At 61.8% G+C, this 55,843-nt stretch carries 57 protein-coding genes and 1 pseudogene (2 of these 58 running past the window's edge); 22 read left to right on the plus strand and 36 right to left on the minus strand.

Translation table 11 applies throughout. From position 1 onward, the window contains the following. Positions 1-321, minus strand: partial view of a hypothetical protein gene (locus tag GJB56_RS27775; protein ID WP_019747143.1) — the 5' portion only. The gene continues 168 nt to the left of window position 1, outside the view; the window shows 321 of its 489 coding nt (coding positions 1-321); its start codon is at positions 319-321; its stop codon lies off the left edge, out of view. Continuing rightward, positions 318-563, minus strand: a complete 246-nt coding sequence (locus GJB56_RS27780) for a helix-turn-helix transcriptional regulator (protein ID WP_019747144.1) — start codon at positions 561-563, stop codon at positions 318-320. The genes GJB56_RS27775 and GJB56_RS27780 overlap by 4 nt, the downstream gene beginning before the upstream one ends. A gap of 65 nt (positions 564-628) precedes the next feature. Between GJB56_RS27780 and GJB56_RS27785 the strand changes: the two genes are divergently transcribed. Continuing rightward, on the plus strand, positions 629-1,207 hold the full coding sequence (locus GJB56_RS27785) for a nucleotidyltransferase family protein (protein ID WP_020968602.1): 579 nt from the start codon (positions 629-631) through the stop codon (positions 1,205-1,207). Here GJB56_RS27785 and GJB56_RS27790 read toward each other — a convergent pair. Further along, positions 1,204-3,216 (minus strand): YhgE/Pip domain-containing protein, encoded by a 2,013-nt coding sequence (locus GJB56_RS27790; RefSeq protein WP_019747146.1) that lies wholly within the window; start codon positions 3,214-3,216, stop codon positions 1,204-1,206. The genes GJB56_RS27785 and GJB56_RS27790 overlap by 4 nt on opposite strands. 5 nt (positions 3,217-3,221) lie before the next feature. Then, complete coding sequence (locus GJB56_RS27795) at positions 3,222-3,944, minus strand: ATP-binding cassette domain-containing protein (RefSeq protein WP_019747147.1); 723 nt, start codon at positions 3,942-3,944, stop codon at positions 3,222-3,224. Positions 3,945-4,122: 178 nt separating this feature from the next. Here GJB56_RS27795 and GJB56_RS27800 point away from each other — a divergent pair, with 178 nt between their 5' ends. Further along, the gene (locus tag GJB56_RS27800; protein WP_230091090.1) at positions 4,123-4,755 is read left to right on the plus strand and encodes a hypothetical protein; all 633 of its coding nucleotides are present in this window, start codon (positions 4,123-4,125) and stop codon (positions 4,753-4,755) included. 85 nt (positions 4,756-4,840) lie between these two features. Here the strand turns inward: GJB56_RS27800 and GJB56_RS27805 are convergent, their stop codons facing one another. The 4 genes from GJB56_RS27805 to GJB56_RS27820 all read right to left on the minus strand — a co-directional run bounded on the left by GJB56_RS27805 (position 4,841) and on the right by GJB56_RS27820 (position 10,685). Beyond that, positions 4,841-6,676 (minus strand): acyl-CoA dehydrogenase, encoded by a 1,836-nt coding sequence (locus GJB56_RS27805; protein ID WP_020906438.1) that lies wholly within the window; start codon positions 6,674-6,676, stop codon positions 4,841-4,843. Positions 6,677-6,765: 89 nt separating this feature from the next. Then, the gene (locus GJB56_RS27810; protein WP_019747150.1) at positions 6,766-7,398 is read right to left on the minus strand and encodes a class I SAM-dependent methyltransferase; all 633 of its coding nucleotides are present in this window, start codon (positions 7,396-7,398) and stop codon (positions 6,766-6,768) included. A 21-nt stretch (positions 7,399-7,419) separates the two neighbouring features. Beyond that, positions 7,420-9,903, minus strand: coding sequence for an FtsX-like permease family protein (locus tag GJB56_RS27815; RefSeq protein ID WP_113682203.1), 2,484 nt, complete (start codon positions 9,901-9,903; stop codon positions 7,420-7,422). Then, on the minus strand, positions 9,903-10,685 hold the full coding sequence (locus GJB56_RS27820) for an ABC transporter ATP-binding protein (RefSeq protein ID WP_019747152.1): 783 nt from the start codon (positions 10,683-10,685) through the stop codon (positions 9,903-9,905). Before GJB56_RS27820 ends, GJB56_RS27815 begins: the two co-directional genes overlap by 1 nt. Positions 10,686-10,794: 109 nt before the next feature. Here GJB56_RS27820 and GJB56_RS27825 point away from each other — a divergent pair, with 109 nt between their 5' ends. The 4 genes from GJB56_RS27825 to murJ all read left to right on the plus strand — a co-directional run bounded on the left by GJB56_RS27825 (position 10,795) and on the right by murJ (position 15,565). Then, on the plus strand, positions 10,795-12,033 hold the full coding sequence (locus GJB56_RS27825; protein ID WP_230091091.1) for a sensor histidine kinase: 1,239 nt from the start codon (positions 10,795-10,797) through the stop codon (positions 12,031-12,033). Continuing rightward, positions 12,021-12,662, plus strand: a complete 642-nt coding sequence (locus GJB56_RS27830; protein ID WP_003945784.1) for a response regulator transcription factor — start codon at positions 12,021-12,023, stop codon at positions 12,660-12,662. The genes GJB56_RS27825 and GJB56_RS27830 overlap by 13 nt, the downstream gene beginning before the upstream one ends. A 161-nt stretch (positions 12,663-12,823) precedes the next feature. Next, complete coding sequence (locus GJB56_RS27835) at positions 12,824-13,852, plus strand: beta-ketoacyl-ACP synthase III (RefSeq protein WP_084326930.1); 1,029 nt, start codon at positions 12,824-12,826, stop codon at positions 13,850-13,852. Between the two features lie 96 nt (positions 13,853-13,948). Then, positions 13,949-15,565 carry a murein biosynthesis integral membrane protein MurJ gene (murJ, locus tag GJB56_RS27840; protein ID WP_230091092.1) on the plus strand — a complete coding sequence of 539 codons (1,617 nt, stop codon included), beginning with the start codon at positions 13,949-13,951 and terminating at the stop codon, positions 15,563-15,565. Here the strand turns inward: murJ and GJB56_RS27845 are convergent. The 3 genes from GJB56_RS27845 to GJB56_RS27855 form a co-directional block, all read right to left on the minus strand. Beyond that, a complete protein-coding gene (locus tag GJB56_RS27845) occupies positions 15,551-16,705 on the minus strand; it encodes an alkaline phosphatase family protein (protein ID WP_113682205.1) in 1,155 nt (384 codons plus the stop codon). The two genes, murJ and GJB56_RS27845, sit on opposite strands and share 15 nt — an antisense overlap. 135 nt (positions 16,706-16,840) lie before the next feature. Continuing rightward, a complete protein-coding gene (locus tag GJB56_RS27850) occupies positions 16,841-17,614 on the minus strand; it encodes a VOC family protein (protein WP_113682206.1) in 774 nt (257 codons plus the stop codon). Between the two features lie 261 nt (positions 17,615-17,875). Next, positions 17,876-18,820 carry an alpha/beta fold hydrolase gene (locus GJB56_RS27855; protein WP_113682207.1) on the minus strand — a complete coding sequence of 315 codons (945 nt, stop codon included), beginning with the start codon at positions 18,818-18,820 and terminating at the stop codon, positions 17,876-17,878. Positions 18,821-19,039: 219 nt separating this feature from the next. On the opposite strand from GJB56_RS27855, the gene GJB56_RS31755 reads away from it, so the two are divergent. After that, positions 19,040-19,177 carry a hypothetical protein gene (locus GJB56_RS31755; protein ID WP_003945592.1) on the plus strand — a complete coding sequence of 46 codons (138 nt, stop codon included), beginning with the start codon at positions 19,040-19,042 and terminating at the stop codon, positions 19,175-19,177. On the opposite strand, the gene GJB56_RS27865 is transcribed toward GJB56_RS31755, so the two are convergent. Next, positions 19,159-19,920: an SDR family NAD(P)-dependent oxidoreductase gene (locus GJB56_RS27865; RefSeq protein WP_020723638.1), complete on the minus strand. Its 762-nt coding sequence runs from the start codon at positions 19,918-19,920 to the stop codon at positions 19,159-19,161. The genes GJB56_RS31755 and GJB56_RS27865 overlap by 19 nt on opposite strands. A gap of 207 nt (positions 19,921-20,127) precedes the next feature. Between GJB56_RS27865 and GJB56_RS31940 the strand changes: the two genes are divergently transcribed. Next, positions 20,128-20,256, plus strand: coding sequence for a hypothetical protein (locus tag GJB56_RS31940; RefSeq protein ID WP_007734598.1), 129 nt, complete (start codon positions 20,128-20,130; stop codon positions 20,254-20,256). A gap of 105 nt (positions 20,257-20,361) precedes the next feature. Here the strand turns inward: GJB56_RS31940 and GJB56_RS27870 are convergent, their stop codons facing one another. Next, a complete protein-coding gene (locus GJB56_RS27870; RefSeq protein ID WP_030534626.1) occupies positions 20,362-21,207 on the minus strand; it encodes a glycosyltransferase family 92 protein in 846 nt (281 codons plus the stop codon). Between the two features lie 95 nt (positions 21,208-21,302). Between GJB56_RS27870 and GJB56_RS27875 the strand changes: the two genes are divergently transcribed. The 3 genes from GJB56_RS27875 to GJB56_RS27885 all read left to right on the plus strand — a co-directional run bounded on the left by GJB56_RS27875 (position 21,303) and on the right by GJB56_RS27885 (position 25,110). After that, positions 21,303-22,538, plus strand: a complete 1,236-nt coding sequence (locus GJB56_RS27875) for a cytochrome P450 (protein WP_113682208.1) — start codon at positions 21,303-21,305, stop codon at positions 22,536-22,538. Further along, positions 22,535-23,098, plus strand: a complete 564-nt coding sequence (locus tag GJB56_RS27880; protein WP_019747163.1) for a TetR/AcrR family transcriptional regulator — start codon at positions 22,535-22,537, stop codon at positions 23,096-23,098. Before GJB56_RS27875 ends, GJB56_RS27880 begins: the two co-directional genes overlap by 4 nt. 98 nt (positions 23,099-23,196) lie before the next feature. Beyond that, positions 23,197-25,110: an alkyl/aryl-sulfatase gene (locus GJB56_RS27885; protein WP_113682209.1), complete on the plus strand. Its 1,914-nt coding sequence runs from the start codon at positions 23,197-23,199 to the stop codon at positions 25,108-25,110. Positions 25,111-25,146: 36 nt separating this feature from the next. Here GJB56_RS27885 and GJB56_RS27890 read toward each other — a convergent pair whose 3' ends face one another. Genes GJB56_RS27890 through GJB56_RS27900 form a run of 3 tightly spaced genes read right to left on the minus strand, consistent with a single transcriptional unit; the run spans position 25,147 to position 27,754 of the window. Next, entirely contained in the window at positions 25,147-25,767 is a 621-nt protein-coding gene (locus GJB56_RS27890) for an L-threonylcarbamoyladenylate synthase (protein ID WP_019747165.1), read from the minus strand. A gap of 26 nt (positions 25,768-25,793) precedes the next feature. Next, on the minus strand, positions 25,794-26,219 hold the full coding sequence (locus GJB56_RS27895; RefSeq protein ID WP_020906449.1) for a MerR family transcriptional regulator: 426 nt from the start codon (positions 26,217-26,219) through the stop codon (positions 25,794-25,796). A gap of 35 nt (positions 26,220-26,254) precedes the next feature. Next, complete coding sequence (locus tag GJB56_RS27900) at positions 26,255-27,754, minus strand: SulP family inorganic anion transporter (protein WP_172932344.1); 1,500 nt, start codon at positions 27,752-27,754, stop codon at positions 26,255-26,257. A 297-nt stretch (positions 27,755-28,051) separates the two neighbouring features. Here GJB56_RS27900 and GJB56_RS27905 point away from each other — a divergent pair, with 297 nt between their 5' ends. The 4 genes from GJB56_RS27905 to GJB56_RS31475 all read left to right on the plus strand — a co-directional run bounded on the left by GJB56_RS27905 (position 28,052) and on the right by GJB56_RS31475 (position 31,622). Continuing rightward, positions 28,052-29,266 (plus strand): Ig-like domain-containing protein, encoded by a 1,215-nt coding sequence (locus tag GJB56_RS27905; protein ID WP_029254606.1) that lies wholly within the window; start codon positions 28,052-28,054, stop codon positions 29,264-29,266. 55 nt (positions 29,267-29,321) lie between these two features. Further along, positions 29,322-30,440 carry an Ig-like domain-containing protein gene (locus GJB56_RS27910; RefSeq protein ID WP_113682210.1) on the plus strand — a complete coding sequence of 373 codons (1,119 nt, stop codon included), beginning with the start codon at positions 29,322-29,324 and terminating at the stop codon, positions 30,438-30,440. Between the two features lie 288 nt (positions 30,441-30,728). After that, on the plus strand, positions 30,729-31,097 hold the full coding sequence (locus tag GJB56_RS27915; protein WP_230091093.1) for a hypothetical protein: 369 nt from the start codon (positions 30,729-30,731) through the stop codon (positions 31,095-31,097). A gap of 354 nt (positions 31,098-31,451) precedes the next feature. After that, a complete protein-coding gene (locus GJB56_RS31475) occupies positions 31,452-31,622 on the plus strand; it encodes a hypothetical protein (protein WP_020906453.1) in 171 nt (56 codons plus the stop codon). 44 nt (positions 31,623-31,666) lie between these two features. Here the strand turns inward: GJB56_RS31475 and GJB56_RS27920 are convergent. The 3 genes and pseudogenes from GJB56_RS27920 to GJB56_RS31760 form a co-directional block, all read right to left on the minus strand. Then, positions 31,667-32,410, minus strand: a pseudogene (locus GJB56_RS27920) (HNH endonuclease family protein); the annotation flags it as partial. A gap of 78 nt (positions 32,411-32,488) precedes the next feature. Next, positions 32,489-32,830: a pyridoxamine 5'-phosphate oxidase family protein gene (locus tag GJB56_RS27925; RefSeq protein WP_020968628.1), complete on the minus strand. Its 342-nt coding sequence runs from the start codon at positions 32,828-32,830 to the stop codon at positions 32,489-32,491. Between the two features lie 136 nt (positions 32,831-32,966). Then, positions 32,967-33,335 carry a hypothetical protein gene (locus tag GJB56_RS31760; RefSeq protein WP_020906454.1) on the minus strand — a complete coding sequence of 123 codons (369 nt, stop codon included), beginning with the start codon at positions 33,333-33,335 and terminating at the stop codon, positions 32,967-32,969. Between the two features lie 704 nt (positions 33,336-34,039). Here GJB56_RS31760 and GJB56_RS27935 point away from each other — a divergent pair. Next, the gene (locus GJB56_RS27935) at positions 34,040-34,510 is read left to right on the plus strand and encodes a hypothetical protein (RefSeq protein ID WP_019747175.1); all 471 of its coding nucleotides are present in this window, start codon (positions 34,040-34,042) and stop codon (positions 34,508-34,510) included. Between the two features lie 7 nt (positions 34,511-34,517). Here the strand turns inward: GJB56_RS27935 and GJB56_RS27940 are convergent, their stop codons facing one another. The 3 genes from GJB56_RS27940 to GJB56_RS27950 form a co-directional block, all read right to left on the minus strand. Then, positions 34,518-35,441: a DUF2797 domain-containing protein gene (locus GJB56_RS27940; protein ID WP_113682212.1), complete on the minus strand. Its 924-nt coding sequence runs from the start codon at positions 35,439-35,441 to the stop codon at positions 34,518-34,520. Between the two features lie 63 nt (positions 35,442-35,504). Further along, on the minus strand, positions 35,505-36,161 hold the full coding sequence (locus tag GJB56_RS27945) for a DUF305 domain-containing protein (RefSeq protein WP_113682213.1): 657 nt from the start codon (positions 36,159-36,161) through the stop codon (positions 35,505-35,507). Continuing rightward, entirely contained in the window at positions 36,158-37,723 is a 1,566-nt protein-coding gene (locus tag GJB56_RS27950; RefSeq protein WP_020968633.1) for an LVIVD repeat-containing protein, read from the minus strand. Before GJB56_RS27950 ends, GJB56_RS27945 begins: the two co-directional genes overlap by 4 nt. Before the next feature lie 178 nt (positions 37,724-37,901). Here GJB56_RS27950 and GJB56_RS27955 point away from each other — a divergent pair, with 178 nt between their 5' ends. Both GJB56_RS27955 and GJB56_RS27960 read left to right on the plus strand, forming a co-directional pair. Then, complete coding sequence (locus tag GJB56_RS27955; RefSeq protein WP_225320295.1) at positions 37,902-38,489, plus strand: TetR/AcrR family transcriptional regulator; 588 nt, start codon at positions 37,902-37,904, stop codon at positions 38,487-38,489. A gap of 45 nt (positions 38,490-38,534) precedes the next feature. Then, complete coding sequence (locus GJB56_RS27960; RefSeq protein ID WP_113682214.1) at positions 38,535-39,671, plus strand: GIY-YIG nuclease family protein; 1,137 nt, start codon at positions 38,535-38,537, stop codon at positions 39,669-39,671. An 80-nt stretch (positions 39,672-39,751) separates the two neighbouring features. On the opposite strand, the gene GJB56_RS27965 is transcribed toward GJB56_RS27960, so the two are convergent. The 4 genes from GJB56_RS27965 to GJB56_RS27980 form a co-directional block, all read right to left on the minus strand. Further along, a complete protein-coding gene (locus GJB56_RS27965) occupies positions 39,752-40,969 on the minus strand; it encodes a Dyp-type peroxidase (RefSeq protein ID WP_019747181.1) in 1,218 nt (405 codons plus the stop codon). Then, complete coding sequence (locus GJB56_RS27970; protein ID WP_113682215.1) at positions 40,962-41,462, minus strand: copper chaperone PCu(A)C; 501 nt, start codon at positions 41,460-41,462, stop codon at positions 40,962-40,964. Before GJB56_RS27970 ends, GJB56_RS27965 begins: the two co-directional genes overlap by 8 nt. 25 nt (positions 41,463-41,487) lie before the next feature. Then, complete coding sequence (locus GJB56_RS27975; protein WP_113682216.1) at positions 41,488-42,918, minus strand: PepSY-associated TM helix domain-containing protein; 1,431 nt, start codon at positions 42,916-42,918, stop codon at positions 41,488-41,490. 108 nt (positions 42,919-43,026) lie between these two features. Next, on the minus strand, positions 43,027-43,557 hold the full coding sequence (locus tag GJB56_RS27980) for a hypothetical protein (RefSeq protein ID WP_020906463.1): 531 nt from the start codon (positions 43,555-43,557) through the stop codon (positions 43,027-43,029). A 214-nt stretch (positions 43,558-43,771) separates the two neighbouring features. Between GJB56_RS27980 and GJB56_RS27985 the strand changes: the two genes are divergently transcribed. Both GJB56_RS27985 and GJB56_RS27990 read left to right on the plus strand, forming a co-directional pair. Further along, positions 43,772-44,116, plus strand: a complete 345-nt coding sequence (locus tag GJB56_RS27985; RefSeq protein WP_020968637.1) for a hypothetical protein — start codon at positions 43,772-43,774, stop codon at positions 44,114-44,116. A 385-nt stretch (positions 44,117-44,501) separates the two neighbouring features. Further along, positions 44,502-45,668 (plus strand): MinD/ParA family ATP-binding protein, encoded by a 1,167-nt coding sequence (locus GJB56_RS27990; protein WP_020906466.1) that lies wholly within the window; start codon positions 44,502-44,504, stop codon positions 45,666-45,668. 37 nt (positions 45,669-45,705) lie between these two features. Here GJB56_RS27990 and GJB56_RS27995 read toward each other — a convergent pair whose 3' ends face one another. The 3 genes from GJB56_RS27995 to GJB56_RS28005 all read right to left on the minus strand — a co-directional run bounded on the left by GJB56_RS27995 (position 45,706) and on the right by GJB56_RS28005 (position 48,305). Next, the gene (locus GJB56_RS27995) at positions 45,706-46,740 is read right to left on the minus strand and encodes a baeRF2 domain-containing protein (RefSeq protein WP_019747188.1); all 1,035 of its coding nucleotides are present in this window, start codon (positions 46,738-46,740) and stop codon (positions 45,706-45,708) included. 201 nt (positions 46,741-46,941) lie between these two features. Further along, complete coding sequence (locus GJB56_RS28000; protein ID WP_019747189.1) at positions 46,942-48,024, minus strand: M48 family metallopeptidase; 1,083 nt, start codon at positions 48,022-48,024, stop codon at positions 46,942-46,944. Between the two features lie 77 nt (positions 48,025-48,101). Next, complete coding sequence (locus tag GJB56_RS28005; RefSeq protein ID WP_003945456.1) at positions 48,102-48,305, minus strand: hypothetical protein; 204 nt, start codon at positions 48,303-48,305, stop codon at positions 48,102-48,104. A 145-nt stretch (positions 48,306-48,450) separates the two neighbouring features. On the opposite strand from GJB56_RS28005, the gene GJB56_RS31480 reads away from it, so the two are divergent. Next, entirely contained in the window at positions 48,451-48,606 is a 156-nt protein-coding gene (locus GJB56_RS31480; RefSeq protein ID WP_003945912.1) for a DUF6131 family protein, read from the plus strand. Here GJB56_RS31480 and GJB56_RS28010 read toward each other — a convergent pair. Together GJB56_RS28010 and GJB56_RS28015 are read right to left on the minus strand one after the other, a co-directional pair. Further along, positions 48,600-49,769: a carboxylate-amine ligase gene (locus tag GJB56_RS28010; RefSeq protein WP_113682217.1), complete on the minus strand. Its 1,170-nt coding sequence runs from the start codon at positions 49,767-49,769 to the stop codon at positions 48,600-48,602. The genes GJB56_RS31480 and GJB56_RS28010 overlap by 7 nt on opposite strands. A gap of 517 nt (positions 49,770-50,286) precedes the next feature. Then, a complete protein-coding gene (locus tag GJB56_RS28015; protein WP_133053396.1) occupies positions 50,287-50,673 on the minus strand; it encodes a hypothetical protein in 387 nt (128 codons plus the stop codon). A 364-nt stretch (positions 50,674-51,037) separates the two neighbouring features. Here GJB56_RS28015 and GJB56_RS28020 point away from each other — a divergent pair, with 364 nt between their 5' ends. Then, the gene (locus GJB56_RS28020) at positions 51,038-51,763 is read left to right on the plus strand and encodes a GntR family transcriptional regulator (protein ID WP_021343097.1); all 726 of its coding nucleotides are present in this window, start codon (positions 51,038-51,040) and stop codon (positions 51,761-51,763) included. Here GJB56_RS28020 and GJB56_RS28025 read toward each other — a convergent pair. The 5 genes in view from GJB56_RS28025 to GJB56_RS28045 are tightly spaced (at most 52 nt apart) and all read right to left on the minus strand, a layout consistent with a single transcriptional unit that may run on beyond the window. Continuing rightward, entirely contained in the window at positions 51,723-52,991 is a 1,269-nt protein-coding gene (locus GJB56_RS28025; protein ID WP_113682218.1) for an NAD(P)/FAD-dependent oxidoreductase, read from the minus strand. The genes GJB56_RS28020 and GJB56_RS28025 overlap by 41 nt on opposite strands. A gap of 13 nt (positions 52,992-53,004) precedes the next feature. Then, positions 53,005-53,850 carry a M55 family metallopeptidase gene (locus tag GJB56_RS28030; RefSeq protein WP_064112942.1) on the minus strand — a complete coding sequence of 282 codons (846 nt, stop codon included), beginning with the start codon at positions 53,848-53,850 and terminating at the stop codon, positions 53,005-53,007. Positions 53,851-53,902: 52 nt separating this feature from the next. Next, entirely contained in the window at positions 53,903-54,997 is a 1,095-nt protein-coding gene (locus tag GJB56_RS28035; RefSeq protein WP_113682219.1) for a serine hydrolase domain-containing protein, read from the minus strand. After that, positions 54,994-55,755, minus strand: a complete 762-nt coding sequence (locus GJB56_RS28040; protein ID WP_021343101.1) for a creatininase family protein — start codon at positions 55,753-55,755, stop codon at positions 54,994-54,996. The genes GJB56_RS28035 and GJB56_RS28040 overlap by 4 nt, the downstream gene beginning before the upstream one ends. 29 nt (positions 55,756-55,784) lie before the next feature. Beyond that, a protein-coding gene (locus GJB56_RS28045) for a serine hydrolase (RefSeq protein ID WP_113682220.1) crosses the window boundary here: on the minus strand, positions 55,785-55,843 show its end. 901 nt of this gene lie beyond the right edge of the window; only the last 59 of its 960 coding nucleotides appear in the window; its start codon lies beyond the right edge, outside the window; it ends in the stop codon at positions 55,785-55,787.

Genomic DNA, 55,843 nt, shown 5'->3' on the forward strand with positions numbered 1-55,843 from the left:
GACGAGGTACAGCGCGATGCTGATCACGACCCGGGGACGGTTGTAGTTGGACAACACGTAGACATCGACGTCGCGTCGAAGTGCATAGACAATCGTGACCACCGAGCCGAACAGCGCGACGATCAGCAGCGCGAGCGAGATCCACGCCCCTGTTCGGCCGGCGACCCAGGGCAGAATCGCCGAGCTGACGAAGACTGCCCAGAAGACACTCTGCAATCCCACCGCCGAGGCTTCGTTCCAGACGTCGCGCTGCCGCTCGTCCTTGTAGAAGTCGTCGTCCAGATCTCCGACGAACCGCATTGCCTTCATCATGGTGCTCATGCCGTCTCCTCTGGAATTTCTGCGGTGAGTGCCGATTCGGGTAAGGGGAAGAGCGCTTCGACGGTGGTCCCCAGTGCCAGTGCCAGGCGAAGTGCCAGGTAGACACTCGGTGCGTAGTCGCCGCGTTCGACGGAGACGATGCTCTGTCTGCTCACCTGACCTGCCGTGGCCAGTTGCGCCTGGGTGAGGCCGGCGAGGCGTCGGTGCTCCCGCACGTTGTTGTCGCCGGCCTTTCCAGTCATAGGAAAAGTAAAGAATACTTGTCACATGATGTCAAGTTTACTTGTCATATGAGAGGCTGACGAGCATGCGTGAACGATTTCTCGAGATCGCCCTGGCCAATCCAGTGGTCGCAACGATCGTGGATCGGGCGCCGAAGCTGGGATTGCCGGAGTGGTACCTGACGGCGGGTGGGCTCTTCCAAACCGTCTGGAATCACATCGACGGCCGTGACCTCGGCGCCGGAATCAAGGACTACGACCTCTTCTATTTCGACGCCGGCGATCTGAGCTACGACGCGGAGGACCGTGTGATTCGTTCGGCGGCAGAACTGTTCGCCGATGTGGATGCCGATGTCGAAGTACGCAACGAAGCCCGCGTGCACCTGTGGTACGAGCAGCATTTCGGGATTCCCGGCGTTCCGTTCACCAGTTGCCGCGACGCTATCGACCACTTCGCTTCCACAACTTGCTGTTTCGGGATCACCAAGGCCGCGGGCGGCACTGTGGACGTGTATGCCCCGCATGGATACGACGATCTTTTCGACATGATCGTCCGCCCCAACCCGGTGCTGGCGCCGAGAGAGGTTTACGAGGCCAAGGCGGCACGGTGGCGCAGGGAATGGCCTGCGCTGACCGTGGAGCCTTGGCCGGAGACCCTGACCTAGACTTCGATCGGCGGATGCAGCCTGTCCATGGTCCATTGCCGATTTCGGCGTGCAGCAAGTGAACTGGCCCCGAGTGAGGCGACGAGAAGGCCGCCGAGGACGGCGATCGAGACCCACAGTCTCGAGTCGATACCGCCGACGGTGAGTTGTCGTAGCCCGTTCACCGCGTAGGTCATCGGGTCGAAGGGGTGGATGATCTGGAACGGTTTCGCGGTGGTTTCGACGGGATAGATGCCGCCGGCCGAAACCAGTTGCAGCATCAGGAACGCCAGGGTGATGACGCGTCCGACGGATACTCCGAAGATGGCGTTGAATGCCTGGATCAACGCCATATACGTGGCAGTGATGAGCATCAGGAATCCGACGGTGCCGAGGGCGTGTGTGGGGTGCAGGCCGACGGCGAAGTGCACGACCAGGTACATCACGATCACCTGGCAGATGCCGATGAGCAATGCCGGCCAGTACGAGGCGAGGACCACTCGCAGCGCGCCGAGTCCGTTTGCGATGGGCCGGTTCTGGAGCGGCTTGAGCAGCATCCAGGTGATGATGCCGCCCACGAACAGCGCGAGGGGCAGGAAGAACGGAGCAAAACCGGTACCGAAGGTGCTTGCCCGGTTCTCGTAGGTCTCCTGTAGTTCGACCGGGCTGGAGAGGGTTTGAGCGGTTGCGGTTCGCTGCTGATCGGTCCAACTGGGAATCTGACCGGCGCCCTCGGTGAGTTTGGTCGCGAGTTCGGCAGACCCGGCACGGAGTTGCTCGGTGCCGTCGGCGAGTTTGGCTGCACCATCGGAGAGTTGGACGCTGCCGTCGGTGAGTTGAACCAGTCCACTGCTGAGGGTTTGCGCGCCGTCGTTGACTTGCTGACCGCCGTCACGCAGCTGCACCAGGCCGTTGCGGAGTTCACCGCCGCCGTTGGCCGCGGCATTCAGCCCGGCTCGGAAGGTGCTCGACGGATCGTCGAGTTGGTAAGCGAGTTGTTGTGCACCGCTCTTGAGTTCGCCCAGTTGGCCCATGGTCGCTTCACCGAAACCCTGAGTGCGCAGCATGTCCTGGGCAGGCGCGAGGGCATTGGCGATCTGTTGGCTGACAGGATCCGGGTTCAGCCGAAGGCTGGCCACCGCCTGCCCGACCAGTTGTGCAACGTCTGCCTGTGTGTTCCCGAGGACGCTCAGTTGGTCGACGACCTGGGTGACGCCACCACTGAGTTGGCTTGCGCCGTCGCCCAGTTGGACGGCTCCGAGATCGAGTTGCCCCAAACCGTCGGTCAGTGCGAGGACACCGTCCGTGGCGGTATTGATACCGGTCGAGAGTTGCGCTGTACCGCCGGCAAGAGTGGCTGCACCGTCACGTGCGGTAACCATGTTGTCTGCCAGAGTTTTCGAGCCCGACGCCAATTCGCCGGCTCCGGCGTTGGCAGTGTTCACTCCGGCCGAGAGCTGGAGTGCTCCGTCGGCGGCCTGCTTCAAACCTGCACCTGCATCGGTCAATCCGACCAGAACCGTCTCGACGGACTGCGCGCCGATCTTGTCGCTGACTTGACTGAGAACCTGCTGGGCGGCATTTTGGCCGATGATGGTGCCGAGGTAGTTGTTGACGTCGTTGAAGGTGAACTGCAACTGAGCTTTGTGGGGGTCCTTGGACGTCGGGGAGGCAACGGCCTCGCTGAAATTCTCGGGCAGAGTGAGAGAGAAGTAGTACGTCCCGTCCGAGACTCCCTGTTCGGCTTCCTGCTGTGAGACCAGGTGGAGATCGAGCTCACCGGAATCGAGAAGTGCTTGGCTTACTTCGTCGCCAGCCTTGAGCTCTTGACCCTGCACCATTGCACCGCGGTCGGTGTTGACCAGTGCGACGGGGACCTTGTTGACCTCACCGAACGGATTCCAGAAGGCCCACAGGTACATTGCGCCGTACAGCAGTGGCATCAAGATGATGGTGACGAGTGCGATCCTGGGCATCGCGCCGCGGGAGAACCGCTTGAGTTCGGTTCCGAGAGACATTCCAGCGAGCATCGCGGTTACCTCGCCCCTTCTTGGTCGGGATTGGTGACTTCTTGGAGCAGGGCGACGGCATCGATGGGTGATCCGTCGGGCAGCGGGTTGACGGTCGACGCGATGATGGTCTGGTAGCTCCCCATCTCGACGAGTCGCTCGACGAGGTACGCGCGTTCGGAGTCGCGCCGCACCTGTTCGAGATCGTCGACGACGAGCAGGGCCGGCTTCTTCGTGTTCGCGACGGCGATACGCAGCAGGGTCGCCTCGAGTTCCCCGAGATCGCTGACGTACCGGCCGAGCGCAGGTAAGGGATGATCGCCGAAGACGGGAGCGCACACCGCTTCGAGTTCGCGGTCTCCGGCACGTCCGATGAGCTTGTACCAGGGCGCATCCCAGCGAATTTGTTCGGTGATCAGATCTCGGACGGTGACGGACTCGGCAAGCTCGTCGATGTCCTCGAACCCGGCGACCCCGGCGATCTCGAAGATCTCTCGGGGACGCGTTCGACCGAAGACGGACAGTGATCCGGAACTGGCTTTCATTCGTCCGCTGAGTGTCAGAAGTAAGGACGTACGTCCTGAACCGGCGGAGCCTTCGAGAATGGTCACACCGCCTGCACGAATCTCGAGATTGACGGGTCCGAACACCGGCCCCCATGGGCCGTCGAGCGCCAAGTCCGTGGCGGTCAATGCCAGTTCAGGGGCGTAATCGAGTTGTGCGTGCTCTGGTGCGACCACGATGATCACCTGTCTGTTGATCTACTCGGCCTCGAAAGAACCGAGTGCTGGTTCAGTGGACGTTCGTGCTCACCCAATCACATCGGTAGCGGGCGAGCTGTCCCATGAATGGGATGTGTCGGACACGTCCGGCAACTTGGAGACCGAACGGTATGTATTCTGTTGGAAACGGAACGGGGGAGTCGAGGTGCCGGTTCGTAGACGCGGTATGTGCGCGGTACTGGTCATGGCCACCCTGTCGGTTGTCTCCTGTGCCGGCGAGCGCGAGTCGCCCCCGTTCGTGTCGAGCGAAAGGCTTTTCGAGTTCACCGGTCGCAATGTCGGACCCTTGACGGTTCCGCCCTTGCCCTCCGATCGGCACGAGTCCGAAGCAGCGCCATACGGTGCCATCACCCTGTCCGGTGGGTGGAGCGGCGCAGCCAATGTCTCGCTGCCTGGATCCGTCACGTGTTTCGAGCACAACTGGGCGGATTCGCTGCCCGCCGGTCACCGTCAGTGGGCCTACGAGGTGCACACCAGTTCCTTCTACGAGTACGACGGCGGCGGCGAATATCCGGGACGTGATTTCCAGTTGCAGGTCTACGTGAACGAGAAACCCGAACCAGGTCAGCACGGGTCCGCGATCATGAAGTTCTCGGATCAGAGTGGACAGTTCGTGTCCTTCGGCGGCGGCGACGACAAGTCCGTCGAAATAGTCAGTTCTCCCGACCGCAGGCGCGTGGCGCTTTCCCTGGCGGGTACGGCGGCACGACCGGGCGAGCAACCGACGACGTCCGTACTGTCCGCACAGATCAGTTGCCCGACCGTCGAGCGCAGATGACCACAGATTGCATTGACTGCCGAGCATGAAAATGCCGGTCCCGAAACATTCTCGGGACCGGCACTTTTCATGAATCAGGAACGAATCAGAATGCTGCTTCGTCGATCTCCATGATGTCGTTCTCGGTGTTCGCGATGATCTCGCGTGAAGCGGTGAGCTCGGGCAGGACGTTCTTGGTGAAGAAGGACGCGATGGCGACCTTGCCCTCGTAGAAGCCCTTGTCCTTGTCGGAAGCGCCGTTGTCGAGTGCTGCGAGAGCGATCTCGGACTGGCGGAGGAGCTGCCAGCCGATGAGCAGGTCGCCGACGGACATCAGGAAGCGGACGGAGCCGAGGCCGACCTTGTACAGCTCGGTGGGCTGCTCCTGAGCTCCCATGAGGAAGCCGGTGAGCGTGGCAGCCATGGCCTGGACGTCTTCGAGTGCGGTGGCGAGCAGTGCGCGCTCCGCCTTCAGGCGACCGTTGCCGGCTTCGCTGTCGATGAAGGTCTTGATCTGTCCGGCAACGTGAGCGAGCGCGACGCCGCGGTCACGAGCGATCTTGCGGAAGAAGAAGTCCTGAGCCTGGATGGCCGTGGTGCCTTCGTACAGCGAGTCGATCTTGGAGTCGCGGATGTACTGCTCGATCGGGTAGTCCTGCAGGAAGCCGGAGCCACCGAGGGTCTGCAGGCTGTCCGTCAGGTACTGGTACGCACGCTCGGAGCCGACGCCCTTGACGATCGGGAGCAGCAGGTCGTTGACGCGGAACGCGGTGTCCTTGTCTGCGCCCGAGACGAGCTGGGCGACAACCTCGTCCTGGTGTGCTGCGGTGTAGAGGTACACCGCGCGCAGGCCTTCGGCGTATGCCTTCTGCATTGCCAGGCTGCGACGCACGTCGGGGTGGTGCGTGATGGTCACGCGCGGCGCTGCCTTGTTGGTCATCTGGGTCAGGTCAGCACCCTGAACGCGCTGCTTGGCGTAATCGAGAGCGTTGAGGTAACCGGTGGAGAGGGTGGCGATTGCCTTGGTGCCGACCATCATTCGAGCGTGCTCGATGACGTCGAACATCTGGGCGATGCCGTTGTGGACCTCGCCGACCAGCCAGCCCTGTGCGGGGATGCCGTGGCCACCGAAGGTGACCTCACATGTGGCGGAGACCTTCAGGCCCATCTTGTGCTCGACGTTGGTGACGAAGACGCCGTTACGCTCGCCGAACTCTTCGGTCTCGAAGTTGAAGTGCGTCTTCGGGACGAAGAACAGGCTCAGGCCCTTGGTGCCGGGTCCGGCGCCTTCGGGGCGAGCGAGAACGAGGTGGAAGATGTTCTCGAACAGGTCGTCCGAGTCGGCCGAGGTGATGAAGCGCTTGACGCCCTCGATGTGCCAGGAGCCGTCGTCCTGCTTGATCGCCTTGGTGCGTCCGGCACCGACGTCGGAGCCGGCGTCGGGCTCGGTGAGGACCATCGTGGCGCCCCATCCGCGTTCGACGATGGTTGCTGCCCACTTCTTCTGCTCTTCGGTGCCGTTGTTGAACAGCACGTCCGCGAAGGCGGGTCCGGCCTGGTACATGTGCGCTGCAGGCTGTGCGCCCAGGATCAGCTCACCGATGGCCCACACGACGGAGCGGGGAACCGGCACGCCGCCGACCTCTTCGCTCAGTCCCATGCGGTACCACTCGGCATCCCACAGAGCCTTGAACGACTTCTTGAAGGATTCCGGAAGTGCAACGGTGTGCGTCTCGGGATCGAAGACAGGGGGGTTGCGGTCCGCATCGGCGAAAGATTCGCCAAGCGGTCCCTCGGCCAGGCGTGCGACCTCTGCCAGCATGTTGCGGACAGTGTCGGCATCCAGGTCGCCCCAAGCGCCTTCGCTCAGTGGCTTCTCCAGTCCGAGAACCTCGAAGAGGTTGAACTCCAGGTCCCGAACGTTGCTCTTGTAATGGCCCATGTCTTCTGCTTCTCCCAGTGAGGTGGTGCGGTCCAGCACTCCTAGTACCGCCCGAAGTTTATTACTCGTCGGTAACTTAATACATGTTACTAGCCGTTCTTTGCATTGCCAACACCGGATTTGCGTCCGATGACAAGCGCGTCGACCGCGATTCCCGTTTCGGTGTGTCTGTGCGGATTTCCGGCGATCTCGAACTCGAGCCTTCCTTGGAACTCCTGCATCAATTCTTCTGGTGTGTAAAGGATTTCGGGATCTTTCGGTCCGCCGACGCCGTAGTCGATGTTGCTTCGGTCGTGCCCCAAAATCATGAGGATTCCATCAGGTTTCAGAGAATTTATGGCACGGTTCACAACCAGGGTGCGTTGTGGTGCGGGCAGATGAAGGTAAAGAAGCAGGGCCAAGTCGTATCCCTGCCCGTTCCTGGAGGCGTAATCCGCGACGGTGACGTCGCCGCATCGGTAGTCGAGCCGGTCGAGAACCGATCGGGGTGAGCGGGCCGCGATCGTGCGGGCTTTCTCGATCGCGACGGCCGAGTAGTCGATGCCGGTGACCTCCCAACCGCGGGTCGCGAGCCACAACGCGTTACGGCCCTCGCCGCACGCCAGGTCCAGTGCCTGGCCGTGGGGGAGGGCCGTCGCGTATTCCACCAGCAGTTCGTTGGGAGGAGCGCCCCAGACGAGCTCGGTTTCTTCGTACTTCTTGTCCCAGGCCGCCGCATCCATAGATGACGACGGTAGTGCCACTCAGTGGTTACGCACTCCGTCCATCGGGTTCTTGCGTAGGGCGGCGCGCGTCGGGACCGCGATGGAGACAAATCCCAGAACAGCGGTCACGGCGACGATGGAACCGTAGATCGCCGGTGAAATCGCCGGGATCGGCTGCCCGGACACCGCTACGGCGATGCCCATCAGAGGCGGCAGGGCGATCAGTGATCCGACCACGACGGCGATTCCCACCACCATCAACGACTCGATGCGCATCATCGCTCGGACCTGCCTCGTCCGCGAGCCCACCAGTTGAAGGAGCGCGAACTCGCGGGAACGCTCGGCAGTGGCGGCGACCAGGGTGTTCACGACGGCGACTGCGAGATAGCCGAGCAGGACGAGTACGGCGAGGATGCTGACCCACGACTGCATTCGACGCTGATCTTCGCCCGCGGCCCCGAACTGGTCCTGGTTCATCGCGGCGATCGAGGGGAACGAACGCAACGACTGCTGGACTTCGGCCGACCGTCCGGGTTCGGCAGCAATTAGAACGGTGTCGATCAGAGCGTCGGTGGAGTGCTGACGCAAAGTCTCGATCGGCATGGTCACGTCCCCGAATCCGAGGCCGCGACCATATTTTGCGACGACCATCGGATGCACCAGTGTGCCGTCCCCTAGATAGAGGTCGACGCGCTGACCTACCTTGGCTCCGAGTATGAAGGCGCCGTCTTCGCTCACGGCAACGGTATCGCCGGTCAGAGCGCTCAGGTCGCCCTCGGTCACCGCGAGATCGAGGGTCGCGTCGGCGCCGGCGGCGTCGATGCCCTGGGCAGCGATCGCGCTCTCGGCTGAGCCGCCTTCCTCACCGCTGGGTACCGGCAGGACTTGACTGCGGACCACCGGGTTTGCCGCACTCACTCCGGGCACCGATGCGATCGAGTCGAGGAGCGAGGGAGCGATACCGGCCGGCGCGCCGACGATCAGGTCGGCGGTGACGCCCTTGATCGACTGGTTGGTCGCCTCGGCGGCGACGGTGCTCTGGCTGAAGAACTGCACCGAGCCCAGTGCGATTGCGAGAGCCAACGGAACAACCGCCGACGAGAGCCGTCTCGAATTGGATTCGGCGTTGGCGGCAGCGAGAACTTTGGACGCCGACCCACTACGGCGCAGTGGACCGCCGATCACCTTGATGATGCCGCGCACCAACAAGGGGCCGAGCAGCGCGACCGAGAAGATCAACAACAGTGCACTCGAACCGGCTCCAGCGGCTGCCACGCTGCCGGGCAGGAAAGCGGGGAGGATGCACGCGCTGAGACCGGCGGCACCGAAGATCAGCCCGGTGACGATGCGTCCGCGGCTCAGTTTCGCCGGGCCGCTTTCGGATTCGCGAAGCGCTTCGACTGGGTCGAGCTTCGCCGGTCGTCGTGCCGCGATCGCCGCTGCCGCGCGGGCAGTGAGTACGCAGATCAGGAATGCCGCGATCGCCGGAAGTGGGCTGTACGCCAACGCGAAATCGGTGGGCATGACCCCGGCGTCGGCAAACTGTGCACCCAGGAATCGGGCGAGCAGGTATCCGGGCACCGCGCCGAGAGCTGCCGCCGCAGCAGCAACGAGCAGCACTTCACGTCCGATCATGACGTGGACTTGTCGCGTGGTGGCCCCGATTGCCCGCAGCAGAGCGAACTCTCGGCGTCTGGCGTTGATCGAGAGCGACAGCGTGCTGGAAACTACGAACATACTGACCATCAACGCGAGACCGGCAAACGACGCGCAGAGCACGATCAACTGGGTCCGCGCAGCACCGGCGTCGAGGAATTCGATGCCTCCGCGTGCGGTGCCGGTCGAGACCTCCGCGCCGGTTCCGGCGAGTGCATCGCGGGCGAGAGCGGCAGCATCCACGCCTTCGGGAGCGATCAATCCGACTGCGGTGACAGCGTTCTGGTGCGGCCACAACCGTTCGGCCTCTGCGTCGTCGAGGAAGACGAGTGCCGGACGGTCGGGTGACGGCACCGAGGCCGAATCAGCTGTGCCGACGACGGTGTACTCGTCGGCTATCGCGCCGTGAGCCAGCGTGATTTGCTCGCCGAGAGCGGCGCCCGTGGTCGAGACCACCTCGTCTCGGCTCTGCGGAGCGCGACCTTCGGTGAGCGAGTACGGCGCCAATTGTGCTGTGTTCCAAGGATGTGCGTCGAGTACGACGCCCTCGGCGGTGCTGACGGGGACGGAGATGTCGGGAATCACCGTGACATCGAGGGCATCGAGCTTGCGGACGGTATCGCCGTCGAGGAGAACTCGCTCGGCAAAAGGCTGATCGGCGTCTTCCTTGACCTCGAGCGCCTGTGGTGCACTCACGACGGCGTCGGCACCGGCGTAGAGATGTGGTGAGACGCCGCCTCGCACTCCCGATTCCAGCAGCACACCCAGACCGCAGGTGAGGAGCGCTGCGCAGAATACGGAGACGAACACGGCGACGAAACCGGAGCGATGCGCTTTCAGGTGCGCAAAGGTGTGCGCTTTCATCATCACCAGTCCCCGAGGTGTGTCATGCGCTCGGCGATCTGCTGCGGCGTCGGGCGGTCGATGTGCCCGACAAGTTTTCCGTCGGCGAGGAACAGCACACGATCGGCGTACGACGCGGCCACCGGGTCGTGCGTGACCATGACGATGGTCTGATCGAACTCGGCGGCTGTCCGGCGCAACAACTCCAGAACCTGCTTGGCGCTGCGGGAGTCGAGGGCGCCGGTCGGCTCGTCGGCAAAGAGTGCGTCGGGGTGAGTGACGAGGGCGCGCGCGATGGCGACGCGTTGCTGCTGACCGCCGGACAGTTCGGAGGGTTTGCGCTTGCGGTGCGATCCGAGTCCGACGGATTCGAGGACGAAGGTCAGGTACTGCTTGTCGGCTCGTCGTCCGGCGAGGAGTAGGGGGAGCGTGACGTTCTGCTCGACGTCGAGAGCGCCGAGCAGGTTGTAGGCCTGGAAGACGAAACCGATGTGATCGCGACGGAAGATGCTGCGGGCCTTCGGCTTCAGCTGTGAGATCTCGGTGTCGCCCAGCCACACCGATCCGCTGCTCGGTCGATCGAGCCCTGCGGCGCAGTGCAGGAAAGTGCTCTTGCCCGATCCGGACGGGCCCATCACGGCGGTGAAGGTGCTGCGCGGCAAGGTGAGGCTGATGTTGTCGAGGGCGGTCACGGCGCCGCGGCCGTTGCCGTAGATCTTGCTGACGCCTTCGAGTCGCACGGCGGATGTTCGGGCGGCCGTGGCACCAGGGGCCGGCGGGGCGAGGACCGAGTGTCGATTCTTCATGGGATGAACGCTATGGAGATTCGGCATTCGTCGACATCCAGCAGGGTCCCGAATCAATGGTGTAGCCAGCTGTAGTGGATCGCGGCATCAGGTGCGGCATGCTGGGGCAGTGAAGAAGAGAACCAGGGCTGCGGTGTACGTGCTCGTCGAGGGTGCGGCAGCCGTGGTCTCCCTGTTCTTGCTGATGGTCGGTCTCATTCTGCTGTCGCTCTCGATTCTGATCGTCGGCTGGTTGCTGTTGCCGTCGTACGTGCGGGTGCTCCGGTGGTGGGCGGGTCTGGCCCGCAAGAGAACGGCTGCGTACACCGGACGCCCTGTTCTGCAGCGATACCCACCGATGCCCGGCAATCCGACCTTCGGGGATTGGCGCCGGTTCCTCACCGATCAGTCGACCAGGCGCGACGCGGCCTGGCTGTCGATTCATGGTCTGGGGGCTTTCGTCGCGGCGATGCTGACCATCGCTCTGCCACTCGGTGCACTCAATTCGATTGCCGTCCTGCTGTACTGGCAGCAGATGCCCGCCGGTGAACCCGTCAACAATCCGTACCCCGTGACGTCGTGGTTGGGCGCTGCCGGAATGCCGTTGATCGGCATCCTGTACCTCCTGATCGCGTGGTGGTTGGTCCCCGCGATGGCGAAGTGGATCAGCTGGTCGACCACGACTTTGCTTGCGCCGGACACGCGTTCGGACCTCTCGAAGCGCGTCACCGCCCTGACGGCCAGCCGCGCTGCGGCGCTCGACGCACATTCGGCCGAACTCAAGCGCATCGAGCGGGATCTGCACGACGGCGCGCAGAACCGTCTGGTCGCGGTGGTGATGATGTTGGGGATGGCCGAGCGGTCGTTGCAGAACAATCCGGACCAGGCTCTGCCACAACTGCATCGGGCCCAGGATGCGGCCACCGAGGCGTTGAGCGAACTCCGGACGTTGGTGCACGACATCTACCCGCCGATCCTCGACGAGTTGGGTCTGGAGGGCGCGATCTCCGCGCTCGCCGGGCGCTCCGCCGTGCCCTGCGTACTCGAGATCGACGAACTCCGCCGTGCCCCGGCTGCCGTCGAGGCTGCTGCGTACTTCGTCGTCGCCGAGGCCTTGACCAACGTCGCAAAACACAGCGGAGCGCGCAGTGTCACCGTCACGGCACGGACGGAGGCGTCGGACGACTCGTTGGGTGAGACGATGCTCATCGACGTGATCGACGATGGTCAGGGCGGCGCGAACGAACGCCCGGGCGGCGGCGTGGCGGGTATCCGACGCCGGGTCGAGGCTTTCGAAGGAACCGCAGTATTGGAGAGCCCGGAGGGTGGACCGACAACGATGAGGGTGGAACTACCGTGCGGATTCTGATTGCCGAGGACGACGCTCTCCTGCGAGAGGGGCTGGCACTGCTGCTCCGCGGAGAGGGCTTCGAGGTGTCTGCCGTCTCCGACGCCGCACAGTTCCTCACGGTGTTCGAGGAGACCGCCCCCGACGCCGCGGTGCTCGACGTCCGGATGCCTCCTACTTTCACCAACGAGGGGCTTCGAGCGGCGATCGAGGTGCGCAAGCTTCGCCCGGGCTTTCCCGTCCTGGTCCTTTCCGCGTACGTCGAGGATCGCTACGCCGGTGAATTGTTGGCAGGAGGCGCCGGCGGGGTCGGGTACCTGCTCAAGGAACGGGTCGGCAAGGTAGCCGAGTTCGTCGACGCATTGAACCGGGTCGTCGACGGCGGAACCGTGATGGATCCCGAGGTCGTATCCCAACTGATGAGCCGTCGACGCGCCGACGATCCGATCAGATCACTGACCCCACGCGAGTCCGAGGTTCTCGGACTGATGGCGGAGGGGCTGGGAAATCAGGAAATCGCCAGGAAACTGGTCGTCAGCGACACTGCTGTGAGCAAGCACATAGGAAATATCTTCGCAAAACTCGGCCTGTCGGCTTCCGAAAGCGGGCATCGTCGTGTTTTGGCAGTTCTAGCTCATTTACGCGCCTGATCGTGGATCTGGACTACATACCTGACCGAAGCGTAATGTGAGCCAGCCTCATGTTGTTGCCGTGATCGAACGGTGACCTGAGAGGCAGGGGCTTATGTCCTGTACGTAACGTGTGATGTCGAATGCGCGTCATCACCAGAAACCAACGAGGAGATCGATCAATGGGTAAGCCGATTGCCAGTGTGGCCGGAGGTCGGCAGTCCGTCCTTCTCGGGCTCGGCGTTCACCGCCCGGAGCGAGTCGTGACCAACGACGAGATCTGCGAGCTGATCGATTCCACCGACGAGTGGATCCAGACGCGATCGGGTATCAAGTCGCGCCGGTTCTCCGGCGAGGGTGAAGGCATCCTCGCGATGTCGATCAGCGCGGCCCGTAAAGCACTGGACGTCAGCGGCATTGCTCCCGAGCAGATCGGCGCCGTGATCATCGCGACGTCGACGTGGGACCTGCAGACTCCTCAGGCTGCGTCCATCGTCGCCCACGAGCTCGGCATCAAGGGTCCGGCTGCATTCGACGTCGCGGCAGGCTGCGCCGGTTTCTGTACCGCCCTTGCCGTGGCCAGCGACCTCGTTCGCGGCGGCACGGTTGATCACGTACTCGTCGTCGGCGTCGAGTTGATGAGCGAGGCCACCGAGCCCACCGATCGCAGCGTTCGCTTCATCTTCGGTGACGGCGCAGGCGCAGTTGTCGTCGGCCCGAGCGATACCGTCGGAATCGGCCCGGTCGAGTGGGGTTCGGACGGCAGCCAGTCCGACGCCATCGTTCAGGAGCCGAGCTGGCTCGAGTTCACCAAGAACCCGACCGGACCTCGGCCGTGGATCAAGATGGCCGGTACCGCGGTGTTCCGCTGGGCTGCCTTCGAGATGGGCAAGGTCGCCACTCGCACCCTGGAGAAGTCGGGGCTGGGTATCGAGGACATCGACGCTTTTGTGCCGCACCAGGCAAACCAGCGCATCAACGAGGTCATCGCTCGCAGCATGAAGCTGCCCGAGGGCTTCCCCGTCTCCAACGACATCGCCGAGACGGGCAACACGTCCGCGGCCTCGATCCCGCTCGCCATGGAGCAGATGCTGCGCGACGGCCAGTGCAAGCCGGGCGACAAGGCATTGCTTCTCGCCTTCGGTGCGGGTCTGTCCTTCGCCGGCCAGGTTGTCGTCATGCCGCCGTTGGCTGGAGCGGAATCAGCCTGATCTTCTCTCGTGACGAGCGCCTCGAACCCCACGGTTCGGGGCGCTCTTCCGTTTCCGTCTGGCTCGTCGAACCCTGCGATGTGGCACCCTGGCGAGATGGTCGAGAGTATGGGGGAGTCCGAACGTACGGGTGTGACGGGCGGCAGCTTGGCGAAGATGGGCGGGCAAGTGGCGCTCGCCAGCACGGTCAGCCGGATCACCGGCTTCGTCCGCACCCTTGCCCTTGCCGCGGTCCTCGGCATCGCCCTGGTCAGTGATGCGTACAACGCGGCCAACAGCTTCCCGAACATGGTCTATCAGCTCCTCCTCGGCGGGATTCTCGCCAGCGTTCTGCTTCCGTATCTGACACGGCAGCGAAGTCGTGGGCGGACGCTCGAACGAGAGCAGACGCAGCGCGTTCTCACCGTCGGAGCGCTTGCTCTTGCGTTCGTGACGGTAGTGGCGGTGGTGTGCGCGCCGCCTCTGGTCTCGGCCGTGATCGATGATCCGGCTCAACGAGAGTTGACGACGCTCTTCGCGTACTTGCTTCTGCCGGAGATCTTCTTCTATGGCGTCACGGCGATGATGACGGCAGTACTCAGTGTTCGATCAGTGTTCGGTGCGCCGGCCTGGGCGCCGGTGATCAACAACGTCGTCCTTCTGGTGACGGTCGCGGTCTTCCTGTGCATCCCGGGGCCGGTGGCTCTGACTCCCGAGTCGATGACCACCGCGCAGGTCCTGGTGATCGGTATCGGCACTCTGCTCGGGATCGTGGCGCAAACCGCCGTCGTTGCTCGAGCGCTGCACCGCAACGGGTTTCGGTGGCGCCTTCGCGTGCGGGTCGTACCGCACACCTGGCGCCCGGTGCGCGTCGGGGCGCCGTTGCTCGGCTGGGTACTTGTGTACGTCGTTGCCGGTCAGATCGGTGTGTGGGTGACGATGAAGGTCACTCTCTCCCGTCACGTCTACTCGATGTACACGCACGCGGATCTGCTGTTTCAAGTGGCGTACGGCATTCTCGGTGTGTCGTTGTTGACGGTGCTGATGCCGCGGATCGCCAGGTCGGTTGCTGCGGGTGACGACGTCGGCGTCGTATCCGATCTCGGCCGGGGAGCCCGGTATTCAGTGGTGGCGCTGATTCCGGTCACTGCGGCGCTCATGGTGTTCGGCCCCTCGTTGACCACCTTGATCTTCTTCGGTCGGGTCGACGGCAGCAGTGCCCGGTTGATCGGGACGGCCGTTGCGGTCAGTGCATTCGGGCTGGTGCCATTTGCGATGGTCATGCTTCAGCTTCGAGTGTTCTACGCCGACAACAACACCCGAACTCCCGCGGTGATCGCCATGGTGATGGTGATAGCCAAAACAGCGCTCGTTCTACTTGCGTCTCTGTCCGCGAGTGACGAAACGCTGGTCCTAGCCGTCTGTGCGGCGGGCTCGTTCTCCTACGTGTGCGGAGCGGCGCTCGGCCACATCCTGCTTCGAAAGCGATATGGGCTGTTGGGATTCCGTCGCGTACAGGCCACCGTCGGAAGGATTTCGGCGGCGGCAATTCTGGCAGGTTGTTGTGCGCTGGCTTTGGTGGTGGCGGTTCAGAACCGAGTTCCCGAGCCCAGGCTTGCTGCTGTTATTTCATTGTCGGCGGGTGCGGTCGTCGGTGCAGTCGTCCTGTTGGGCGCATGCAAGGTAGTCGGTGTTCCCGAGATTCGCCGGGCTCGGGCCCTACTGTTGTCCTGAGGACAAGAGCGGTACCAGCAGTTCGTCCGGAGTGAGGGCGCCGTGCTGTCCACGGAGGCCGGACAGTCCCGATTCGACAGATCGACGTACGACGGCCAAGTCCCCGGACGCAATGGCGATGACATCACCGATCCGGCCGTGATACTCGGAATGCACTGCAGGCCCGAACAATCCTGCGACTATGCCCTCGGATCTCGTCCCGATCCACATGCGGTCACCCAGTTCGGCGCGCCAGCGGTCCGCAACATCTTGTGCAGCGCCTTCTCGGGTGTGGATGTGACGACATCTAGGTTCACCGGCAAGGGCGAGTACATCTTTGGACAGAATCGGAGTGTTGTCGAAGTCGATCTTGTTCTCGTCCAACACGTCGACCATTCCGTGGTCTGCCGTCACCAGCAATCTCACGTCCGGACCGAGAGCGGCGGCGAGTTGCTCGACCAGTCGATCGACAAGCATCAGTTGGAAAATCCACGGCTCGGACTCGGGCCCGTAGACGTGGCCCAGCGCATCGATCTCACTGATGTAGCAGTACGTGAACGTACGGTCGGCAGATTTCGACGCGTCCACGGTGCGAGCGAGGAGGTCTCCGTATGCCTGGATTCCGGCGAACTGGGCGCCGCGCATTCCCGCCCGGGTGAGGCCGCTGCCGTCGAATTTGGACGGAACGACGGTAGTGACGGTGATGCCGGCGGCCGCGGCACGATCGAAGGTCGTGGCCTGCGGCTGCAGGGTCTCCGGGACGATGGAGTCGGTCTGAGATTCCTTCTTGCCCGCGCTGTGCCAACCCAGCCAGTTGAACACCGAATCGGCTTCTTCGACGTAAGACTGGTAACCGGTGATTCCGTGCGCCCCCGAGGGCAGCCCGGTCCCCAACGAGACGATGCTGGTGGCCGTCGTCGTGGGGAATCCTGCCCGTATGGGCGTTCCGATCAGTGAGTTCAGGAATGGTGCGTGTTCGGCGTTGCGGGCGAGCAAGTTCGCGCCCATCCCGTCTACCAGCAGAATTACAGTCTTCTTGCTGGGCTGTAGATCGAGTCGGTTCGCTTCGCCGCTCACTCCGAGAGAAGCGAGTACCGACGGCGCAAGCGTCGACAGAGTCGGCTGCGAGTACACATCGAGGAGAGGGGCGGGGGCGGGCATCCCATGAGATTAGGCGTTGGACGCAGAAAACTGCATACCTTCTGGGCGAGTGTTCAAATCCGTGCGGTCAAATCGGGACTTTCCAGATGATCAGCGTGCAGAGACCGCGGGCCGGTGCGGCCTCTGCGCGGAGATTCACTCCATGATCGTGGAGATCTGGAACTTGGCACCGAGTGGATCGGCCACCGACGCGAGACGGCCGAAGGGCGTGTCCTCGGGATCGCGCAAGACGCTGCCGCCGAATTCGACGACCTTGGCGACGGCCGCGTCGGTGTCGTCCGCCCCGAAGTACACCTGCCAGAACGACGGCACCTCTGCCGGGAGGAACGAGCTGGCATCCATCAAACCGGCGACGACGGTGTCGCCGTGCTTGGCCTGTGAGTACCGGAACTCGTCGCTGTCGCCGATGGACTCGTAAGTCCAGCCGAACACGTCGGTGTAGAACGGCAGGACCGCGGCGTAGTTCTTGGACAAAGTCTCGTGCCACACCGGCGCTCCGGCCTCGCCGACCAGACCGAAGCCGTGGTGCTGATCTGCCTGCCAGATACCGACGACTGCACCGGCCGGATCGCCCACGATCGCCATGCTGCCCTGGGGACCGACCTGCATCGACGGCATCATGATCATTCCGCCCGCGGCTTCGGCCTTGGACGCCGACGTTGCCGCATCAGTCGAGGAGATGTAGGTGGTCCAGACGTTGCCGTACGGGTTTCCCTCCTGCTGAGGTCCGAGCCCGGCGATGGGCTGCCCGTCTTTGCTGAAGATCGCGTAGCCGCCGTACTGCGGGTCGTCGTTTGTGTCAGTCTGCCAACCGAACACGTTGGTGTAGAAGGATTTGGCGACCTCGGTATCGGAGCTGGTGAGGTCGATCCAACAGGGTGTTCCGTCGAGCGCTGTGCGTGCGGGCATCTGAAACTCTCCTTTACCGAAACGGATACACAAGTACGGGTCGCGCAAATGCTTGGCCGAGGAAGGCGCGAATCTCACGCTACGCGCGTACCCCGACACATTCCCAGGGCTCGAGAGCTTTGGAGTATTTGACCGTTCGCGCTTACCGGTGGGCCGGATCTGCCGACGTAGTCGATCGCCGAATCGTCCTTGATACGCCGAAGTTGATGGGGCACTTGCTCGATCGGCGAGGCCGTTCCGCGGGTGTAGTGCCGGTACGTGTCAGCTCGTGATCAGCCCCGTGCGATCGAGCCATGCGAGCGCGTGACGTGAAAACTCGTCCGGAATCTCCAACTGAGGGGTGTGACCGGTGTCGCCGAGAATGATGGTGGTCCAGTGTGGATGTGCGGCGGCGGCTGCCCGGGCAGCCTCGACCGGGACAAGCCGATCGCGATCGCCATGTATCAGGAGCGTCGGAGTCGTGATCTCTCGCAGTGTCTTTCGATAGGCGGCCGGACGGGCGAGGGTCATCAACAGTGACCGTGCTGCCTGCAGGAACTCGGCATCCTGAGTGGGTTCGTTGCGACGAATTGCCGTCAAGGCAGCGCCCGCGTCGAGGACCGCGGGGTCTGCTCGCGTCGGATCGGCAAAACACAATCTGGTCATCTGAGCGGCCAACTGCCGGTCGGACATCTTCCGGCGTCCGAAGCCGAGAACCTGCTCACCGACGTACGGCATCGAGTAGAGCGCGAATTGGGCGGCGACGGTCAGATCGGGAAGTTGGACGGGCAGTGGGAGCGCCGGATCCACCAGCACCAGGCCGGCAACTGATTCGGGACTGGCATGGGTCGACATTGCCGCGACCATTCCGCCCATGGAATTGCCGAACAGGACGGCAGGTTCACCTACGACTGTCTCGAGAAAGCGATTCAGGAGTGCTGCGTTGGCGTCGACGCCGGTGTGCCGCCCACGGGCAGAGGTGAGTCCGAATCCGGCGAGGTCCAGTGCGTACACACGCGTGCGCGCCGCCAGCGTCGGTGCCACCCGCACCCAGTTCAGGTGCGAGCCGCCCAGTCCGTGAACGAGCACGATGGGCGGCGCTCCGCTGGGACCGCCGAAGTCGATCCAGTGAACATCACCGCCGAGATCGGTGATGTTGCTTGTCCCGCCCCACGGGTGTGTGAGGGTGCTTCCGTCGGCGAGTTCGGCCGAAACAGCGGATTCCATACCTTACAGGATGCACCGAGGCGCGGTTCCAGTCACGCTCTCGTCCCGGCTCGGGATCCGAAACTGTGTCCTCGATCACGGACTATCGGGAAGCTCGGGAAACGGGCAAAACGGAATTTGACTGGTGTCAAGCACTTTTCGCGGTTGTCATCGCTTTCCGACGGCCGTGGCGCGCGTCCGGCGGAGGTCGGTTCGGGCATACTGAAAACCATGTGGTGGATGGTCGGGCTCATTGTTCTGGCCGCGCTGGTTTTGGCATCCGTTCTGGTCGGTTTCGTTTTCCGCCGCCCGATCGCCGAAGCCAAGTCGGCGGTGCTTGCCTTCGACGACGCCAGCTCTCAGCCCCAGCGCGACTGACCACCGTCGAGCGGAATTGTTGCTCCAGTCAGATACGCGGCATCCGGGCCGACCAGGAAAGCCACCGCGGTGCCGATGTCCGTTTCGCAGTCCCCGATCCTCCGTAGCGGAATCCCGGCAACAAAAGCGGCAGCCTCTTCCGGGCGTGCATCTGCCCAACGCTGTAGCCCGGGCGAGGATGCGTGAGGAGCAACCGCGTTGACTCGGATCCCGTCGACGCCCCATTCGCACGCTGCTGCGCGACTGAGGGCTCGGACGGATTCCTTCACAGCCGCGTATCCGCCGTAGCCGGCGGCGTCCCAGCGGACGGCCACGGAACTGACCATGTTGATGATCGCCCCGCCGCCGCGTTCCTTCATGAACGGGTAGCAGGCTTGCATTGTTCGCAGCGTCGCGACGGGACCGGAAGTCAATCCGTCGGCAAGGCGCTCCGGAGTGAGGTCGAGGACGTTGCCGAGCGGGTTGAGGCTGGCGTTGTTGATCAGGATGTCGACGCCGCCGAACAGTTCCACGGTTCGCGCCACGGCAGCGGTGATGGAACCCGCGTCGGCGATATCCACGAGCACCGGTTCGGCACGGCCTCCGCGTTCGGTGATCTCGTTACATGTGACGACGAGTTTCGACTCAGTGCGGCCCGCCACCGCGACGGAAGCACCTTCCTTGGCAAGCGCAAACGCAACACCCTGGCCGACGCCTTGCCCTGCGCCAGTGATCAGGGCCACTTTTCCATCCAACTTGCCCACTGCTGTTCTCCTGCTCGTCATTCAACGGTTCCCGAAGCGTTGTCCGAATCGCGCATTGTTACTCGTGGGTTCCCGCTGGATGAGATGTGAGTTACGTCCCACTCGGTGGTGCCGCTTCAAATTTCGGCCGTCTTACGTATATTGTGAGCGCCGTTACACACCGGACGCGCGGAACGCGTACACACATTCCATGATGAGGAGTTAGACATGGGTTCTTCGGACGCAGACCTGGCATTGATCAAGCAGATCCAGCCGGTTATCACGGGTGTTGCTGGCCTGATCTCGGGCATCGGCGCAATCGTCGGACTGGGCGTTGCCCTGCAGTCCTTCAGCTGATTTTTCGCTGAGCTGATCCTCCGGCCCGTGGCCTGAAGGCATTGCCTTCGTGGACGCGGGCCGGAGGTTTATCTGCATCTGAATACCTGTGTCTTGCAGGCACATTCATTTTTGTGATAAGTCGATTGTCGCCGGAACATCCACACCTTCTTCGTGGACTTGGGGTCCGAAGTTCGGCAGCGGAGTGAAGTCGAGTGCCGCCTCCGAACCGCGGTAATGGCGGAAGTAGAAGAGGGATCGGTCGGGCCGCACCAGGCTGTCCGGTTCGCTTGTCTTCCATCCCCAGTGGACGTCCGCTCGCAGAATCTCCGACAGCCTCACGATGTTCTTGCAGCCGTGGCTCTGTAGCCCAAGGCATTTCAATTCCTCGACGTCTCGCAGTTGCCCGTCGCGCGTCCACCTGGATTCGTAAACCAGAGCATCGAGAACGACGCGGTGCGAACCCGCTTGAGTAACTCCGGCAAGTAGAACCTCCCAGTCCAATCCTGGTGCGTGCTCGAGGTATTCGTCGGCGTCGACGAATGCTGCCCATGCGACGGTGTCGCGGTATCGACTCACGTAATCGACGTACGCCTCTACCTGACCGTGCACGATCCGACCGTCCGCGTCGCGCGGTTGCCAGTCGACGATCGTCACCGGAAGGTCGTGCAGTTCTTTGCGGAACGCGACCTGAACTTCACTGTCCGACATCGATCGGGTGAAGGCGCCGTAAGAGTTGCCTCTCTTGTCCTCGCTGCGGCCGTGCCAACGGTTGAGGCTGAATGCGCTTGTCTTGCGGGTGGACCCGACGGAACCGGTGTTGTCGTAGAGAACAACCTCCCAGCCTTGCTCGATGTGGTGCAGGCACCAGTCTCTGATGAAGGGGAGATGTTCGCGGGGGAGCAGGACCGCAACCACGGCGCGGCGTCCGGTGTCAGAGCTGTTCGGGTGGTTCTTCGGGTCCGTGATCACCCGACACACGATAGTGCTCTGCGTGGAAGCGAGTTACTCGATATTGAACATGGAGATAGGTTGACACATCTATCAATTTGTCTCATAGTCGAGTCATGACAACATCTGTGTCACATTCGCTACGGTTTGTTCCTTCCACCGGGGAGTCCTGGCGTTCGCCGTGGGCCATGTACGACGCATTGCGAGAGAACGACCCGGTGCACAACGTGGTGCCGGAAGCCTCGCCGCAGGACGACTACTGGGTGCTCACCCGTCACGAAGACGTCTACAACGCCGCTCGTGATTACGAGACGTACTCGTCGGCAAAGGGATTGACCACCGTCTATGGTGAGCTCGAGCAGATCGGGATGCAGGACAATCCGCCGTTCGTGATGCAGGATCCGCCCGTGCAGTCGGAGTTCCGGCGCATGGTGTCGAAGGGATTCACTCCGCGTCAGGTCTCGGCGGTCGAGCCGATGGTCCGCGAATTCGTCGTCGAACGTATCGAAGCGTTGAAAGCGCGTGGCAGTGGCGATATCGTCGTCGAGCTCTTCAAGCCGTTGCCGTCGATGGTTGTCGCACACTATCTGGGTGTGCCGGAATCGGACCGTGACCAGTTCGACGGCTGGACCGAGGCCATTGTCGCTGCCAATTCGGCAGGTGGCGTGGCCGCGGCAGCGACGACGGCGCAGGCCGCCACCGGTGAGTTGATGATGTACTTCGCTTCGCTGATCGAACGCCGCAAGGTCGAACCGGGTGACGACACGATTTCGCACCTACTCGCCGCTGGACTCGGTGAAGACGGCGACATGTCCGGCCTGCTGTCGATTCTGGGCTTCGCCTTCACCATGGTGGCCGGTGGAAACGACACCACGACAGGAATGCTGGGTGGTTCGGTGGCGATGCTGACCGAACGCCTCGACCAGCGTCATATCCTGCTGGACGATCCCGCATTGATCACCGACGCGGTCGACGAGTTGCTTCGACTCACCTCACCGGTCCAAGGACTGGCACGCACCACGACGCGAGATGTGGCCTTGGGTGGCAAAGTGATTCCGGCAGGACGTAAGGTTCTGCTGATGTACGGTGCGGCCAATCGTGATCCCGAAAAGTACGGACCCGACGCGGCGGAGTTGGACGTCTTGCGTCGACCGCAGAAGATTCTCACTTTCAGTCATGGCGCCCACCACTGTCTGGGGGCGTCGGCGGCTCGGATGCAGGCTCGAGTTGCGTTGGAAGAGTTGCTCTCCCGGATTCCAGATTTCCATATCGACATCGAAGCGATGCAATACGCGCCGGGCAACTACGTGCGCCGTCCACTCACAGCGCCCATGTCGGTGGCCCGGCCGTGAGCAACGACTGGCTCGGTGAGGGGCGCGCCTTGGCGGCAGCCGAGAAGATCCTCGACAGTGCGGCGCAACTGTTCGTCGAGAAAGGTGTCAACGCCGTCGGTATGGCGGAGATAGCCTCTGCTGCAGGATGTTCCCGGGCCACCCTGTATCGGTACTTCGAGAATCGGCAGGCCCTTCACATTGCATTCGTTCACCGCGAAGCGCGCAGGCTGGGAACTGCGATCGCGGAATCGGTAGCGACCATCGATGATCCGAGCGAGCGTCTCGAAACGGCGATGCTCACCGCAGTGTCCGCGGTGCGCAGCACTCCGACGTTGGCTGCATGGTTCACTCCGGGTGATGCGAGTCTTGCAGGTGAACTTGCCAATTCATCCGACGTCATCAACGGACTGGGCGTCGCGATGCTCGGTGAAATCGGAGCAGGCACAGCGTCACGAGCCCGCTGGATCGTGCGAGTGATCCTCTCGCTGCTCATGGTGCCGGGTGCGGACGAGAACGACGAGCGGACGTTGGTGCGTGAGTTCGTTGCTGCGCTGTTGAACGCTGGACGAACCACGTGATCATCCCTTCCGGGTGATGCGCGAGGACTACGTGGCGATCGAGGATGAACCGGTATCCAGACACAGGACACCGCGAGTTCCGAGGAGCGTAAGAGAAGATGACTACACCATCCGAACTCGACCCCAAGCCCGCTACCGAAGCGACTCGCCTTGCGAATGCCCAGGTCCTCCGTGATCTTCCGTTCGATGACACATTCGACTTCGAACTGATTTCTCGAGGTCTGGTGGCGCCGCTCATCGACGGCGGGTTGGTCAAGGGTGACAAAGGACAGTTCATCTTCTCCTACGACGCCTACGGGTTCGCCGACGGCGAAGCGCCGGACACCGTCAACCCGAGTCTCTGGCGCCAAGCCACTTTGATGGGAAAGGGCGGCGGGCTCTTCAAGCTTGCCGATCGCCTCTACCAGGTGATCGGCCAGGACTTGTCGAACACGACGATCATCGAGGGCGATACCGGGTTGATCATCGGTGACACTCTGATGTCCGCGGAAACAGCCGCTCTTGCGCTGGAGTTGTACTACCAGCACCGCCCCAAGGTCCCGGTCAAGGCGATCATCTTCACACACTCCCACGGCGATCACTTCGGCGGAGTCAAAGGATTTGTCACCGACGAAGAGATCGAGTCCGGTGCCGTAAAAGTCTATGCACCAGACAGTTTCACGGAGGAGGCGATCTCCGAGAACGTGCTCGCCGGAACGGCGATGACGCGTCGCGGAATGTACACGTACGGATCATTCCTGCGTCCAGGCCCGCAGGGGCAGGTTTCCGGTGGTCTCGGACTGTCCACGTCGCACGGCACGTCGACGTTCGCGGTGCCGACCGACGTCATCACCGAACCGGTACACGAAGAAGTCATCGACGGCGTGCGAGTGACGTTCATGCTCGCGCCGGGCACCGAAGCGCCGTCCGAAATGTTGTTCTATCTACCCGATTTCAAGGCGCTCGGGTCAGCGGAGGACGTCACGCACACAATGCACAACCTGTACACGTTGCGCGGCGCCAAAACTCGCGACGCCAAGGCCTGGTCGCACTACGTTCGTCTGGCGATGGAACTTTTCCCCGACGTCGAAATCATTTTCGCGCAGCATCATTGGCCCACCTGGGGCAACGACAAGATCTTGAAGCTGATGTCGGATCAGGCAGACCTGTACAAGTATCTGCACGATCAGACGTTGCGTCTTGCCAACAAGGGACTGACACCGGTAGAGATTGCCGACCAGATCGAGGTACCCGACGCCATCGGAAAGCAGTGGTACAACCGCGGGTACTACGGCTCGCTCAGTCACAACGTCAAAGCGATCTACACCTTCTATCTCGGTTGGTTCGACGGCGTTCCCGCTCACCTCAATCCTCATCCGCCGGTGGAGAACGGCAAGCGCTACGTCGAAGCCGTCGGCGGACCGGACGCGCTTCTGACCAAGGGCAAGCAGGCGTTCGACGACGGCGACTACCGCTGGGCGGCCGAGCTGGTGAACCATCTGGTGTTCGCCGATCCGAGTAACCAGAAAGCGCGAGAGTTGTTGGCGGACACGTACGAACAACTCGGCTACCAAGCCGAGAACGGTACGTGGCGCAACTTCTACCTGGTCGGAGCGATGGAATTGCGGCATCCGCTGGCACCGATGCCGTCCAACAACCCCACCGGCCCGGCCGTTGTCGCCGTGATGCCTCTCGAGCAGATGCTGGACTTCTGGGCAGTTCGCCTCGACGGTCCCAAAGCTGCCGACGTCGACCTGTCGTTGCGATTCGTGTTGTCGGACACTGCGGACAACGTCATGGTCACAGTGCGCAACGGCGTGCTGAATTACGACACGGACAAGGCAGATGCTTCGGCCGCCCTGACTCTGACCTTGACCCGTGCCGTGTTCAACGAGGTGTATCAGGGAACGACCTCGCTCACCGAATCCATCAAGGCCGGAACGGCAAAAGCTGTGGGAGATCAGTCTGAACTGGAGACGTTCATCTCGCTGCTGGAGGACTTCGATCTGTGGTTCGACATCGTGACGCCGTGACACGTTGCCATCCGTGATGTGGCACGGGCGGGGGGATCATTCGAAACGGGAAGGATCTCCCGCGCCGACGCGCACGATCTCGGGGGCACCGGACGAATAGTCGACCACCGTGGTGGGCTCGGTGCCGCAGTCACCCGAGTCGATGACGGCGTCGAGTTGGTGGTCGAGTTCTTCCTTGATCTGCCAGCCGTCCGTCATCGGCTCCTCGGCGCCGGGCAGGAGAAGGGTGCTGGAGAGGATCGGTTCACCCAACTCTTGCAAGAGCGCCCGCACTACCGGGTGGCTGGGGATACGCACTCCGACGGTCTTCTTCTTGGCGTGTGCCAGTCGACGCGGAACTTCCTTCGTGGCGGGAAGGATGAACGTGTACTGCCCAGGCGTAGCCGCTTTGACCGCCCGGAACGCCGAGTTGGTGACGTGGACGAAGTGCCCGAGCTGCGCGAAGTCGGCACAGACCAGCGTGAAGTGGTGATCCGACCGCAGGTGACGGATCTCGCGGATCCGATCGGTGCCCGAGTGATTGTCCATTCGGGCACCCAGGGCGTAGCAGGAGTCGGTGGGGTAGGCGATGACCGCGTCGTTGCGCAGCATTTCGACGATCTGGCTGATCGCGCGCGGCTGCGGGTTTTCCGGGTGAACGTCGAAATATCGGGCCATCAACCCAGCTTAGTTCAGCTTGAAGATCACGAATGCCGTTCACCGTTCAGACTGTGGTCGGCGAGCAATCCCGTCAGCTCTTCGGCGTAGGCGAGTTGCTTACGTAAGTGTGTGCAGCTTTCTTCCGCCCGGGTGTGGCAATCGGTGACGAATTCGGTTGCAGCGGTTCGCGTTGACGCGTCGGAAGCTTCGTCGCCGAGCACTGCCAGGGAATTGAGGAGTTGTTTCATTTCTTCGAGACTGAATCCGAGCGGCTTCATTCGTCGGATTACCAGTAGCCGTTGGACGTCCGCCTCGGTGTACAAGCGGAATCCTCCGGCGGTCCGCTCCGATGGAGTGACCAGACCGACCTCGTCGTAATGACGGATCGTCTTGATCGACAGTTCGGTGCGTTCGGCAACCTGCCCGATCTGCATGTTCTGTCCCTGGACCGCATGTTCCGGCTCAGACATCACTCCTACTTTCGTCGCGCTGGGCTTCCATACTCTCAGTGACCGTCACCCAGGCGTCCGGACAGGCGCAGATGGCGCTCGGCCGATGCGTCGTCGAGCCCCACGATCTCGACATTCTTGCCTCTGGCCGCGTACTTGGTGGTGATCGCGTCCAGTGTCGCCACGGTCGACGCATCCCAGACATGCGACTCGGACAGATCGATGACAATGTTCTTCGGGTCGTCGACATAGTCGAACTGGTAGATCAGATCGTTGCTGGATGCGAAGAACAGCTCGCCTCGAACCGCATAGACACGGGTGTCCTCGTCCGGATGAGCGACGTCGATCACTTCGGTGAGATGCGCGACGCGGCGGGCGAAGATGACCATCGCGGTGATCACTCCGACGATCACGCCGTAGGCAAGATTGTGGGTCGCGACGGTGACCGCCACGGTGACCAGCATGACCAATGTCTCGCCGATCGGCATGCGGCGCAGGGTCTTCGGATTGATGCTGTGCCAGTCGAAAGTGCCGACCGAGACCATGATCATGACGGCTACCAATGCGGCCATGGGAATCAACGCCACGACATCGCCGAGGCCGACCACGAGTATCAGCAAGAACACGCCCGCCAGGAAGGTCGAGATTCGAGTGCGAGCGCCGGAGACCTTGACGTTGATCATGGTCTGGCCGATCATCGCGCACCCTCCCATGCCTCCGAAGAAGCCGGTGACGATGTTCGCGACGCCTTGGCCCCACCCTTCTCGGGTCTTGTTCGAGTGAGTATCCGTGACGTCGTCGACGAGCTTGGCCGTCATCAACGATTCGAGGAGGCCGACGAGCGCCATGGCCAATGCATACGGAGCAATGATCGACAGTGTGTGCATGTCCAGAGGGACGTCGGGGAACAGTAGCGTCGGCAGGCTCGACGGAAGCTCGCCCTCGTCGCCGACATTGGGGACGTTGAACGCGAAAACGACTGTGGCGGTGGTCAGTAGCACGATCGCCACCAGTGGAGCCGGGACCGCGCTGGTCAGTTTCGGCAGGAATACGAGTATCAGGAGGGCGACGGCCAGAAGTGGGTAGACGAGCCACGGAACATCGATCAGGTGGGGGAGTTGGGCAATGAAGATCAAGATGGCCAGTGCATTGACGAATCCCACCATGACGCTGCGCGGGATGAAGCGCATCAGCTTGGCGACGCCGAGGAGGCTCAACACGATCTGGAGCAGGCCGGCCAGAAGGACTGTCGCAATCAGGTAGTCGATTCCGTACTCGCGCGTCAGTGGAGCGACGACCAGTGCGACGGCGCCGGTAGCTGCGGAGATCATTGCGGGTCGTCCGCCGACGACGGCGATGGTCACTGCCATCGTGAACGACGCGAACAGTCCTACCCGCGGATCGACGCCGGCGATGATCGAGAACGAGATCGCCTCGGGAATCAGTGCCAACGCCACGACCAGTCCGGCCAAAACTTCCGTTTTGAGACGGCGAGGTGACCGGAGCGCGGCCCGAACCGAATTGTCGTTGGTGGATGAAGCGATGGTTACTGCCATGAGATTCCGTCCTGACGAGGTTCTCATACTCTACCCTCCCGTAAGGGTAGAGTATGAACGGAGTTCTCACTACGGCGCGGATTTCTGTCGAATTGTGTTTCCCTGCAGTGAATCTCAAATCGCGAGATTGATCGAGAGGGGCAAGGCTCGCGGTGGCGGTCAGATGTGACGACCAGTAACCCTTACCAATTATTTACCTACTGTGTGGTTTTTGTTTATTGAAAACGGGTCAACTCGGGCGCTGGCTCCGTTACAGTTCGGCGGCAAACGTCAATCAGGTTGTTCCGAGAGGACATCATGTCAAAACGCCTACTGAATGCTGCGCTCCTTACCGGCCTCCTTGCCGGTGGAACCGCTGTGGCCGTGATTCCGGCGACCGCGGCGCCCGTTGCAGAAACCACGTCGACAACGTTTCAGGTCACGTGCCGCGCAGTTCCGAGTGCGTTCTCCGGTCCTTCGTCAGACGGAAAGCCTGCTACGGTGCGAGTTTCGGCTCCTTCGGTCGTGGCGCCAGGTCAAGTCTTCGACATCGACGTGGATCCGGGTAGCGTTCAGATCCCGAACGATGTGAGCGGCGCCAGTGTCAAGAAGATCTCGCGTCTGAAGATCGATCTGCCGATTCCGACCAACGCGGAGTTCGTTTCTGCGACGGTCACCGATCCGGGCAATGTTATTGCCGGGAAACCTGCTTCGGTGATTCGTGTCAACGAAGACGGCACTCCCGCAGCGGACGGTCCGATACTCCGGTTGTCCGGCGCAAACGAAGCGATCGGCAACAGTCCGTCATCGTCGTCGGGTGCGCACGGCGGGCTTGCGATCAACGCTCAGTCCGGAGCCGAGACCGACATCGTCTTTCCGAAGATCAGAATCACCGTAAAGGCCGGGCCGTCCGGCGCAGTCGAAACCAATGTCCGGACTTCGGGTGCTGCAGGTACTTTCGGCGGGCCGGAGTCGTTTTTGACCTTCCTCCCTCAGGTAAGTCACTGGCTCGCGGGAACCATCTGGGCGCCCACATCCTGTTCTCCTCGCGACGGTGAGACGGGTCCCCTCAACGCCGGTGCCGGCGCATTGGCATCCACGAAAATCGACGGAGACCTCGGACCTGTTGATCCCGAGCCTGGAGCAGACATCGTGACGACGCTCGAAGGACCGACGACGGCCGCTACCGGTACCAAGGTGTCTTTTGCTTCTCACGTCGATCCGGAAAACGCAACGGGAACAGTACAGTTCATGGTCGACGGTAAGCCCGTCGGTGACCCGCGGCCGGTGGTTCGCGGTATTGCCCGCCTGGATCTGACCTTCGGTAAGGCGGGTACCAAGTCCGTGACTGCAGTCTTCACAGCTACCGGTGACGAGGCGAAGTACACGTCGGCGGCACACATGCTCACGGTGACCGGGGATTCAACAGGCCCGGTCGATCCCGACCCGACCGATCCGGGCACTCCGGGTGGTCTCGGCAGCCTCGAGTCCGTTCTGCCGCAGCTGCCCACAGGTTCGCTCGGTGGCAAGTGATCACGGTCCTACTTCACCGAACACTCGATGACCGAGTCTTTTTGAAAGGCAACATATGAACTCCCGTTCTCTGGCTGTTTGCGCAGTCGTACCAGCTGTCGCGGCCGGACTCCTCGCTGTGTCCGCTCCGGTAGCAGCGGCTTCCGATACCGTGACGCGAACAGTTTCCTTCGAACACAAGTGCCGGGTCGACGGCGCCACCGATTGGGATTCGTCGTTCTCCGACAACCTGGAGGTCACGGCGCCCACGTCCGTGCGTCCCGGCGAACAGTTCACAGTGAAACTGCATCCGGGCACCATGCGTAGTTCGGATTCGGACACCGGTCGTATCAAGTACGACATCGCACTACCGCAAGGGGCAACCCTGGTTTCGTACTCCCTCGTCGGTGATTCGTCGTCGAACTTGACCGGCGAGACTGCGGTGCTGCTCCGGGTGGGCGCAGACGGAAACGCGAACCCGGCGGGTGAGTACCTGCGAATTACCGGTACCGGCAACAAGACAGTCAACGACGGTCCGAGCGCGAACGACAACAAGCCAAAGGAAGGGCTGCAAGTCAAGGCCAACACGGACTTTCGTTTGCCGGCAGTCGAATTGAAACTCGAAGCTCGGTCCGACGAGGGAAGCGCGACGACGCACCTGCGCGCCGGGGCGACGAGCCCGAGTATCAAGATCAAAGACACGAGCATGAGTTTCGGTGAGTCCCGGTGGGTCAATGCCGCTGGGTATTGTGTTGCTTCGGGCGAGGGACGCAGCGCCCTCTCGACTACCGAGGTATTCGCGACCAACCAGACCGAGACGACGGTCGCTGTCGCACTGGAGGCACTGACGGGCGAAGACGTCAAGATTGCGGCGAGTATCGACCCGAACCCGGGTGAGGGCACGGTCGAGTTCTTCGACGGCGAGACGAAGATCGGTAGCGCCACAGTCGATTCCAATGGCCATGCAGAACTGGTCTGGCCGTTCCGCGACCAGGGCGAGCATCGCATCACCGCAAAGTTCTTGGGTACCAAGAAGTTCAGTTCTTCGGAATCTGCGGACAAGACCGTGACCGTCACCGTGCCCGGCGTCATCGTCGTCGAGCCGGTGGATCCGACGGAACCGGAAACTCCTGGTGGAACCGGAAGCCTCGGGGACATCTTCTCGAAGCTGCCGACGGGCTCACTCGGAGGCTGAGTCACCCAAACGGCAGGGGAGCGTCGACGTTTCGGCTCGCATACGGTTGTGTGATCGAATACTGGAATGACAGGTTCGAATCATGCCGAGAGCCGCAACGCCGGCGTTCCCTATTTTTCTCAATGGGAGTCTCCGTCACGGAAATCGGGCCAGAACCACAAAAGGTAGCTCACCAAAACTCGTGCCCTTTTACTACCGTTAGTTGAAGAACTGCGCGAACCGCGGGTTCTTACATCAACAAGCCTTCGAACTCGCCGCTGCGGTTCAGGTATGAACAAGGTAGGGAAAATGCGCAAGGTTAGTTTGCTCGCGTCCGCTGCAGCAGTAGCTGTCGGTCTGGCAATGATCGGGACGTCTGCGGCCTCAGCAGCGCCGGGAACGATTCCCGGTCATGGGCTGTTCGACGTGCCGTGGGAGGTGTTGCCGGGAACCTACACGACGTCTGGGCCCGTATCAGCTGATATGCCGTGCATATACGGTCGGGCAAAAGTCGACGGCGACGGTGAATTGAATGTCCTCGAGTTCGAAAGCACCCTCGAACCGGCGACAGTCACCATTCTCTTGACGGATTCTCGCTTCACCACCGCGTATTGCGCTGATTGGAAGAGAGTGTCGTCAGTCGGATCGTTGGATCTCGGATCGCTTTTCGGGTCCTAGACGTCTCCGCTCTATGTCGAGATGGACCTCTGGAGGTGACCACGGCCCTCTGCCATCTCGATTGAACGCTCGGCTCGCGGATGCGCTCGTTCGTCTCGAGTTTTCGACCACTCGTCGCATGAGTCCATGACCAGGGACTTTAGCCCTCAGTAATTACCTACCAATCGGTATATTCTGCGAAGGTACGGACTTCGTGAACCGATGTGAGTTGGCTCCGGGGGACGTGCCGGCCTCGCAGGACCGCCCGCAAAGTCAGCCCGGTGAGGCCACCAGAGTTCGCGCATTTCGACAGATTGCCGCTGGGTCCGTCCGCTACGAGGGGAGCGGACGGACCTGACAGCACGAGAGAGTGCCATGCCTGAACGTGGTCAAAGCAGAGTGGACGCGGGGATCATTGCCGTCGTCGCAGTCATAACCGGTGTGTTCGTCGCACTGACCGGCCACGGTCTGGTTGCAGCGCTGGCCACCGTGTTGGGCCTCGCGCTCGGGATGGCGATTGTGCGGTATCTGATCAAAGGTCGCTGATCAGAGTCGTCTGATCAAATGTGGCTGATCACCGCAAGAGTTCAGCAGGTCGCGAGAATGTCTGCGATGGTGTCGTGTTCGGCTTGGGTAACCCACAAACCGTATGCCGCTTTTACTTCCACTTGAGCAGTCACGTACTGGCAGCGGTATGCCTTGTTGGGCGGCAGCCACGACGCCGCGTCGGAATCCGACTTCTTCTGGTTGGTGGGCCCGTCGACAGCGCGTAGGTTTCGAGGGTCGTTGGCGAGATTGGTTCGCGTTTGCGTGTCGAGCTGCTGCGCGCCCTTCTGCCAGGCGTCCGAGAGTGCGACAACATGGTCGATCTGGACTGCAGAAGACGTGTCCTGGCCGCGGGTGAAGGCGATGGTCTTGTTCGTGTACGGGTCACGGAGCGTACCGGTTTGGACCGAGCAGCTTTTGGAGCCGTCTTTGAATGTCAGGTCGGTGAGGTCACGCCGCAGGATGTCGTTTCGGGTATCGCAGCCGTTGTGGCCGAACTCGACGGTGACGTCGTCGGTCCAGGCGGTACCGAACAGTGCACGGTCGTATCCGGTCTTGGGTGCGCGTCCCTTGATGGGGATCTGTGCCAGCAGTTCAATTGCGGCGGACGAGGGAGCCGAAGTTCCGGCCGTAACCGTCGTCGTGACGCCGGATCCGATTCCCGAACCGAGAGAAGATGTTTCGGGTGCGTCGGCGTTGGAACTGGCGCAACCTCCCAGCACGATCACGGCAGCAATGCCGATGGTGACGCCGGTGATGCCGCGCCTGTGATGTGCCGTGCGTGCCATGTGTGAGAGTCCATTTCTGCGAGAGATGAACTACAAGTATGTCATTCACGACATTTCGGGCTGAACCGGCACTGTCTGTCAGTCCGGTCGAAGTAGCCATCGCGTCACCGGAACCGACACGAGAACTCGCGGACCTTCACGAGTTTCGTCTGCGGCATCCCAGCCGTCGTACTTCTCGCCGAAAAGTCTCAGGAGATCGCCGAACTCGCCGACATCGTGATGAATTGTCCCGAACCCCTGTGCGACCCATGGGTCGCGAGAGGATCCGTCGACTGCCAACGAGACCCGAGGATCGTCCAGCAGGTTCCGAACCTTCCGATTCTGCTCGGCGCTCGGTATCCAGAATGTGTTCTGACGCAGTAAGAACCAAACCGGAGTCGTGTGCGGCGAGCCGTCGCTTCGAAGGGTGGTCAACCACACGCAAGGAGTATCCGCGATAGTCACTGTCTCAGTATCGGTGCCGGCGCGACGTTCACCAATCGACGGTGCGGAACGAACAATGCCCGGTCCTCGCCGTTGGCGAGGACCGGGCATTGTCGGGAAGGGAGTGGAAGCGTCAGATTTCGATCTTGGGTGTCTGTTCGCCCAGCTTGTGGCGGGCCAGTGCCAGGTTCGCACGTGCGCGGTCCAAAACCAGGTACACGAACAGCGTTGACAGTCCGGGCGTCTCGAGGACGCGAATGAGGTGGTACTGGTTACTCAGGGTGATCAGAATGTCTTCGAGGGTGTCGGTAATCCCCAAGTTACTCATCGTGCGGAGCTTTGCTCGCACAACCTCGGAGTTGCCGGCGCCGGCGTACTCGAGGCTGAATGACGGGTTGCCGCTCATACCGAGAACCATCCCGCTGTCGGCGTCGACTACGGCTGCACCGCTGGCACCGTCGATGCGCATCAATTCGCCGAGGATCTTGTCGATGTTGCTCATTGCTTCTCCTTGGTAGGGCAGAGTCGCGCGGGGCGACTCCAGGTGATGCTTCGGTGATGAAGTCATCGGTACATTTCGAGGTGGAATCGTTGGTTGCGGTGTCGGGAGTGGGCTGGGCGGCAACTGTTCAGCTTGTGAGATTTGTGGGCTCGTTCCGTTCGGTGCAGATGAGCGGCCATTCGACGACTCGAATTCGTCGATGCGGTCTGCGGGCAGCCAGCCGTCCCCGGGGGGTGCGCTGAGCGGCCATCTCGTCTCCGTCTCGAAGTCCGGCACCGGCGTCTGAAGTTGCGGATACACCGGCGCGGTAAGCGGCCGCTTGTACGGAACCGGCTGACCGCCCGCGTCGGAGACGTTCGCGAACCAGGCGGCATACCCGGGGTCGCTGCGATCGAGGTTTTGCCCGCGATCGTCGTCTTCCTCCCGGGAGCCTCGTCGACGAAAAAGTCCCACTCGTTCCAGCCCCTTAAAGACGAACTATTTCCGATCAGAGCGTTCCGGATGAACGCGGCAGACCGGACAATCCCACCCATAGTTACTTTGCAGTTAAGTTACCGTAGCATGGGTTCGCAGACGGGGCATATGGTCCAATCCTGTAGGCGGGCCGACGAGGCAGTCGGAATCGACAGGCTGCCTGGACGATTCTCGCCGGTCGACGATGCCGGTCCGTTCGAGCGCCAGACGCCCTCTGGCATCCTTGAAGGATGAAGAAAACGATCACCGGGTTCATCGGTGCCTGCTCGCTGGTGGCGCTGGTTGCCTGCGGTTCTGACGGAGACAAGCCGACCGAGGTCGGAACACTCACTTCCTCCGTTTCGGCGACCACCACTGCGTCACCGACGACGTCATCCGAGGCTCCGGCGACATCGTCGGAATCGACTACCGAGGCACCGTCGGTCGACGCGAGCGTCCCGGCTGAGGTCCCGTCGGACCCGAATGTGAGTTCGGCACTGCCACGGACCTACGCGCAGGCGTGCTCCGACGTTCTCCGGTACCTCGACGCATACCAGCCGGCAATTGACGAGTCGGGCGAGGAAATGGGCATGACGCGTGAATCATTGGCAAACGACATGCTGACCTCCATCCAGGCTTATCCCGAATGGTCGAGCTTGTCTGCCGACGAGCAGGCTGAGGTCACTCGCGGATTCGCCGCAGCGACCGCGGGAAGTTGCTGACCTACTTTCAGAACAACGATTCCTGAATCGCCACGCCAGGGGACTCGAACTCGCCGACGGTGATGGTTCGACCGACCAGTCCGGACACATCCGCGACGAAGCGTGGCGATTCAGGATCGGGGTCGATCCGCAGCGAGGCGATCGAACCGGCAAGGCCCTCCAAGTACAAGGAATGTTCCCCGGACTCGAAAGTGTGCGGATACGCGATCAACGGTGCCGCATCGAAGACAACGTCGGCGCACGCCGGCGCCATCCATTCTTCGGGAGCCTCCAGGATCTCGATTCCGTCGATGTCCGATCCGAGGTCATTCAGCTCGTCTTTGATCGACGATACGAAGTGGTGCAACGACTTTCGCAGTTTCTCGCGATCCAAGGGTCCTGTCAGCGCTTCGATCTTCCGAGACGTACGTATGGCCTGGCTCAAGTGGAAGTGCTCCGAAACTCGGGCTTCGAGGGAACGAATGCTGTAACCGTCCGTCGACCGCGCTACGAACAATGCGCAGACCGCTCCCTGTTCGGCGACTCGCGGATGCTTGCGGAACTCGGCCGCCGTCCCCACCTTCATCTGACCGCCGGCGAAGATGTCGATGTAGAGCCATTGTGGTTGCGTGAGATAGGTGCGCACGTTCGGATGAATGTGCGCGCCGCTGACATGTGCCTGATGAACGGTGGTGAATCCCTCACGATTTCGGCATCGATCGCACTGGCGCCCGGTAACGACCGTGGCCCCGCGGTCACACGGCGAGTGTCCCGGACCTTCGGCGGTGAGATCTCGCCACCCGAGGCAACGGCGGCCCTTCGCCTCGTCGACGGAGAATCGCAGAACCGAGTCGTGAGTGTAGAAGGTCGTAGCGGAAGTGGTGTCGTCGACGCATCGGATCCGCGGTGCTGTCGGGTTCGACCATTCGATTCCGCGAACGAGCAGGGTCATTGAAGTGTCGATTCCTTCTGTAGTTCACAGGTCGACACCCATGGTAGTCAGTGCACATGCGGGTCAGTGCAGTGGTTGTGCCCCACGTTGTCCGAGCATCAGTGTCATCAGCCCGGATTCCTGACTCTGGGAATTGATCATGTCGCGGGCCGACTGTTTCACCGGCCCGCTCTCGAGCAGGGTATCGGCCACCTGTGCCATGGCGATCCCGCCACGGTGGTGGCGTTCCATCAGTTGAAGGAACAGAACCTCGGCGTCGAGCCCGCGAGCGGCGCTCAGTTTCTCGAGTTCTTCCGTGGTAGCCATACCCGGCATGGAGGCGGCCTCGGTGTCCAGCGTTGCCGGGTGATGATGAGAGTCGCCAGCGCCGCTCGGTGACGCCTCCATCCACGCCATCGGCGTTCTACTGTTCGGCGGGACACCGGCCAACCTCAGCCAACCGAGCATGACACCGATTTCCGTTCTCTGAACATCGTCGATCTGCTGGGCCAGTCTCGTAACCGCCGGGTCCACATCGGGACTCAGACGCGCGAGAATGAAGAGGGCCTGTTGATGGTGGGCCGCCATGTCATGCACGAATCCGATTTCGGTTTCGCTCAGAACAGCTGTCTGCGTGTGGTTCTCGGGTGCGAACAGCGGACGTAATGCTGCGCCGAGTACGAGCAGCATCAGTGCCGCAGCCACGAGTGCGACGGCTTTGACCGATCGCGGCGCCGTCATGATCCCACGGTCGTCTTCTGGTCAGCGGGTGGTGTGTAAACACCGTTTTCGAGTTGCATGGCAACAAAGCCGTTGTCGGCGCATGTCGCCCACAACGTGGTACCGCGCCATTCGGGTGGGGAGAAGCACCAATCGGTCGAGATGTCGCCGAGAGCGACCATGCCCGATCGCGAACTCAGCGCTTGGCCGGGGTCGAACTGGCCTTGCGCGATCGACTGCGCGATTGCCGGCGTGCTGAGAATGGGTACCCCGATGAGCGAGGCGAGAGCGTGCGGCGAGTTGGCGAGTTCGAGATTGTCGCCGGTCCGAGCGGGTGGGTTGAAGTACGCAATTTCGTGGACGTCGAAGGGATCTCGAACATCGAAGACCCGAATCCCGCTCGAGATCCATCCGCATGCCAGCGCCGTCGGGTCGACCGGGCGATCGGCCGAACAGTAGTGAGATTCGTACGCGAACAGCGATCCGCCGGCAGCAGACGCCAGCGCAGCATCTTGATTCTCCGGCAGATTGATCTCGAGCTTCACCGAATTGACGACCGCCGGTTCGTCGTCATTGGAGACGTCGATCAATTTGACTCCGCCGGAACCACCTTCGTCGACGGTGAACAGGTACGGCGAACCGTCGTAGGTGACCGGAATGCTGTGTTGGGTGGCCCAACCGTCGGTCCACGAGAGCTGGGACAGTTGGCGCACCCGAGGATTCGGGACGCGGCGCTGAACCTCACTGATGTCGAGAACATGTATTCCGCCGAGATTGTTCGACAAGTACATGCGATTTCCGTCCGGAGTGATTCCGAAGCCGTGGGTCGACAACCCGATGAGGTCCTGCCAGACGACACGCGGGTTGGCGGGATCGGTGAGATCGACGGCGCTCACCACGCCGGGAGCGGTGCCGGAAGACCAGTAGGTGTTCCCGTCCGGTGAAAATCCACCCTCGTGATTGGTGATGGGCAGCAGCATCCCCAGATCGGTTCCTGGTCCTGGGTTGAGCAGTTTCGGGTGCGCGCAATCGGAGATGTCGTAGACCGACATCAGGCCGACGCCGGTCAAGAGCGGAACGCCCGTGCCCACCAGCAGCTTTCGCGCGGTGTTGACCTTGAGACTCTCCCACGTTCCGGCCAGCATCGCAGGTTCGGTCAGCGTGGCGGTGAGAGCAGGATTGGCAGGATCCGACACGTCGAGAACTTGCACGCCCTGCGCGGGGCCCAGGAGGTTCCCGGGGAAGAAGCTGCCGATGTACGAGCAGTGTTCGAAGTTGGTGGACGTGATCCCGCCGCCGCGACCCGAGTAACCGCCGATCTGAGACATGTTGCAGCTGTACCCGTCTCGGCTGCGTCCGCTGTTTCGGTCCTCGGCCGGAACATCACCCTGCAACCCGGTCTCGGGCATCGAGCCCGGGCCGCATTCGGCGCGGCTTGCAGCGTTGGAAGCAACACCCGGGTTCTCGTGGATCGAGCCCGGGGCAGTGGCGGGCTCAGCAGAAGCGACGCACACGGGAAGGACGGTGATCAAGGTGACGAGCGCGATGGCAGATCTGGTTCTGATGGTCGTGAACGATTTCATCGAGTCCAACTCCCGGTGCGGGATTGCCTTTCGTATCTCACGGGCAGACGTACCTCAAGGACAGGCAGCACGGAGGGCAGGCGCGCGTTCGAGCGCTCACGACGATCGGGTCGGGGTGTGAACCGGTGTCGGGCCGCAACCAACCGGACAATGCTGTCCGGTTGGTATCGTAGTGTGCGTGACATCGTCTGGCCGCGTCAATAGCGGATCTCTCAACAGAGGGCCGAGAGATGCGGCGCGCAATCGTGCGGCGCTCATCTCAGCAGCTCGCGAGGTGTTCGCCACCCAGGGATTTGCTGCTCCGCTCAGCCTGATCGCCCGCACGGCCGGCGTCGGCCAGGGCAGCCTCTACCGGCACTTTCCCACTCGCGAAAGCCTCGCACTCGCGGTGTTCGACGAGAACATCGTCGAGCTGCAAGATCTGGCGGCTGATCCGGATTCGACTCTCGACGATCTTTTTCGTTTGTTGGTCGACCAGATCACTACCTCCATCGTGTTCGTGGAGGTCATCAAGCCGGTCTCCTTCGGCGACTCGCGACTGAATTCGGCCGGCGCCCGTTTGACCGATCTCCTCGAAGGGCGCCTCGACGAGGCGCGTCGAACTGGGAAGATACGAGAGTCCGTGACTGCTGAGGACGTGATCCTGGCGATCGCCATGTTCGCCGCGATCATGGAACGGACTGCCGAGAGCTCGCGGAAAGAAGTTGCGCACTCGGCCTGGAACCTTCTTGTGCAGGGACTGGCCGGGCCGGCAGCGGCGGGCTGAGTCGCGTTCGCCTCGCGTCTCGAGGTGATCGCCTAGGCTCGTGGCATGGCTATTGTCTGGACAGTTCCTCGCGCTATCGGCTCCACCCTGCTCGTTGCTCCGTTGATCAAGGAGTTCCTTGTCGAGGGTGACGGCACCCTCGATGCAAAACTGACTGCGGTCGGTACGGTCTCTGCATCTCTCGAGAAGCAAGTCGGCCGCACGTTCACCTCGATCAGCGCTGCTTCGGCGGCAATCTTTTCCGGTGCTGCCGGTTCCACCAGCGTGCCCGACGCACTCCGTCTGGCCGTGATGCGCACTCTGTCCACCGAGGTGGTCGTCAGGAAGCCGGCTCCGCAGCCGTTCACCGAAAAGGTTGGGAAGAGGCTGGGGCAGTACGTCTTTGCCCTGCGTGACCCGCGCAACGATCAGGTGTTCCATGTCGGGCACGGCACGGGAAATCAAGTGTTCGCGCCGGTATTCGAAGCGCTCGGTGAACTTGCGAATCTCGAAGGAGCGGACGGCTCAGCCGAGTCGAATGCTGCTGTGACAGCAGCCAAGATCGCCCGCATCCGTGAAATTTACGACGCGGGTTCGGCGGTGGAGCACTTCGTTCTTCTCCGCTCGGTCGCTGCCGCCACGGATTCGGCCGCCACTACCGACGAGGTCGTCCGCGGCATCGTGGAAGCCTTGCGAATCACCGACGCGGGCGAGGGCCTGACCAACCTCGCGGGCGATACATCGGACAAGGACGCCCGTGCGACCCGCGTCGAGGAACTCGCGTTGCGCTACTCGGCCGATCCCGCGCCGGAACTCCCGACGCCGAGCATCGTCCTCCACGTGCCGGCCTCCGCTCGTCCGGGAGCAACGCCGGAAGAGATCTACGAACTCGCGCGCGCCGAGTGGTCTGCCGGTGCAGCTGTTCGTGCCGAGATCGGAATCCCCGTTCTGGTGTTTGCCGACAGCATCATTCGTGGTGCATTCCGCGCTCAGTCATGGGAGGTGTCCACTCGCAATGCCGACGGAAGCCAACTGTGGCGGTTCAACGGAACCGTCGACGACGAGCTCGCTACCAAGTACGTCGGAACCGAGGTGACCCCGCACAACGTCGGCCTGAAGAAGTGGCCCGTCAGCGGTTGGGTCACGAGGTTGACTACCGCTCGTCCGGGGGCGGTTTTGCCGGGACCTCGTAAGTCCAAGTAACGCAACAACTTCAGGCAGAAGACATTGTGGGGGCGGGATCCGAACGGATCCCGCCCCCACAATGTCGTTACCCGGGGTTGTCAGCCGAGCAATCCGCTTCCCACATAGTCGTTCTCGGTGCATCCCGGCGGAATGAGATACACCGCAGAACCGATCGGCGTCGTCCACTCGTTGAGTGCGTCGAAGTCACTCAATCGCTGTTGGACCGGTAGATATTGCTCGGCGATGTCCCGTTGGAATGCTGCGAAGATCAATCCCGAGTTCGAGGTCTGCCCGCCCTCGGGTGCGTCGTCGTAGTTGTATGCCCGACGGAAGAACTGCTCCTTCTCATGCGTCTGGTGGGCTCGCGCGATGTGTGATCCTGGCGGGATCACCGGAATGCCGAACTTGTCCGTGAGTGTGAAATCCGCTTCGTCGAATTCGTTGGTTCCGTTGAGCGGAGCGCCATTGGACAACGTGCGCCCCATGGTGAGTTCGCGCCCCGAGCGATCGAGTTCGTCCCAGGTATCCATTTCCATGCGAATGCGTCGTAGTACCAACGAGGTTCCGCCCGCCAGCCACGGTTGACCGGCGCCGTCGTGCCAGATCAGTGAATCGAAATCCACTGTTCCCGGAGCCGGATTGACCGTCCCGTCCACTTGGCCCATGAGATTACGCATCGTGGTTCCCTCGGGCGTGGTGCCGCGAGCGTTGCGGAATCCCTTTTGTGTCCACCGGATTGTCGTCAGTGATCGGACGTTCTTGGTCAGAACTCGCACAGCATGAGCAATGGTCACCGGATCGTCGCCGCAGATCTGCAGCAACAGGTCCGATCCGCCCCATCGATCGTCAAGTCGGTCGATCTCGTAGCTCGGCAACGGCTCGAACCAGTCCGGTTGACGTGCTTGCAATCCCAGCTTGGTGAACAGGCCAGGGCCGTAGCCGACGGTCACCGTCAAGCGGGCCGGATCCACGGCCAGTTCCCGTTCGGTATCCGCCAACGCCGGGTTACCGGCGGTCAGCCGTGACGCATCCTCGGACCACATCTTCATGATCCCGACCACGACTGCTCGATCGGCTCCAGGCAAGAGGTCGAACCCGATGAACGTGCCGTGCGCTTGCGGGGTGGTGGCGATCCCAGCTTGGTGGACGCCGTAGAACGGTTCCACCAGCTTGCCTGCTTGCTGCTCGTGTTCGCTGCGCTCGACCACTGTGGTTGCGCCCCAGGTTATTCCCGCGACGCCGAGCGCGGCGGCACCTCCTCCGAGAAGGCGCCGCCGGCTGAGTGCTCGGCTGGGCGGGTTCGTGTTCTCAGCCACCGTGATTCGGGTCGTAGTTCTCCTGATTACCGGAGAAGTCGCGAATCTGGGCTGTGAACGTGGTGCTGGAACCGTCGTCGTAGATCAATGTGAGGTCGGTTTCTGCGCCAGGGAGCAGCGGCGCGGACAGGTCCATGAACATCAGGTGGTCACCGCCCGGGGTGAGGCTGGCGGACCCGTTGGCAGGGACCAGGAACCCACCGTCCTTGGGGCGCATCGTCATCGTGCCGCCGTCCCCGGTCACGACCTCGTGCAGTTCCAGTCGCGATGACGCGGGACTGGTTGCCGAGACCACCCGTACGTCCTTGTCGCTGGAGTTGACGAGTTCGGCGAACGCCGCACTCATTCCCTCGGGTGCTGCCTTGACCCATTGATCCTGAACTGTGATGGATTGTGCGGCTTCGGTTTCCTTGTCGGAGCTCGAAGAACAGCCGGTCAAGGCGAGAGCTGCGGTCAGTGCAACAGCTGCGAATATCTTTGTTCGAACAGTCATGTGTGTCTCCGTGATTCGTGAGGTGTCAGGTGGTGGCGCGGCGTTTGAACGCCGCAATGCAAACGTCGATCAGCAGGAATGCGAGAAGACTGATGCCGAGTAGCGGAACAAACCAGCCCACCAGTGCGGTTACCGCAACCAGCGCAACAATGCTGAGCGGGGAGAGGTTGCGAATCCCGCCGCGGGCAGGGGCCCGGCCGACAGCCCAGTCGGAGCCGCGGGTGGGGCGTCGGCGCCACCACATGATGTAGCCACGAATGACCACGCTGACCAACGCGAGTGCCAGTGCGGTGAGTGCGATCTGGTTGGCAAGGCCGAACAGCAGGCCCATGTGGAGCTGGATTCCCCAAGCCGAAAGTTTGGCTGCGAGTGGCCAATCCGAGAACCACAACTCGTCGGTGACCTTCTGCGTCGCTCCGTCGATTGCGAGGGTGTTGTTGCTGTACACCCAGGGCTGACGCGTCTGGGCGACGGTGAACGCCGTCTCGGCGTTGGCGGGTATCGATACTTCGACCGGACCGGTGATCCCGTTGTACCTGGCGATACCGAGGACGGTGTCGACACGTCCGACGTTGGTGTCTGTCAGCGTGCCGGCGGCGGCGGGGGCCATGTCGTGACCCTCGTGCCCGCCCGTTGCCGGTGGTGGAGCGTCGCCGAGAGTTTTCACGACTGAGGGCGTCGTCCAACTCAATGCGGTTCTCAGATTGCTGACGTTCTCTCCGGCGTAGGTCGACCACGTGAGGCCGGTCGCCGAGAGAAACACCAACGCAACTGCTATCCAGATGCCGACGACACCGTGCCAGTTCAGGGTCCGGCTTCGTCCGGCGGATGCTCGGTCGATCGTGAGCAGTCGAGCGTTCCGGGCGGTGCGGTAACGACGGAACCAGAGGTAGACGCCACCGAGTGCGACCACCCACATCCACGACGCGGCCAATTCGCTGTAGAGGCGGCCGGGTTCACCGAGATGAAGGTGGCGATGCAGCTGAGAGATCCAGGTGCGCAGTGGCAACGAACCACTGCTTCCGTATACCGCCAGCTCGCCGACCGGCTGTGCAAGCACTGGATCGACGAAGACTGCGAGCCTCTCCGATTCGCCCAATGACGGATCGGTGAACAGGACCCGCGTGGTTTCTCCGGCCGCAGGGGACGGACGTACTGCCGAGACGGTCAGGTCAGGGCGGTACTGCTGGGCGGAACGGATCTGGTCGTTCAGCGACGCGATTTGTCCGGTGGTGTCGGTCTGGAGGTAGTCGCTGTAGACGAATTTCTCGATGGTGGGCGCCATCGCGTAGAGACCACCGCTCAGCGCGGCGATGAGGATGAACGGCCCGATGAGGATTCCGGCATAGAAGTGCAGGCGCAGAATCAGCGGTCTGGCGCCGCCGACCTGCTTCTTCGGGGGAGAGCTGTCGTTGGAAGCGCGTGTCTGTGCGCGCTCCAATTCGGGTGCGGACATGCGTGTACTCGATCCCGCCGTGCGCCTTTATTAACCGCGGGCGGTTAATAAAGGCGCACAGCAAAGTGGCGCACGTATTCACGTGCGTGAGAGGAAAGGGAAGGTGAGTTACACGAATGCCGGTGGGCCGCGAGTGCCCAGGCCTGAGGTGAGAAGTTGACGCAGAACAACTTTGGCGCGGTATCGAGTGCGCGCAGTGAACGGCGAGGGTTCAGGTGCCCACGGGCGCAATAGGACGGCGACGATTGCCGCCACCGTCGATGCCGCCACGACGTACCCGTGTTCTGCGCCGCGGATCAGAACTGCGCACACTCCGACGGCAGCGATGTGCGCTGCGAGCATCGGAAGCGACAGGAGCAGGCCGTGTTGATGATCCGAAGCGATGGTCAATGTCGCGTGACCGATGGCCTGACCCGCAGCGAGCATAAGGGCGAGCAAGAGGGCAGGGGATCGGCGAGTGTCGATGGACGTGACCACCGCGCCGACGCTCGCGCACGCGAGGATCAACAACACCACCGCGCTCTCGGACGGGGCCATGCCGCCGCCACCGAGCGCGTGGGCTGCGACGGAAACCGCGCCGGAGGTACCGCCCACGAAAGCGCCGCGCAGCTGCGCGACATCTTTCGGACCCGGCGTCATACGCGAAAGGATACAGGCAGCTACTACGAGGGCTAGTAGTCGAGCCCGGCCGAGTCGGTTTGACGCCGTCGACGGCAGTCAGGTCGCGCCACTCACATTCTTGCAATCCCTGTATACGAATGGTGCACGGTCATCGTTCAACGCTGTCGGTCATCATCCGTACTCGTATCCGGCGCTGCCTACAGATGAACATGACTGGAACTCGTGGTCTCAGATGAGTGTCGAGTCGTTCGCGGGCGGCGGGATCGTTCGGCCGAGCCTTCGCGGAATCATGACTGCCAACGGAGATTCTGCAAAAAAGATTTGGATTACCGAGTTCGGGGCGCCTACAAGTGGGACTCCCGACAGCGTCAGCGAAGCACGTCAACTCGAGATCTATCAGGCAGCGATGGCAGACAAGCAAACCAAGTCTTGGTTGGGGCCGCTCATCTTCTACCGTCTCAACGACTACGCGCCTTACGGGGCAACGACGGATCGAGAGTCGTATTTCGGCGCAGTGAGGTCGGACGGCACCGTCAAACCGAGTGGTGCATACGTGAAGAGTGTGCTCTGCCCGTGATGGCGGTCGAATGGTACGAGTGATCCGTAGGGTTGGGGGCACTTCGTTCGAGAGCGCGGAATTCTGCAGCAGCTGAACACTTGTCCATGAAGGGAGGGCGATCGCCCAGGTGATCACCCTCCCTTTTCTCGTTTGTTACCAAGGGATTTGCCCTGACATTGCGGAAGGCTGTTTTCAGCGGCAGATGAAGATATCTGTGCCGCATATCGTTACGACGTTCGTATTTGCTGAGATCGGCACAGGCGTGGGGACCAAAGTCATCGAAGTGCGGGTGTAACGGTCTGTTGTGCCGTGACGGTATTGAGCAGAGAACGGCAAGCCCGCCAGAGTGATAGCGTCCGAGAGGCTATGTCCGAAATGATTCCGAACTCGACCTAGGAAAACGGTGCGCAGCGATAACAACGGTTCGAATAACGGAGTCCTGGGGAACAACTCCGGAACGACTCAGGGCGACGGCCTTTTCGACGCGTCCGACGACGGTTACGCAACGTCGATTCGAACCGTCACCTTCACGCCGCAATTCGACGAACCTGCGGCAAAACCGTTGCCCAGTCAGCGGATGCGCCAGCAACGTCGTGAAGAGCCGACCGATTTTCGGACCTCGACGCCCAGAGCTATGACGTCCGTCGACGATCTGGACATCATCAAGCGGGCGAAGCGTCCACCCGAACGCGGTTTGGGCAGTGTGTTGTTCAAACTCACCGGGGGTCGGATCAACACCGGGCAGTCGGCCGCCGAACTCGAACATCAAGCTCTGGTGCGTCGTGCCAACCGAACAGTGCGCGGCGTGTACAAGATTGCTTTCATCTCACTCAAGGGTGGTGTGGGAAAAACCACGGCGGCAAAGACCGTCGGTTCGACGTTCGCGTCGATCCGTGGCGATCGAATCGTAGCCATCGACGCCAATCCCGACCTGGGGACTCTGGCTGATCGTGAACGACGTGAACATCACCTGACCGTTCGTGATCTGTTGGCCGACGGTGACATTCGTACGTACAGCGATGTTCGCTACTACACCTCGCAAGGCGACAGCCGACTCGAAATCCTTGCGAGTGAGGCAGATCCGGAAACTTCGGAGTCTTTCAACGAGCAGGACTACCTCGATACTCTGCGAATTCTCGAGGTGCATTACAACATCGTCATCACCGACTGTGGCACCGGAATCATGCACTCGGCCATGTACGGAATTCTCGACGAAGCAGACGCTTTGGTAGTCGTCAGCCCGACGGCGCAGGACGGTGCCCGTAGTGCTGCAGCAACGCTCAGTTGGCTGACCAAGCACGGATACGCAGATCTGGTGAGCAGGTCGGTCGTGGCGATCAATGCGACGCGGCCGGGTTCGTCTTCGCTCGACCTCGACCAACTCGAGGACGTTTTCGCTCAGCGTGGAGTGCGAGCGGTCAAGACGTTGCCCTATGACGATCACCTCGGTGAGGGCGGTCCGATCGACTTGAAATTGTTGAACAAGCGCACTGCACGGGCATATCTGGAACTCGTCGCAGCGATTGCCGATGGTTTCCCGGACTCGGTGGGCAAGCACGCTTCTCGCTGAACGTGCTCGCCCCCGAATCTGATCATCAGGCCGGTGTTCAGGGGTGCCGAAGTATCGCGCCGTATCCGTCGGCGAGAACGAGGCGTTCGTCGATCTGTACCAGCTCGGTGCCGGTCCCGATTGCGATGTAGGGGAGTACGCGATCGGCGGGCCCGATCAGCTTTCCACTGGTGACTTCCTTGTCGTCGGGATCGGTGAGCAGCAGTGTCTCGACCTTGCCCTGCTCGAGGGCGTCGAGGACGCGTGCGGTCCCGTCGATGGAGAGGCCGGAGTCCCGGCCCTGCTCTGCGACGTAGCGTTCGGTTTCCGCATCCATTCTGCGTAGTCGCTGCGTGTCGATCAGTTCACGAATCGACTTCGACACCTCGGCGGGTGTCGAACCGACTGAACGCGAACCTTTTTCGACGTCCACCACCCGTAGCGTCGACGGTAGGAGCTGTGCAAAAGCTTTGCGGGACTGTACTTCTCCGATCACGACCACCAGTGCGACCTTGTGTTCGCGGGCGAGCGCCGCCGCGCGCTCCACGGCCTGTGTCAGGTTCTTTCGGATGTTCTCCTCCACGAGGCTTTGGCTGTCGGTGTACCGCTCCTGGCCGCCCACGTGCGCCTTGTGGACCGGGAAGCCGTCGCCGTCTACCGTTTCGCCGTACACGTCACGCCCGCGAGCATCGCGCACGCACAGGTCCGCGCCGGTGTGGTCGACCTTTGCGATGAGGAACGGTTCGGTGTCGTATCCGTGTGCGATCAGTGGAATCAAGTAGGGCAGTTCGCCCAAGGTCGCGATGGTGGAGCCGGCAGGTTCGAGCAGAATATCGTCGATCAGCACTGCCTCGGATGTGGCGACGATCGCGCGTCCGGCGCGACCTGAGATGCCGTGATGGTTGTCCTTCACCTCGTCCAGTCGCGCGATCAGCGATTCCGATGCTCCCTGTTTCGTCAGTTGATTGCGCATCGAGCGCCATTCGAGTTCGAAGCGCTCGCGTGCATCTTCCCGGTTGCGGACGTCTTCGAAGTACACGGAGGCAAACGGGCCGTCACTCGAACCGACCTTCTTCAGCCGCCCAGCATGCATGTCGGCTCCCTTCTGTAGTGGTCCTATGCCGCGTACCCGACAACTGGTGATTCGACACGACCGCTTTCAGTTCGCACGTTTGTTCGACTGCTGGTACTGTCTGTGAACGTGAGGGTGGTGCAGAGGGAAGCCTGCATCACCTTCACGCCAAGAACCCGGGACCTGCCGCCGACTGCCTTCGGTGGCAGGTCCCGATTCTGCTTAATCGGCGTCGTCAGTGCCCTTCGACCTGTCGGAACTCTTGCGCCAGTGAGTGAATCGTTCCTTGATGTCCGTCGCTACGTCGCCGACGCCGTTCCCGACGGCGCCCACGGCACCGCCCAATCCGCTACCGATGTCGCGCACCATCCGGACCAAGGGGTCTTCCGACTCGTCGAAGTTCTGCTTGTACGTCTTGGCTGCATTCTTGAACTCGTCGCTGATCTTCGCTCCGTCGTCATCGCCGCGGCGGGGGTAGTTTCCGCGCAGAATCGCGGCGTAGTCTCCGCTGTCCACCCACTTCTTGAGTTCGGCGGCGCGAAGCACCGAGAACGGGTGAGAGAGCAGTTCGATGTTGAGGAGCTTGAGTACACCGTCGCGGAGGTCGCCGCTGGCGTCGTACTCGGCGGCCTGGGCGAGAAACGCGTCGATGTCGATTTCACTGACTCGGGATCCGCCGGCCAATTTCATCTGCACGCGAATCGCTGTGTGTACGTCCTGGCCGCACAGTAGTCCTGCACGATCGCCGGACAGTTCGGACTTGCGTTGCCATTCCATCAGGGCGGCGATGATCGCGCGCAGTGCCCATCCGCCGACCGGCAGCCATCCGATGGTTCCGGCCAGTCGCATCAAATGCATCAAGATGGTGCGATACACGGCATGGCCGGACAGTGCGTGGCCTAGTTCGTGGCCGATGATGAACCGTTGCTCCTCGTAGTTCATCACGTCCAGCAGACCAGTAGTGACCACCATGAACGGCTTGTCCATACCGATGGTGAAGGCGTTGACCATCGGGGTCTGGAGTACGAACAGCTCCGGTGTCTCGTCGGCCTGCAGGATCTCGACGCAGTCACGGCGCAGATCGTTCAGGTCACTGAACTGGCGTTCGTCGACTCGCACTGACGTGGCGAGGTACATGAGGCGGTGCTGACGTTCTTGGAGCAGTCCGGACAGCGTCCGCAGAACAGTGTCGAACCCCCGAAGCGTCCGGAGCGTCACCAATGCGGCCCGATCGGCTGGGTGTTCCCACGCACGCGAGCTGATGTCCGGGAACTCGATTCGGGTGCGATCTGGTGCAGTGGTCATGGTGGCCCCTCACTTCGATGTGTGTCGACTCACCTCCAGGGTAACGACTAGTCGGTTTAGCGCGGATGTCCGGCAGCTCACTCGGTGGGCTGGGGGAGCGTGCAATCCGTGACTTTGGGGTTGACGCCGAAGTAGTTCAGCGGGCCGGCGATGACCGTGAGCGCGATGGTCCCGACGCCGGCGCAGTTGGTCGGCGAACTGCTGTAGTAGCCGCGTTGGCCGGCCGCGACGGCCCCGACTATCAGCCAGATCAGAACGATCAGAGTCACAATTCTCATCATGGCGGGCTCGATTCTTCAAATATTATGGTGCCCAGCGAAATACCCGGTCAGAGTGGGTATGAAACGCTCAGCCGACGGGTATCCCTGATGTATGCGGCTCGAGGCGGGCGTATCCGCCCGAGTGAACGCACTGAAGGAGCTTGTGATGATCATCCTCGGCGTAATCCTGCTGATTATCGGTTTCGTGGTGAACATTCCGATCCTCTGGACGATCGGTGTCGTCTTGTTGGTGATCGGAATCATCCTGTACGCGCTGGGCGCGGCCGGGCACGCTATCGGTGGTCGGAGGCATTACTACTGATCAGGGGTCGACCCGTCATGCGTATCCGTGCCCGTCGGGACGGTGCGCTCAACCGCACGTGCGATCAGTTTCCGCAGGCAGACCTGGCGAAGCGTTCGCTGTTGCCAGTCGCTGCCGCCGCCGGTCACGCATTTGTCGCGCAGTGCTGATTCCACGCTCGTGTACTCGCCTGTCTCGTCGAGGGAGTCACGGACATGGATCAGGAGTCGGTGCAACTGTTCCGTGGCCGAAATTCTTTGTGTGGTAACCGGATCGATCGATGCTCCCAGGACGCCTTCCTTCGCGGACACCCAGGTTGCGAGGCGGAGGTTCTCGAGGGAAGTGCGCGGAGCGACGACTCCTCGTTCGACGGCGCGCAGTGCAGTGGCGACCAGTGCGCGCACAAGTGCTGCAAGCAATACGGTGTCGTCGACCGTCGGCTGAACGTCGCAGACCCGGATCTCGACGGTCGGTAGGTGGCAGGAAGGCCGGATATCCCAGTAGGCCATCCGCTTGTCGAGCATCACGCCGCAATCCACCATCTTCGCGACCGCAGTGTCGAAGTCCCCGGGTGTCTCGAAGTACGGCGGCGGCCCGGCGACGGGCCACCGGGACCATTGGATCGCCCGCCAACTCGCGAAGTCGGTGTCGACTCCTTGGTGGATACGGGAGTTGGCGCTCAGTGCCAGCAGGGCAGGCAACCAGATGCGCACGTGATTGCAGACCTGCACGGCCTCTACTTGATCAGCGACGCCCACATGGATGTGGCAACCGCAGATACTTTGTTCGGCGGCAAGGGCGCCGAAGTGTTCGCCCATCTGGCGGTAGCGAGGGGAGTCGCTAATCTCGAAACGAGAAGGCCCCGAAAGCGGTGCGCCGACGGCCAACAGCCTGCAGCCGTTCAACTCGGCCGCTTTCGCCGCGAGCCGACGCATGTCGATCAAGTGGGTTCGGAGTTCGTCGATGCTCTGGCACACGGGAGAGTTGGTCTCGACTTGGCAGCAGGACAACTCGAGCTGAAGATCCAAACCGAGTGTCGACGCGGTTTCCGCAACCGCGGCATTGTCGGTGGACGGCAGCCAGGATGTCGGGTCGACGAGGATGAATTCTTCTTCGACGCCGACGGTCGGGGTCGTCGATTCGTAGCGGCCAGCGGTGGATCCGGTCGAGCAGGTGGCGCCCATGCTCGCGTCTACCCGGTCGGTCGAAGGCGGAAACCGACCCGAGGAAGCCCCGTTCTCGTCGGGAGAACGGGGCCTGTGGTCGGTCTTGCCAACATCTCGGAAGCGTCAACGAGCCCTTGCACACCGTATGAATCTGGGGACTGGCGTGCCTGGGAAAACGTACTGTGTCGGACTCGGTAAAACGAGACCCCAAGGCATGTCTCACCCCCGATTTCACCCTCATGCGAGGGTGCCTGCACGCCCTTCGTCGAGGCGCGGATCGTGACCTGGTGGCCTGCGGCGGTCCAGTCGCGGTTTATCCGTGGGGCCGCCTTTATCGGGCAGATTTCGAGAAATACGAACCCATCTAAACTAACGTCCAGCATTCGGATGTGAAGTTCTGGCGAAGTGTAGGGACTCGGTGAGTCAACAGACATTTGATCAGTTAATCGCGTGCACAGTATCCACTGAAGATATGTAATTTTCGAACTGGTATTGCGTTTCATCTGCGAGAATATCCAGTGGTCATGGGTGAAAGTCAGAAGGTGGGAGAAAGTGCCTGGGATTGTGTTGCTAACGGTTCGTTATCGCCGCCGAATGCCCACCATGTATGTGGATGGCGCCTCTTGGAAGCGGGAAAACTGCGTGTCATCCGTGTCGCAACTTCCTCTGCCTCGTGGTCTTGGATTGAGAGTTTCACCAGGAGGATCTTTCGTAATCGACGCGTACGGAAATTTTTCTCAAGATTTACCCACTTGCGAATTAGGGAATTTAATGGGTTGTGGAAAGTGGAAATATTGCGGGTGGGAGCTGTTATTTGCGGTGATTTGCTCATATCTTGCTGAGTGAGGTATTTGCAACCGAAGTGCCACGTGGTCGAGAAATAATGCTTTTCATGCTTTACATTGGAAATTGCAAGATGCACGTTTCATCCTCCAGTGTTAAACGAAAGGACGAACGCAATGGGTAGCTTGGAAGATTTCGACATCGCGGCACTTCTTCAGAAGGTCATCGCATTCTTCGACGGATTCTCGTCGGACGAGACCGAGCCCCCCACGGGCTAAGACTTGGCGAAGCCGCTGTGCATCCGGATGACACTGGAAGCGCAGCGGCTTCTCTGTATCCGGACCTCCTATGTATCGGACCTCCTGTCAACCCAGTCGGCGACCGAGCTCGGCATCTCAGCCGGGGCGGTCTCAGCTTGCACATCGGCGCGAGCTGGAACGATCTTTGTCACATAAAATGTTAGGTATTACATATTGGACATCGCTGGGTATTAGGGTGCAGGTATGGGGACGAAGCAGCCGGCCGGTTCAAGCGCAGATCGTAGTACCGGCGACGAAAAGCAGAGTGCCGTATTCCAGCCACTGGCACGGACCAGCTTGCGCAGCGATGCCACGAGACTGCTTCGGGCCCGGATCTCGAGCGGTGAACTGGAGTCCGGCCGGCTCTACGCGATCGGCGACATCGCCGCGCAGCTCGAGGTCTCGCCCACCCCGGTACGCGAGGCTCTCCTCGATCTGAAGAGCCAAGGCCTCATCGAGATGGTGAGGAACCGCGGCTTTCGCATCGTCGAACTGACGGATGACGAACTCGCGGAGATCGTCGAAATCCGGCTGATGCTCGAGCCACCTGCAATGGCGAAGGTTGCCGCGCTCGAACCCCCGTTGGATCTCACCGATCTCTGGACGCTGAGCAAGCGCGTCGAGAACGCCGCGGCCGAGGGGGATCTGGTCTCATTCCTGACCTTGGACAAGGACTTCCACCTGGAACTTTTGGCTGCACTGGGTAACGCACGGCTGGTCAAGGTGGTGGAGCAGTTGCGCGATCAGACTCGCCTGTCCGGGCTGAAAGGCATTGCAGGCAGCAAGGACTTGGTCGGGTCGGCTCGGGAGCACGATCAACTCCTGCAGGCGTTGGAATCACGAGATCCGGTTGCGGCCGAAGCTGTCATGACTGCACACCTCCACCACGTCAGCGGGTTGTGGGCCGGACGCTCCGAAAAGTCCGACTGAAGCGGTCTGGCCCGAACACGCCGGCATAGGCAGGGAGGCTTCGGCCGAACACGCTGCGAGCGACCAACTCTCCGGTGACGGGGCCGAGGGTTATACCGAGCATCGCGTGGCCGGTGGCGACAGTGACATTCGGATGGTGAGGTAAGCGACCGATGATGGGCATCCCGTCGGGCGTCATCGGGCGTAGCCCTGTCCACGGGACTGCATTCTGCGGAGGCTCCCAGGTGTCGAAATAGTCGGCTGCCGAGGTCAGTATGCCTTCGGCCCTTCGCTTGTCGATGTGTTCACTTCGGCCTCCGAATCCCATGGTGCCGGCCATTCGGGTCGCACCGGACAACGGGGTGACGGCAACCTTGGCTTCCGACAGATACGACGCCCGAGTTCCGACGGGGAAAATCGGTGGAACGTCGAAACCGTAGCCTTTCCCGGATTGGACGGGGAGTGTGTACCCGAGTCCTCGCACCACGTCCGCGCTCCAAGCGCCTGCGGCGACCACAAAATGATCGGACGTCATCGGCCGTTCTGCTCCAGATGCCGTCACGTTACCGATGGAGTCTTCCGACAGCGTCAGTTCGGTGCCCTCCACGATCTCGACCCCGAGGCTCTCGCACTGTGTGATCAAGCTTTCGACGAAGGCTGCGGGGTCGAGGAATCTCTCGTGGGGACAGACGATCCCACCGACGACCGAGCTCGAGAGTCCCGGCATCAGCTGAGCCGTTCGGGCACTGGTGAGTACGTCGAATTCGTCACCGCCGAGTGCTCGCACCAGCGTCATTTCTTCGGCGTGGGAGTCGAGCGACTTCTGTGTGCGAAACAGCTGCACCAATCCGGATCGGTGGTTTTCGAACTGAAGCCCAGTGCGCTCGAGTTCGTCGAAAAGCTCGAAAGTCCGATGATTGAGTGCCATCAGATTTCGCAGACCGGATTCGAATCTCGTTGTGGTGCAGTTGCGAAGCATCGCAATCAAGAAGGAGGCAAGGCGAGGGTCGCGGCTGGGGCTGATGTACAGCGGGCTGTCAGGACGCAGCATCCACTTCAACGATTGGGTCAGTACTCCGGGGGCAGGGACGGGGGCCGACATGCTCGGGACGACCCACCCGGCGTTATGGCTCGACGCGCCGGTTCCCGCAGCCCTCGCGTCGACTACACACACGTCGGCTCCCTCGGCAGCCAAAGCCAGCGCCGAACACAACCCGATCGAACCTGCACCGATAACGGTCACTCTCATGGAAATTTGCCCTCTACTGACGGTTGGCGATCGTCATCTGTCCGCGGAGGCCGGCAGATGCCAATTGATAGTTGACGGTGATCAGTCCGATGATGTCGTCGACGGTGTTCAAGCGATGCTCGATGGTTCGATCTGACGTTCGCCGAGAACCGGGGACACCCTCCGCCATCTCCGCAGCAGTTGTTGTCGGGTGAACGATTTCGAGGACCCACTCGTCGCGTAACTCCGTCGGCTTCAGCGAGTCGCACTGTTGTACAACTCGTCTGGATGCATCGCGAATGGCTGCGCACGCCAGACTCGGCGGAAGCGAGTTGGTAGCAGACCACCCGTGCGCCTGCTTCACCACGACGGTTTCGGTCGAAGGAGACGTAGCGCTGACCAACCCGCAGATCACGTCATCTCCAGTGACCAAGCCGACCGGCACGCCGTGAGTAGCCGCGTAGAGCGAGTTCACATCGCTTTCCGACACGGTCCTGCCGTCGAGACGAACATCCGTGAACAGAGCCGAGAACGTATGTGCCAGCACACCCGGACCACCCGCAGGAGCGTGGTAGCCAACAAAAAGGGCCACGTCGTGTTCAGCGGTGAGACCCTCTGCCATGCACTGCAGTTTCGGCGATCCGAACAGAACCCGCGCCCGCGGATCCAGTTCGGCGTGCAGCAGATTGTCCATCGTTCCATGACTGTCGTTCACGAGCACCGATTGCGCGCCCGCGTCGAATGCTCCGGCGATTGCCGCGTTGGCCTCGGCCGTCATCAGTGCTTGCGCACGTTGGTATCCGTGACCGCCACGAACTATCTGGTCGAGCGTCGCAATTCCTGCGATGCCTTCCATGTCCACCGAAATGTAAACGTGCATAGTGAGACTCTCCGTTTGTCGATTATCTTCGTGACGACTCGGTCCGGGGCGGTCAACCGTTCGGGATTGACAAAGCTTCTCGTACCGTATTTGCCAGGACGACCGAGGCCGGCACCTCGAGAGGCGTCGTGGCAACCAGTCGATTCTTCGTGAGCGCGAAACTCAAACCGTAGTCCGGATCGGCAAACCCGTACGAACCGCCGAACCCGCTGTGGCCGAATGAATTCGACCGTCCACCCATTGCAATCCCTTTGTCGCCCAGTAGATAACCCAAACCCTTGCGGACCGGCGCCTTGTGCGTTTGATCGTACGCATCGGTTTCCAGCGTCGTTGCCAGAGTGGTCCGCGCTGGCGGGAGTAGACGCACTCCGTCCACACCATCGCCGATCAACGACGCGTAGTGTCTTGCCAGGGATCGGGCGGAGGTGATGGCGCCGCCGGCAGGTACAGCTGACGCCTGAATCGACGGGGTGTTGAAGAGTTCGGCCATGATCCGAGTATCGGGGCTCGACGCGGGACCGGTCAGAACTGATTCGTCATTCGCGAGAACTGCGATGCGGTCTTTCACCGAAGCGGGAACGCCGAAGAACAGATCCGTGATACCCAAAGGCTCGCAGATCAGTTCGGTGACGATCTGGCCGAAGGGCTTCCCGTACACGCGACTTGCTACCTCGCCGAGAACGAATCCGGAAGACAGTCCGCGGTAAGCGGTCTCGCTACCCGGAATCCACATGGCCTCGGACTCGGCCAGGCGAGCGCAGGTGCCGTCCCAGTCGTCGAGGTGAAAGTCGTGTGTGATGTCTTGGACTCCGGACGTGTGTACGAGGACCTGTCGAATGGTCGCCTCTCCCTTGCCGTTCTGTCCGAACTCCGGCCAATAATCGCTGACCCGTGCGTCGTAGTCGAGTACGCCGTGTTCGGCCAGCAGATGCACCGTCGTATACATCAGGCCTTTGCTGCACGAGAAGATCGGGAACAGGGTGTCACTTCTGAGAGGCGCACTTCGAGTGGGTTCGGTGTGTCCGGACCAGGCATCGACAACCAGCTGACCATGCTGGTACACCGCAACCTGGATGCCGAGTTGAGCGTCTGCGGTGACCATTGCGTCGAGCTCGGCCTGCACCACCTCCTGTACGTCGACGGTCACCTTTCGCGTCCTTCGTGCTTGGTGATCTCGGCACAAAAGTATTCCGAGACAATTGTGGTCAGTGATTCGAGATACCGTTCGCCGCGTGACGCCAGTGCGGCGACGGGGTCGCCGAGAATTCCGTTCACCGATAATGCTTTGGTTCCGCCGTCGAACAACGCTGTGGCAGTGTCTTTGTCGAAGCGTCCGAGGAATCCGGGCTCGGCGGCGTTCATGTCGACGAGGTCGGGTCGCAGTGCGAGGACTATCGATGTTTCGAAATCACCGGCATGGGATCCGCAGGCCTCGGGAGAGATCGAATCCTCCTCTGCCACTGCTTCGAAAGCTGTGAGCAACTGGAGAAGATCGGTGTGGGCATGAATCCGTGTCTCGCCGATCCGGGGTCCGACTCTCTCGATCAGATGCGCGAGGGGTTCGAAGTTACCGCCGTGGCTCGAGATGACGAGGATATTGTCGAACCCATGAGCGGCGAGACTGCGAACGTAGTCTTCGACCACGTCGACAAACGTTGCCTCGCGTAGAGAGAGCGTTCCGGGGAAGGACATGTGGTGCGGGGAAACCCCGAACGCGATGGTGGGCGCTACTATCGTCGTCCCGAGCCGTGCGGCGACGGCAAGTGAAGTGGCAGTGCCGATCAGGGTGTCGGTGGACAGTGGCAGGTGCGGGCCGTGTTGTTCGGTCGCTCCCACCGCGAAGATGACGTTGCGGATCCCGCCATTCATCGCCTCCTGCACCTGGGTCCACGTCATCTCTGCCATCGAGTGAGGTGCTACGAGCGTAGGGGTCATCAGGCTGTTACCGCCGTCGCAGCCGCGCCGCGACTTGCGTTCCGAAGACTGTCGATCG

Source organism: Rhodococcus sp. AQ5-07, assembly GCF_009707305.1.
Taxonomy (GTDB): domain Bacteria; phylum Actinomycetota; class Actinomycetes; order Mycobacteriales; family Mycobacteriaceae; genus Rhodococcus_F; species Rhodococcus_F erythropolis.

Bases quoted from the DNA above. Each gene is read 5' to 3' on its own strand.
- GJB56_RS27780 (WP_019747144.1), bottom strand. From the start codon at position 563: ATGACTGGAAAGGCCGGCGACAACAACGTGCGGGAGCACCGACGCCTC.
- GJB56_RS27785 (WP_020968602.1), top strand. From the start codon at position 629: ATGCGTGAACGATTTCTCGAGATCGCCCTGGCCAATCCAGTGGTCGCA.
- GJB56_RS27790 (WP_019747146.1), bottom strand. From the start codon at position 3,216: ATGCTCGCTGGAATGTCTCTCGGAACCGAACTCAAGCGGTTCTCCCGC.
- GJB56_RS27805 (WP_020906438.1), bottom strand. From the start codon at position 6,676: ATGGGCCATTACAAGAGCAACGTTCGGGACCTGGAGTTCAACCTCTTC.
- GJB56_RS27810 (WP_019747150.1), bottom strand. From the start codon at position 7,398: ATGGATGCGGCGGCCTGGGACAAGAAGTACGAAGAAACCGAGCTCGTC.
- GJB56_RS27815 (WP_113682203.1), bottom strand. From the start codon at position 9,903: ATGATGAAAGCGCACACCTTTGCGCACCTGAAAGCGCATCGCTCCGGT.
- GJB56_RS27820 (WP_019747152.1), bottom strand. From the start codon at position 10,685: ATGAAGAATCGACACTCGGTCCTCGCCCCGCCGGCCCCTGGTGCCACG.
- GJB56_RS27835 (WP_084326930.1), top strand. From the start codon at position 12,824: ATGGGTAAGCCGATTGCCAGTGTGGCCGGAGGTCGGCAGTCCGTCCTT.
- murJ (WP_230091092.1), top strand. From the start codon at position 13,949: ATGGTCGAGAGTATGGGGGAGTCCGAACGTACGGGTGTGACGGGCGGC.
- GJB56_RS27845 (WP_113682205.1), bottom strand. From the start codon at position 16,705: ATGCCCGCCCCCGCCCCTCTCCTCGATGTGTACTCGCAGCCGACTCTG.
- GJB56_RS27850 (WP_113682206.1), bottom strand. From the start codon at position 17,614: ATGCCCGCACGCACAGCGCTCGACGGAACACCCTGTTGGATCGACCTC.
- GJB56_RS27855 (WP_113682207.1), bottom strand. From the start codon at position 18,820: ATGGAATCCGCTGTTTCGGCCGAACTCGCCGACGGAAGCACCCTCACA.
- GJB56_RS31755 (WP_003945592.1), top strand. From the start codon at position 19,040: ATGGTCGGGCTCATTGTTCTGGCCGCGCTGGTTTTGGCATCCGTTCTG.
- GJB56_RS31940 (WP_007734598.1), top strand. From the start codon at position 20,128: ATGGGTTCTTCGGACGCAGACCTGGCATTGATCAAGCAGATCCAGCCG.
- GJB56_RS27875 (WP_113682208.1), top strand. From the start codon at position 21,303: ATGACAACATCTGTGTCACATTCGCTACGGTTTGTTCCTTCCACCGGG.
- GJB56_RS27885 (WP_113682209.1), top strand. From the start codon at position 23,197: ATGACTACACCATCCGAACTCGACCCCAAGCCCGCTACCGAAGCGACT.
- GJB56_RS27890 (WP_019747165.1), bottom strand. From the start codon at position 25,767: ATGGCCCGATATTTCGACGTTCACCCGGAAAACCCGCAGCCGCGCGCG.
- GJB56_RS27895 (WP_020906449.1), bottom strand. From the start codon at position 26,219: ATGTCTGAGCCGGAACATGCGGTCCAGGGACAGAACATGCAGATCGGG.
- GJB56_RS27900 (WP_172932344.1), bottom strand. From the start codon at position 27,754: ATGGCAGTAACCATCGCTTCATCCACCAACGACAATTCGGTTCGGGCC.
- GJB56_RS27905 (WP_029254606.1), top strand. From the start codon at position 28,052: ATGTCAAAACGCCTACTGAATGCTGCGCTCCTTACCGGCCTCCTTGCC.
- GJB56_RS27910 (WP_113682210.1), top strand. From the start codon at position 29,322: ATGAACTCCCGTTCTCTGGCTGTTTGCGCAGTCGTACCAGCTGTCGCG.
- GJB56_RS27915 (WP_230091093.1), top strand. From the start codon at position 30,729: ATGCGCAAGGTTAGTTTGCTCGCGTCCGCTGCAGCAGTAGCTGTCGGT.
- GJB56_RS31475 (WP_020906453.1), top strand. From the start codon at position 31,452: ATGCCTGAACGTGGTCAAAGCAGAGTGGACGCGGGGATCATTGCCGTC.
- GJB56_RS31760 (WP_020906454.1), bottom strand. From the start codon at position 33,335: ATGAGCAACATCGACAAGATCCTCGGCGAATTGATGCGCATCGACGGT.
- GJB56_RS27935 (WP_019747175.1), top strand. From the start codon at position 34,040: ATGAAGAAAACGATCACCGGGTTCATCGGTGCCTGCTCGCTGGTGGCG.
- GJB56_RS27940 (WP_113682212.1), bottom strand. From the start codon at position 35,441: ATGACCCTGCTCGTTCGCGGAATCGAATGGTCGAACCCGACAGCACCG.
- GJB56_RS27945 (WP_113682213.1), bottom strand. From the start codon at position 36,161: ATGACGGCGCCGCGATCGGTCAAAGCCGTCGCACTCGTGGCTGCGGCA.
- GJB56_RS27950 (WP_020968633.1), bottom strand. From the start codon at position 37,723: ATGAAATCGTTCACGACCATCAGAACCAGATCTGCCATCGCGCTCGTC.
- GJB56_RS27960 (WP_113682214.1), top strand. From the start codon at position 38,535: ATGGCTATTGTCTGGACAGTTCCTCGCGCTATCGGCTCCACCCTGCTC.
- GJB56_RS27970 (WP_113682215.1), bottom strand. From the start codon at position 41,462: ATGACTGTTCGAACAAAGATATTCGCAGCTGTTGCACTGACCGCAGCT.
- GJB56_RS27975 (WP_113682216.1), bottom strand. From the start codon at position 42,918: ATGTCCGCACCCGAATTGGAGCGCGCACAGACACGCGCTTCCAACGAC.
- GJB56_RS27980 (WP_020906463.1), bottom strand. From the start codon at position 43,557: ATGACGCCGGGTCCGAAAGATGTCGCGCAGCTGCGCGGCGCTTTCGTG.
- GJB56_RS27985 (WP_020968637.1), top strand. From the start codon at position 43,772: ATGAGTGTCGAGTCGTTCGCGGGCGGCGGGATCGTTCGGCCGAGCCTT.
- GJB56_RS27995 (WP_019747188.1), bottom strand. From the start codon at position 46,740: ATGCATGCTGGGCGGCTGAAGAAGGTCGGTTCGAGTGACGGCCCGTTT.
- GJB56_RS28000 (WP_019747189.1), bottom strand. From the start codon at position 48,024: ATGACCACTGCACCAGATCGCACCCGAATCGAGTTCCCGGACATCAGC.
- GJB56_RS28005 (WP_003945456.1), bottom strand. From the start codon at position 48,305: ATGATGAGAATTGTGACTCTGATCGTTCTGATCTGGCTGATAGTCGGG.
- GJB56_RS31480 (WP_003945912.1), top strand. From the start codon at position 48,451: ATGATCATCCTCGGCGTAATCCTGCTGATTATCGGTTTCGTGGTGAAC.
- GJB56_RS28010 (WP_113682217.1), bottom strand. From the start codon at position 49,769: ATGGGCGCCACCTGCTCGACCGGATCCACCGCTGGCCGCTACGAATCG.
- GJB56_RS28020 (WP_021343097.1), top strand. From the start codon at position 51,038: ATGGGGACGAAGCAGCCGGCCGGTTCAAGCGCAGATCGTAGTACCGGC.
- GJB56_RS28025 (WP_113682218.1), bottom strand. From the start codon at position 52,991: ATGAGAGTGACCGTTATCGGTGCAGGTTCGATCGGGTTGTGTTCGGCG.
- GJB56_RS28030 (WP_064112942.1), bottom strand. From the start codon at position 53,850: ATGCACGTTTACATTTCGGTGGACATGGAAGGCATCGCAGGAATTGCG.
- GJB56_RS28040 (WP_021343101.1), bottom strand. From the start codon at position 55,755: ATGGCAGAGATGACGTGGACCCAGGTGCAGGAGGCGATGAATGGCGGG.